General features: G+C 65.4%; 60 protein-coding genes and 1 tRNA gene (1 of these 61 cut by a window edge). 27 read left to right on the top strand and 34 right to left on the bottom strand.

Annotation, left to right across the window (positions count from 1 at the left end):
* On the top strand, positions 1-480 hold the 3' portion of the coding sequence (rpsD, locus tag IE243_RS12410) for a 30S ribosomal protein S4 (protein ID WP_132008979.1). Its footprint begins 138 nt before the window's first position; only the last 480 of its 618 coding nucleotides appear in the window; its start codon lies beyond the left edge, outside the window; the stop codon is at positions 478-480.
* Positions 481-904: 424 nt separating this feature from the next.
* Here rpsD and IE243_RS12405 read toward each other — a convergent pair whose 3' ends face one another.
* The 7 genes from IE243_RS12405 to IE243_RS12375 form a co-directional block, all read right to left on the bottom strand.
* On the bottom strand, positions 905-1,951 hold the full coding sequence (locus IE243_RS12405; protein ID WP_191319709.1) for a bile acid:sodium symporter family protein: 1,047 nt from the start codon (positions 1,949-1,951) through the stop codon (positions 905-907).
* A 144-nt stretch (positions 1,952-2,095) separates the two neighbouring features.
* A complete protein-coding gene (locus tag IE243_RS12400; RefSeq protein WP_191319708.1) occupies positions 2,096-2,344 on the bottom strand; it encodes a hypothetical protein in 249 nt (82 codons plus the stop codon).
* Positions 2,345-2,417: 73 nt separating this feature from the next.
* Positions 2,418-2,645 (bottom strand): hypothetical protein, encoded by a 228-nt coding sequence (locus IE243_RS12395; RefSeq protein ID WP_191319707.1) that lies wholly within the window; start codon positions 2,643-2,645, stop codon positions 2,418-2,420.
* A gap of 736 nt (positions 2,646-3,381) precedes the next feature.
* Positions 3,382-3,951 carry an RBBP9/YdeN family alpha/beta hydrolase gene (locus IE243_RS12390; RefSeq protein ID WP_191319706.1) on the bottom strand — a complete coding sequence of 190 codons (570 nt, stop codon included), beginning with the start codon at positions 3,949-3,951 and terminating at the stop codon, positions 3,382-3,384.
* 213 nt (positions 3,952-4,164) lie between these two features.
* Positions 4,165-5,472, bottom strand: coding sequence for an adenylosuccinate lyase (gene purB / locus IE243_RS12385; RefSeq protein WP_191319705.1), 1,308 nt, complete (start codon positions 5,470-5,472; stop codon positions 4,165-4,167).
* Between the two features lie 115 nt (positions 5,473-5,587).
* Positions 5,588-6,271, bottom strand: a complete 684-nt coding sequence (gene rpe, locus IE243_RS12380) for a ribulose-phosphate 3-epimerase (RefSeq protein ID WP_191319704.1) — start codon at positions 6,269-6,271, stop codon at positions 5,588-5,590.
* Positions 6,272-6,376: 105 nt separating this feature from the next.
* On the bottom strand, positions 6,377-7,348 hold the full coding sequence (locus IE243_RS12375) for a hypothetical protein (RefSeq protein ID WP_191319703.1): 972 nt from the start codon (positions 7,346-7,348) through the stop codon (positions 6,377-6,379).
* A gap of 303 nt (positions 7,349-7,651) precedes the next feature.
* On the opposite strand from IE243_RS12375, the gene IE243_RS12370 reads away from it, so the two are divergent.
* Complete coding sequence (locus IE243_RS12370; protein ID WP_191319790.1) at positions 7,652-8,950, top strand: NAD(P)/FAD-dependent oxidoreductase; 1,299 nt, start codon at positions 7,652-7,654, stop codon at positions 8,948-8,950.
* A gap of 18 nt (positions 8,951-8,968) precedes the next feature.
* Positions 8,969-9,523 (top strand): hypothetical protein, encoded by a 555-nt coding sequence (locus IE243_RS12365; RefSeq protein ID WP_191319702.1) that lies wholly within the window; start codon positions 8,969-8,971, stop codon positions 9,521-9,523.
* 1 nt (position 9,524) lies between these two features.
* Here the strand turns inward: IE243_RS12365 and IE243_RS12360 are convergent, their stop codons facing one another.
* Positions 9,525-10,514 carry a P1 family peptidase gene (locus tag IE243_RS12360; RefSeq protein WP_191319701.1) on the bottom strand — a complete coding sequence of 330 codons (990 nt, stop codon included), beginning with the start codon at positions 10,512-10,514 and terminating at the stop codon, positions 9,525-9,527.
* Positions 10,515-10,767: 253 nt separating this feature from the next.
* Between IE243_RS12360 and IE243_RS12355 the strand changes: the two genes are divergently transcribed.
* Positions 10,768-11,469: a sulfite exporter TauE/SafE family protein gene (locus IE243_RS12355; protein ID WP_191319700.1), complete on the top strand. Its 702-nt coding sequence runs from the start codon at positions 10,768-10,770 to the stop codon at positions 11,467-11,469.
* A 25-nt stretch (positions 11,470-11,494) separates the two neighbouring features.
* Here the strand turns inward: IE243_RS12355 and IE243_RS12350 are convergent, their stop codons facing one another.
* Positions 11,495-12,292 (bottom strand): alpha/beta fold hydrolase, encoded by a 798-nt coding sequence (locus tag IE243_RS12350; RefSeq protein ID WP_191319699.1) that lies wholly within the window; start codon positions 12,290-12,292, stop codon positions 11,495-11,497.
* A gap of 577 nt (positions 12,293-12,869) precedes the next feature.
* Here IE243_RS12350 and IE243_RS12345 point away from each other — a divergent pair.
* A complete protein-coding gene (locus IE243_RS12345) occupies positions 12,870-14,045 on the top strand; it encodes a GGDEF domain-containing protein (RefSeq protein WP_194624595.1) in 1,176 nt (391 codons plus the stop codon).
* A 270-nt stretch (positions 14,046-14,315) separates the two neighbouring features.
* Complete coding sequence (locus IE243_RS12340) at positions 14,316-15,524, top strand: nucleotidyl cyclase domain-containing protein (RefSeq protein ID WP_191319697.1); 1,209 nt, start codon at positions 14,316-14,318, stop codon at positions 15,522-15,524.
* 175 nt (positions 15,525-15,699) lie between these two features.
* On the opposite strand, the gene sfsA is transcribed toward IE243_RS12340, so the two are convergent.
* Positions 15,700-16,431: a DNA/RNA nuclease SfsA gene (gene sfsA, locus IE243_RS12335; RefSeq protein WP_191319789.1), complete on the bottom strand. Its 732-nt coding sequence runs from the start codon at positions 16,429-16,431 to the stop codon at positions 15,700-15,702.
* A 423-nt stretch (positions 16,432-16,854) separates the two neighbouring features.
* On the opposite strand from sfsA, the gene IE243_RS12330 reads away from it, so the two are divergent.
* Positions 16,855-17,631, top strand: a complete 777-nt coding sequence (locus IE243_RS12330; RefSeq protein ID WP_191319696.1) for a competence/damage-inducible protein A — start codon at positions 16,855-16,857, stop codon at positions 17,629-17,631.
* Between the two features lie 40 nt (positions 17,632-17,671).
* On the opposite strand, the gene IE243_RS12325 is transcribed toward IE243_RS12330, so the two are convergent.
* The 6 genes from IE243_RS12325 to IE243_RS12300 form a co-directional block, all read right to left on the bottom strand.
* On the bottom strand, positions 17,672-18,868 hold the full coding sequence (locus IE243_RS12325; RefSeq protein WP_244643124.1) for a CaiB/BaiF CoA transferase family protein: 1,197 nt from the start codon (positions 18,866-18,868) through the stop codon (positions 17,672-17,674).
* 248 nt (positions 18,869-19,116) lie between these two features.
* Positions 19,117-19,201 (bottom strand) — tRNA-Leu (locus tag IE243_RS12320).
* A 217-nt stretch (positions 19,202-19,418) separates the two neighbouring features.
* Entirely contained in the window at positions 19,419-20,663 is a 1,245-nt protein-coding gene (locus tag IE243_RS12315) for an FAD-dependent monooxygenase (RefSeq protein ID WP_191319695.1), read from the bottom strand.
* 236 nt (positions 20,664-20,899) lie between these two features.
* Complete coding sequence (locus IE243_RS12310) at positions 20,900-21,142, bottom strand: zinc-finger domain-containing protein (RefSeq protein ID WP_191319694.1); 243 nt, start codon at positions 21,140-21,142, stop codon at positions 20,900-20,902.
* A 75-nt stretch (positions 21,143-21,217) separates the two neighbouring features.
* Positions 21,218-21,925: a phosphatase PAP2 family protein gene (locus tag IE243_RS12305; protein WP_191319693.1), complete on the bottom strand. Its 708-nt coding sequence runs from the start codon at positions 21,923-21,925 to the stop codon at positions 21,218-21,220.
* A gap of 174 nt (positions 21,926-22,099) precedes the next feature.
* The gene (locus tag IE243_RS12300; protein WP_191319692.1) at positions 22,100-22,855 is read right to left on the bottom strand and encodes a DUF169 domain-containing protein; all 756 of its coding nucleotides are present in this window, start codon (positions 22,853-22,855) and stop codon (positions 22,100-22,102) included.
* Between the two features lie 270 nt (positions 22,856-23,125).
* On the opposite strand from IE243_RS12300, the gene IE243_RS12295 reads away from it, so the two are divergent.
* Positions 23,126-24,184, top strand: a complete 1,059-nt coding sequence (locus IE243_RS12295; protein ID WP_244643123.1) for a PAS domain S-box protein — start codon at positions 23,126-23,128, stop codon at positions 24,182-24,184.
* Positions 24,185-24,226: 42 nt separating this feature from the next.
* Here IE243_RS12295 and IE243_RS12290 read toward each other — a convergent pair whose 3' ends face one another.
* Complete coding sequence (locus IE243_RS12290) at positions 24,227-25,159, bottom strand: LysR family transcriptional regulator (protein ID WP_191319691.1); 933 nt, start codon at positions 25,157-25,159, stop codon at positions 24,227-24,229.
* 139 nt (positions 25,160-25,298) lie between these two features.
* On the opposite strand from IE243_RS12290, the gene IE243_RS12285 reads away from it, so the two are divergent.
* Positions 25,299-26,087 (top strand): SDR family oxidoreductase, encoded by a 789-nt coding sequence (locus tag IE243_RS12285; protein WP_191319690.1) that lies wholly within the window; start codon positions 25,299-25,301, stop codon positions 26,085-26,087.
* Between the two features lie 153 nt (positions 26,088-26,240).
* Here the strand turns inward: IE243_RS12285 and IE243_RS12280 are convergent, their stop codons facing one another.
* Positions 26,241-26,792, bottom strand: a complete 552-nt coding sequence (locus IE243_RS12280) for a DUF2239 family protein (protein ID WP_191319689.1) — start codon at positions 26,790-26,792, stop codon at positions 26,241-26,243.
* A gap of 108 nt (positions 26,793-26,900) precedes the next feature.
* On the opposite strand from IE243_RS12280, the gene IE243_RS12275 reads away from it, so the two are divergent.
* Positions 26,901-27,236: a GIY-YIG nuclease family protein gene (locus IE243_RS12275; protein WP_191319688.1), complete on the top strand. Its 336-nt coding sequence runs from the start codon at positions 26,901-26,903 to the stop codon at positions 27,234-27,236.
* A gap of 181 nt (positions 27,237-27,417) precedes the next feature.
* On the opposite strand, the gene IE243_RS12270 is transcribed toward IE243_RS12275, so the two are convergent.
* The 5 genes from IE243_RS12270 to sugE form a co-directional block, all read right to left on the bottom strand.
* Complete coding sequence (locus tag IE243_RS12270) at positions 27,418-28,944, bottom strand: tripartite tricarboxylate transporter permease (protein ID WP_191319687.1); 1,527 nt, start codon at positions 28,942-28,944, stop codon at positions 27,418-27,420.
* Complete coding sequence (locus tag IE243_RS12265; protein WP_191319686.1) at positions 28,944-29,462, bottom strand: tripartite tricarboxylate transporter TctB family protein; 519 nt, start codon at positions 29,460-29,462, stop codon at positions 28,944-28,946. Before IE243_RS12265 ends, IE243_RS12270 begins: the two co-directional genes overlap by 1 nt.
* Positions 29,463-29,471: 9 nt before the next feature.
* Complete coding sequence (locus tag IE243_RS12260; RefSeq protein WP_191319685.1) at positions 29,472-30,437, bottom strand: Bug family tripartite tricarboxylate transporter substrate binding protein; 966 nt, start codon at positions 30,435-30,437, stop codon at positions 29,472-29,474.
* Positions 30,438-30,878: 441 nt separating this feature from the next.
* A complete protein-coding gene (locus IE243_RS12255; RefSeq protein WP_191319684.1) occupies positions 30,879-31,181 on the bottom strand; it encodes an alkylphosphonate utilization protein in 303 nt (100 codons plus the stop codon).
* A gap of 253 nt (positions 31,182-31,434) precedes the next feature.
* Positions 31,435-31,752 carry a quaternary ammonium compound efflux SMR transporter SugE gene (sugE, locus tag IE243_RS12250; RefSeq protein WP_191319683.1) on the bottom strand — a complete coding sequence of 106 codons (318 nt, stop codon included), beginning with the start codon at positions 31,750-31,752 and terminating at the stop codon, positions 31,435-31,437.
* Between the two features lie 258 nt (positions 31,753-32,010).
* On the opposite strand from sugE, the gene IE243_RS12245 reads away from it, so the two are divergent.
* Both IE243_RS12245 and IE243_RS12240 read left to right on the top strand, forming a co-directional pair.
* Entirely contained in the window at positions 32,011-32,706 is a 696-nt protein-coding gene (locus IE243_RS12245) for a LuxR C-terminal-related transcriptional regulator (protein WP_191319682.1), read from the top strand.
* 56 nt (positions 32,707-32,762) lie between these two features.
* Positions 32,763-33,038, top strand: a complete 276-nt coding sequence (locus IE243_RS12240) for a DUF6460 domain-containing protein (protein ID WP_191319681.1) — start codon at positions 32,763-32,765, stop codon at positions 33,036-33,038.
* A 162-nt stretch (positions 33,039-33,200) separates the two neighbouring features.
* Here the strand turns inward: IE243_RS12240 and IE243_RS12235 are convergent, their stop codons facing one another.
* A complete protein-coding gene (locus IE243_RS12235; RefSeq protein WP_280514594.1) occupies positions 33,201-34,304 on the bottom strand; it encodes a quinone-dependent dihydroorotate dehydrogenase in 1,104 nt (367 codons plus the stop codon).
* 1 nt (position 34,305) lies between these two features.
* Positions 34,306-34,719, bottom strand: coding sequence for a DUF952 domain-containing protein (locus IE243_RS12230; RefSeq protein WP_191319679.1), 414 nt, complete (start codon positions 34,717-34,719; stop codon positions 34,306-34,308).
* 105 nt (positions 34,720-34,824) lie between these two features.
* Between IE243_RS12230 and IE243_RS12225 the strand changes: the two genes are divergently transcribed.
* Positions 34,825-35,928 carry a 2'-deoxycytidine 5'-triphosphate deaminase gene (locus tag IE243_RS12225; RefSeq protein WP_191319678.1) on the top strand — a complete coding sequence of 368 codons (1,104 nt, stop codon included), beginning with the start codon at positions 34,825-34,827 and terminating at the stop codon, positions 35,926-35,928.
* 22 nt (positions 35,929-35,950) lie between these two features.
* Here the strand turns inward: IE243_RS12225 and IE243_RS12220 are convergent, their stop codons facing one another.
* Positions 35,951-36,625, bottom strand: coding sequence for a GntR family transcriptional regulator (locus tag IE243_RS12220; protein WP_191319677.1), 675 nt, complete (start codon positions 36,623-36,625; stop codon positions 35,951-35,953).
* Positions 36,626-36,919: 294 nt separating this feature from the next.
* On the opposite strand from IE243_RS12220, the gene IE243_RS12215 reads away from it, so the two are divergent.
* Positions 36,920-37,921 (top strand): SRPBCC family protein, encoded by a 1,002-nt coding sequence (locus tag IE243_RS12215; protein ID WP_191319676.1) that lies wholly within the window; start codon positions 36,920-36,922, stop codon positions 37,919-37,921.
* Between the two features lie 9 nt (positions 37,922-37,930).
* On the opposite strand, the gene IE243_RS12210 is transcribed toward IE243_RS12215, so the two are convergent.
* From IE243_RS12210 to msrB, 3 genes are all read right to left on the bottom strand, one after another.
* Positions 37,931-38,398 carry an SRPBCC family protein gene (locus tag IE243_RS12210; RefSeq protein WP_191319675.1) on the bottom strand — a complete coding sequence of 156 codons (468 nt, stop codon included), beginning with the start codon at positions 38,396-38,398 and terminating at the stop codon, positions 37,931-37,933.
* Between the two features lie 192 nt (positions 38,399-38,590).
* A complete protein-coding gene (gene msrA / locus IE243_RS12205) occupies positions 38,591-39,295 on the bottom strand; it encodes a peptide-methionine (S)-S-oxide reductase MsrA (RefSeq protein WP_191319674.1) in 705 nt (234 codons plus the stop codon).
* A gap of 27 nt (positions 39,296-39,322) precedes the next feature.
* The gene (gene msrB / locus IE243_RS12200; RefSeq protein ID WP_210319855.1) at positions 39,323-39,781 is read right to left on the bottom strand and encodes a peptide-methionine (R)-S-oxide reductase MsrB; all 459 of its coding nucleotides are present in this window, start codon (positions 39,779-39,781) and stop codon (positions 39,323-39,325) included.
* 237 nt (positions 39,782-40,018) lie between these two features.
* Between msrB and IE243_RS12195 the strand changes: the two genes are divergently transcribed.
* Entirely contained in the window at positions 40,019-40,780 is a 762-nt protein-coding gene (locus tag IE243_RS12195; protein WP_191319672.1) for a metallophosphoesterase family protein, read from the top strand.
* 21 nt (positions 40,781-40,801) lie between these two features.
* Here IE243_RS12195 and IE243_RS12190 read toward each other — a convergent pair whose 3' ends face one another.
* Both IE243_RS12190 and IE243_RS12185 read right to left on the bottom strand, forming a co-directional pair.
* The gene (locus tag IE243_RS12190) at positions 40,802-41,728 is read right to left on the bottom strand and encodes a cation diffusion facilitator family transporter (RefSeq protein ID WP_191319671.1); all 927 of its coding nucleotides are present in this window, start codon (positions 41,726-41,728) and stop codon (positions 40,802-40,804) included.
* Positions 41,725-41,883 carry a hypothetical protein gene (locus IE243_RS12185; protein WP_191319670.1) on the bottom strand — a complete coding sequence of 53 codons (159 nt, stop codon included), beginning with the start codon at positions 41,881-41,883 and terminating at the stop codon, positions 41,725-41,727. The genes IE243_RS12190 and IE243_RS12185 overlap by 4 nt, the downstream gene beginning before the upstream one ends.
* A 57-nt stretch (positions 41,884-41,940) precedes the next feature.
* On the opposite strand from IE243_RS12185, the gene IE243_RS12180 reads away from it, so the two are divergent.
* The 3 genes from IE243_RS12180 (at position 41,941) to IE243_RS12170 (ending at position 43,804) form a co-directional block, all read left to right on the top strand.
* Complete coding sequence (locus IE243_RS12180; protein ID WP_191319669.1) at positions 41,941-42,732, top strand: enoyl-CoA hydratase; 792 nt, start codon at positions 41,941-41,943, stop codon at positions 42,730-42,732.
* A gap of 39 nt (positions 42,733-42,771) precedes the next feature.
* Positions 42,772-43,080, top strand: a complete 309-nt coding sequence (locus IE243_RS12175; protein ID WP_191319786.1) for a siderophore-interacting protein — start codon at positions 42,772-42,774, stop codon at positions 43,078-43,080.
* Between the two features lie 79 nt (positions 43,081-43,159).
* The gene (locus IE243_RS12170; RefSeq protein WP_191319668.1) at positions 43,160-43,804 is read left to right on the top strand and encodes a TetR/AcrR family transcriptional regulator; all 645 of its coding nucleotides are present in this window, start codon (positions 43,160-43,162) and stop codon (positions 43,802-43,804) included.
* On the opposite strand, the gene IE243_RS12165 is transcribed toward IE243_RS12170, so the two are convergent.
* A complete protein-coding gene (locus IE243_RS12165) occupies positions 43,780-45,687 on the bottom strand; it encodes a flavin-containing monooxygenase (protein WP_191319667.1) in 1,908 nt (635 codons plus the stop codon). The genes IE243_RS12170 and IE243_RS12165 overlap by 25 nt on opposite strands.
* 608 nt (positions 45,688-46,295) lie before the next feature.
* Positions 46,296-46,724, bottom strand: a complete 429-nt coding sequence (locus IE243_RS12160; protein WP_191319666.1) for a hypothetical protein — start codon at positions 46,722-46,724, stop codon at positions 46,296-46,298.
* Positions 46,725-46,853: 129 nt separating this feature from the next.
* On the opposite strand from IE243_RS12160, the gene IE243_RS12155 reads away from it, so the two are divergent.
* Positions 46,854-47,168, top strand: coding sequence for a hypothetical protein (locus tag IE243_RS12155; RefSeq protein WP_191319665.1), 315 nt, complete (start codon positions 46,854-46,856; stop codon positions 47,166-47,168).
* Positions 47,169-47,589: 421 nt separating this feature from the next.
* Here IE243_RS12155 and IE243_RS12150 read toward each other — a convergent pair whose 3' ends face one another.
* Positions 47,590-48,039 (bottom strand): S24 family peptidase, encoded by a 450-nt coding sequence (locus IE243_RS12150; protein WP_191319664.1) that lies wholly within the window; start codon positions 48,037-48,039, stop codon positions 47,590-47,592.
* Positions 48,040-48,391: 352 nt separating this feature from the next.
* On the opposite strand from IE243_RS12150, the gene IE243_RS12145 reads away from it, so the two are divergent.
* From IE243_RS12145 to IE243_RS12110, 8 genes are all read left to right on the top strand, one after another.
* Entirely contained in the window at positions 48,392-48,643 is a 252-nt protein-coding gene (locus IE243_RS12145) for a helix-turn-helix domain-containing protein (protein WP_191319663.1), read from the top strand.
* Complete coding sequence (locus IE243_RS12140) at positions 48,640-49,476, top strand: ParB/RepB/Spo0J family partition protein (RefSeq protein ID WP_191319662.1); 837 nt, start codon at positions 48,640-48,642, stop codon at positions 49,474-49,476. The genes IE243_RS12145 and IE243_RS12140 overlap by 4 nt, the downstream gene beginning before the upstream one ends.
* A complete protein-coding gene (locus IE243_RS12135; RefSeq protein ID WP_191319661.1) occupies positions 49,476-51,662 on the top strand; it encodes a Mu transposase C-terminal domain-containing protein in 2,187 nt (728 codons plus the stop codon). Before IE243_RS12140 ends, IE243_RS12135 begins: the two co-directional genes overlap by 1 nt.
* A gap of 69 nt (positions 51,663-51,731) precedes the next feature.
* Positions 51,732-52,505 carry an AAA family ATPase gene (locus tag IE243_RS12130; RefSeq protein WP_191319660.1) on the top strand — a complete coding sequence of 258 codons (774 nt, stop codon included), beginning with the start codon at positions 51,732-51,734 and terminating at the stop codon, positions 52,503-52,505.
* Positions 52,505-53,080: a hypothetical protein gene (locus IE243_RS12125; protein ID WP_191319659.1), complete on the top strand. Its 576-nt coding sequence runs from the start codon at positions 52,505-52,507 to the stop codon at positions 53,078-53,080. The genes IE243_RS12130 and IE243_RS12125 overlap by 1 nt, the downstream gene beginning before the upstream one ends.
* Positions 53,077-53,484, top strand: coding sequence for a transcriptional regulator (locus tag IE243_RS12120; RefSeq protein ID WP_191319658.1), 408 nt, complete (start codon positions 53,077-53,079; stop codon positions 53,482-53,484). The genes IE243_RS12125 and IE243_RS12120 overlap by 4 nt, the downstream gene beginning before the upstream one ends.
* Positions 53,474-53,686 carry a hypothetical protein gene (locus IE243_RS12115; RefSeq protein WP_191319657.1) on the top strand — a complete coding sequence of 71 codons (213 nt, stop codon included), beginning with the start codon at positions 53,474-53,476 and terminating at the stop codon, positions 53,684-53,686. Before IE243_RS12120 ends, IE243_RS12115 begins: the two co-directional genes overlap by 11 nt.
* Entirely contained in the window at positions 53,683-53,955 is a 273-nt protein-coding gene (locus IE243_RS12110; protein WP_191319656.1) for a hypothetical protein, read from the top strand. The genes IE243_RS12115 and IE243_RS12110 overlap by 4 nt, the downstream gene beginning before the upstream one ends.
* The last annotated feature ends 82 nt before the right edge of the window (positions 53,956-54,037 follow it).

Raw genomic sequence — 54,037 nt, 5'->3', positions numbered from 1 at the left:
GACTTCGGCACCCAGCTTCGCGCCAAGCAGAAGCTGAAGGGCTACTACGGCAACATCACCGAGAAGCAGTTCGTCAAGATTTACAAGGAAGCCATCCGTCTGAAGGGTGACTCCGCCGAGAACCTGATCGGCCTGCTCGAGCGTCGTCTGGACGCGGTCGTGTACCGCGCCAAGTTCGTCCCGACCGTGTTCGCGGCCCGTCAGTTCGTGAACCACGGCCACGTCAAGGTGAACGGCCGTCGCGTCAACATTCCGTCCTACCGCGTGCGTCCTGGCGACGTCATCGAGGTCAAGGAAGCGTCGAAGCAGCTGGAGATCGTCGTCGTGGCGTCGCAGCTCGCCGAGCGTGACGTGCCGGACTACATCGACGTCGACCACGGCAAGATGACCGCCACCTACACCCGCGTTCCGACCCTGTCTGACGTGCCGTATCCGGTGCAGATGGAGCCGAACCTGGTGGTCGAGTTCTACTCGCGCTGATCCGCTTCCGCCCCGGTTCGCCGGGGCTGGCAGCCAGAATACGAAAGCCGCCCTCCGGGGCGGCTTTTTTATTGGCCTGACGGACGATCTGGCCGGGGCGTTGCCGCCGGGTCGGGCGCGCCTTGCGCAAGAGACAGATATTTTCAGGGTGATAAACGGGAGCGCGTCGCTGCCAGTGTTCGCGGTGGTATCTTCGCCAACCTCAACGCCCGGGCTCGCCGGGGCCGACTGCCAGGCGGATTGGCGACGTTGCGCCGGCTGCCATCAGGCGACAGGGGCGCAGGCGTTAGAGCGCATTCCGATCAGACGGAATCGGCTGATCGATCAGAATTCGCTCAAACAAGGAGAACTGGAGCAGTTTGCGATCCTGATTGATCGAAAACTGCTCTGGCGCAGGCGTCCTGGCTGATCAGGGGCGTGGCGCTCAAATCCCCTCGCCAGCCGCGCCATCTCCGGTTTCCGCCGGGGCGCCGTCGGCGTAGCGGCGCGCCATCACCGCGCAGACCATCAGCTGTATCTGGTGGAACAGCATCAGCGGCAGCACGATAATGCCGACGCTGGCCGCCGGAAACAGGACGCTGGCCATGGGCAGGCCGGAGGCGAGGGTTTTCTTGGAGCCACAGAAGACAATGGCGATCTCGTCCGGGCGGGAGAAGCCCAGCTTGCGCGCCAGCCAGATGGAAAAGGCCAGCACCACGGCGAGCAGGACGCAGCACACGACGGTCAGCATCGCGAAATCGCGCGGGCCAAGCAGCGACCACAGGCCATGCGACACCGCCTCGCTGAACGCCAGATACACCACCATGAGGATCGAGCCGCGATCGACAGTCAGGGTCAGCGGTCTGTGGCGGGCGATAAAGCCGCCAACCCACGGGCGCAACAACTGCCCGGCGACGAACGGCAGCAGGATCTGGCAGACGATGCCGATAATCGCTCCCCACGAAACCCCGCCATTGAGGTTCATGAACATCGCCACCAGCAGCGGCGTCAGGAACACGCCCAGAATGTTGGAGGCGGAGGCGCTGCACACCGCCGCCGCCACATTGCCGCCGGCGATGGAGGTGAAGGCGATGGACGACTGCACCGTTGAGGGCAGCAGGCACAGGTACAGCAGCCCCAGCGCCAGCATTGGATTGATCAGTGCGCCCAGCGACCAGTTCATGGCCAGCCCGAGCAGCGGGAACAGCACATAAGTCAGCGCCAGCACGGTGAGGTGCAATCGCCAGTGGGTGAGGCCCTCAACCACCGCTTCCCGCGACAGCTTGGCGCCGTGCAGGAAGAACAGCAGGCCGATCGCCACATTGGTGAGCAGGGTAAACCAGTAGACTGCTTCCCCCGTGACAGGGAGAAACGAGGCGAGAATCACCGTTCCGACAAGCAGCAGGGTAAAGGCGTCGGGACGAAGCAGGGAGAGGATGCGCAAGGAACTGGCCCGTCTGGAAGGGATCGTGCCCGGCCCCTTATAGAGCATTCTCCGGCAGGGGCGACGCCCCGCTGGAATGGCTGGGCGCCGGTTTTTGCATCCAGGGGCTGGTCTGGCCCCTGGCGCTGGCCTTCATGGCCTGTGGAGCATCAGGTCTGGCTGTCGTGGGGAGCGGGGCCCCGATGCGCGATGTTACGAAGACATCCGCTGGCATGCGGCGTATGCGCTCTGAAAGCAGCCGCTGTAATGACCGGAGGCTTGCGACGGCCGCATGCAGGCGATGACGGCTTCATTGCTGCATCGGAGATTACGCGCGTGGATCGCCGAGGCGGAGGCATGGGCCTGAGCGACGGCCAGGGCCAGGGCGCATCCGGCAAATCCGCAACTGGCAAATCCGCAACTGGCAAGGCCGGCGAGGCGGGGTATGGCGTTGTGTTTCATGGGGGGTCTCCGTCATGACGGGGTGGCGCAGGGATTGACCGTTGCTGGATCAATCCCTGAACAGCGCCGTATTTCAGCGCGTCGACTGCATGCATGCGGCGTATTCAACCTTGAAGCAGACGTTGTAATTTTCGGGATTCTGCCGGGACCCCCGGCAAGCCGAGCCAGCCTGTTCGCTGCATTCGAGATTGCGCACCTGCCCGGTGGAGGCGGAGGCGCGGGCCTGGGGGGCTGACAGCGCCGCGACGCATCCAGCCAGCCGGACGAGATGGCGCAGGGCGGGGTTGTGCAATATGGGCATGATCTGCCTCCTTTGCTTTATATATATGCAAATATTTGATTGTTTTCACGGCGTTACATGATTAATTGCGAATAAAATATTGCAAATCTTCGAAATATATTCTGTTTTCAGAAATGGTAAGACAATATTATGTAGTCGAATTATTTGTATGGAATGGTGCGCGCACATCGTGCGAATTTGCGCTCCGGCGCCTGGCGCAAGGTGTGGCGGATGTTGCTGTCGCGCTTCTCATCACGAAAAAGCAGAAGAATTTTCGTGGAACTGCGCCAGCCAGATATCTGGCGCGCGGTGGCCTGGAGCGCTGTCCGTTCATTCTGAACCGGATATGGCTCCCGCATTGTCGGGCTGCGCAAGATCTGTGCGGCCGACGTTTCCTTTCAGCTTGCAGGAAACCGCACGGGCCGCGCAACGGGGCGAAACCCGTCGCGTCCGGCTGTCGTCCTGAAAATGCAATCTTAAATTGTTATATTCGGGACTGTGCAACCATAGCGGAAGTTCCGCGCTCCGGCTAGCTTGCGGGCGCTCACATTCAGGCGCCTTGCCCCATGCCCAAGCCCGATGTGTCCGATCCGGCGGGTTTGGGTGAAGCCCGGGCGGCGTTTGAATTTTCCAGATCACGGACGCGTCAGCATCTCCGTGACCTGGAAGCAACGACCTGGCGTCAATGAATGCAGGCGGAGCCGCCTCAAGGCCGCGCGCCATTGAGGACGAGCGCCCGTTGCCTCCAGGCCGGCGTTCAGGTGAGATCGCGGAGGAAGGTGGCGAAACGCAAGATTCCGTCCGGCCAGGGGCCATGGCCGCTGGATGTGTTGATATGTCCAGCCTCGCCGGCGTCGAGGAAGCGGGCGCCCCATGCTTCCGCCAGCGCTTTCGCCTCATCCTGCGGGCAGTAGGGGTCGTCGCTGGCGCTGACCACCACGGTGGGGAACGGCAGCGGCTGGCGCGGAAACGGGGTGAACGCCGGATCGACGCCCGGAATGGCGCGCACCGCCCGCTCCGATGGCGGCGCCACCAGCCATGCGCCGGCGATGTGCCCCGGCGTGGCCGTGGCGGAGGCCAGTTGCTGCGCGGCGTTGGCGACCACGATGCAACCGATCGAATGGGCCACCAGCACCTGGGGGCGCGACTTGCCTGTGGCGGCGGTGAGCAGGCGCTCGGTCCACGCCTTCAGATGCGGCTTGTGCCAGTCATCCTGTTCGACCCGGCGCGCCGTGGAAAGTTTTGCTTCCCAGCGGCTCTGCCAGTGGTCCTCATCGGAGCCGGCCCAGCCGGGAATGATGAGAATGTCGCAATCGGCCGCTTTCATGGGGTCAGCTCCATACCAAAGCGCTTTCCGGCAATGTGGACGCCACCTTGCATGAGGAAAGCGCGCGCAATCAGACAGACAGGGCAAAACCCCGGTTCAGCAACAGCGGATTCTGCTCCAGGGAGGGGCTGCCCTGTTGTGGCAAGCGGCGCGGTCAAAAGCAAACGCCCGCCAGAAAGGCGGGCGCTCGTCAGGGCAGGAAGCGGCGCGGGCTCACGCCTCGCCGAACACCCGGCGGAAGATCGTGTCCACGTGCTTCAGATGATAGCCGAGGTCGAACTTCTCCTCGATCTCTGCGTCGGTGAGATACTTCTTCACTTCCGGGTCATTCTTCAGCAACGTCAGGAAGTCGCCTTCGCCGCGCCACACCGGCATGGCGTTGCGCTGCACCAGGCGATAGCTGTCCTCGCGGCTGGCGCCCTTCTGGGTCAGGGCCAGCAGCACGCGCTGTGAATGCACCAGGCCGCCAAGGCGGTCGAGGTTCTTCTGCATGTTCTCCGGATAGACCAGCAGCTTGTCGATGACGCCGGTGAGGCGCGACAGGGCGAAGTCCAGGGTGATGGTGGCGTCCGGGCCGATCATGCGCTCCACCGAGGAGTGCGAGATGTCGCGCTCATGCCACAGGGCGACGTTCTCCATCGCCGGCAGGGCGAAAGCGCGCACCATGCGGGCGAGACCGGTGAGGTTTTCGGTGAGCACCGGATTGCGCTTGTGCGGCATTGCCGACGAGCCCTTCTGCCCCTCGGAGAAGAACTCCTCGGCTTCCAGCACCTCGGAGCGCTGCAGGTGGCGCACTTCGATGGCCAGGCGCTCGATCGACGAGGCGATGACGCCGAGGGTCGCGAAGAACATGGCGTGGCGGTCGCGCGGGATCACCTGGGTCGAGACCGGCTCGACCGTCAGGTTCATCTGCTCCGCGACGTATTCCTCCACCTGCGGCTCGATATTGGCGAAGGTGCCGACGGCGCCCGAGATGGCGCAGGTGGCGATTTCCGCCCGGGCCGCCACGAGGCGGTCGCGGTTGCGCGAGAATTCGGCGTAGGCCTGGGCCATCTTCAGGCCAAAGGTCACCGGCTCGGCGTGGATGCCGTGCGAGCGGCCGATCGTCGGCGTCATCTTGAACTCGAACGCCCGGCGCCGGATGGCGGCCAGGAGGGCGTCCATGTCGGCCAGCAGGATGTCGGCGGCGCGGGCCAGCTGCACGTTCAGGCAGGTGTCCAGCACGTCCGATGAGGTCATGCCCTGGTGCACGAAGCGCGCTTCCGGGCCGACGATCTCGGCCAGGTGCGTCAGGAAGGCGATGACGTCATGCTTGGTCTCGCGCTCGATCTCGTCGATGCGGTCGATGTCGAACACGGCCTTCGAGCCTTCCGCCCACACCTTGTCGGCGGCCTCCTGCGGCACCACGCCGAGCTTGGCCAGCGCCGTCGTCGCGTGCGCCTCGATCTCGAACCAGATGCGGAAGCGGGTCTCGGGCGTCCAGATGGACACCATTTCAGGGCGGCTGTAGCGCGGGATCATGGGCGTGGCTCTTGCGGTGTGACGTTGCGGACTGGCGCCGGCCGTCCGGATAACCGGAGGCGGCGCCGTGAATGTGCGGGCGCCGGCCGGAGGCGGCGCAGTGGATGAGAGGGCCTCAGACGAGGTCGCCGCGGGCGATTTCGGCTGAACGGCGGATGGCGGCGATGTTGCTGGCGTAGTGGGCCGGGCCGCCCTTGAATGCGGCGGAGCCGGCCACCAGGGCGTTGGCGCCGGCGGCGACGAGGGGGGCCGCGGTTTCCGGATTGACGCCGCCGTCAACCTCGATGTGGATCGGCCGGTCGCCGATCAGCGCCTTCGTCTGCGCCACCCTGGTCACCGCCTGGGGGATGAACGCCTGACCGCCGAATCCCGGATTCACCGACATGATCATCACCATGTCGATCAGGTCGAGCACGTTCTCGATGCTGGAGACCGGCGTCGCCGGGTTCAGCACCACGCCGGCCTGCTTGCCCAGCGCGTTGATGGCCTGCAGCGAACGGTGCAGGTGGGGGCCTGCCTCCACATGCACGCTGATGCGGTCGGCGCCGGCTTTGGCGAAGGCTTCCAGGTAAGGATCGACCGGGGCGATCATCAGGTGCACGTCGAACAGCTTGCTGCTGTAAGGCCGCAGCGCCTTCATCACATCCGGGCCAAAGGAGATGTTCGGCACGAAATGGCCGTCCATGACGTCGACGTGGATCCAGTCGGCGCCGGCCTCGTCAATGGCGCGGACTTCCTCGCCGAACCGGGCGAAATCGGCGGAGAGGATGGACGGAGCGATGATGACCGGAGCTCGCATGGGGCGCGCGCCTTCCTGAGATTTAAAAAAGTATGAAGCTGACGCCGGGCTCTACCACTCCGGGGCCGCGCGGACAATGTTGAAGACTGTCAGCGATGAAGGCTGTCAGGGGCCGGTCGTTGCGGATTGCGCCTGCAACCGGCGCGCCAGCGGCGACAGCAGTTGCGGCGTGACGAAAATCGGAATCTGCGCCAGCGAAAAGAACAGGTAGGCCTTTTGCGGAACCGCCGCCCCCATGGCGGCGATCAGCAGACCCATGTTGCGCTGGCCGGAGCCATAGGCGACCAGAAACCGGTCCGTGGGTGTGAAACTGCGCAGCAGCGCCATGGAGACGCCGAAGCCAACGGCGGTGATGGCGCAGGCCAGCGCCAGATAGCCGGCCACGGTCCATGGCTGGGCCAGGGCCATGTGGGTGACGCCATCCATGGCCGCGGCGGCGAAAACGGCGAACAGGATGACGATGGCGCCGTCGAGCTGCTGCCGCGCGCCGGCGACGCGTTCGGAGCCGAAGACGAGGCGCAGCGCCACGCCAGCGGCCATGCCGCCGCCGATCAGCAGGGCAAGGCGCAGCGCCAGGGCGCGGGCGTCCATGGGAATGTGCGCCCCGGCGAGCGCCTCCGTTGCGAAGAGCGCGAACACCGGGGCCAGCGCCGTGGTCAGCACCACGGCGGCGATGATCAGGGACGGCTCGAAGCGGAACAGCATGGCGATGGCCGGAGCCGAGATCACCGGCGGCGCAGCAGCCATGATGGCAAGACCGAGAATGAGGCCTGGATCAACGGGGGCCGCCCGCATGGCGACGATCACCGCGAATGTCACCACAAGGGGAACGACAATCAGCCACAGGCACGCGTAGGCCAGTTGCGCCGGACGCCGGGCCATGGCGGCGATCGGCCTGAAATCGGTGCGCGCGAACATGATGGCGAGAAATATGAACTGCACCGGCGCCAGCAGCGGGCGAAACAGTTGCGCCAGCTGTGGAAAGGCCAGGCCAAAAATCACCGCGACAACGAAGCCCTGGGCGCCGAAGCGGCCAATCAGGGTGAGAAGGGCGTTGATGGCCTGCAACAGCTTCATGAAAGGCGGCGCTCCCGTCCGCGGACATCCCGGCGGGCCCGCTTCATGCGGTCTAGAATTTTCATGGCTCCGCCGCCACCTGGATTATGGCATGGCGGCATTCCCGGCCAGGCGGGGTATGTTCGCCTTGCGCGTGGGTTCCCGCCAGGCGGATTGATTTCTCACGGGTTGACCCATCGGCCGGTCATCCGGCGACGGGTGAGTCGCCTTTCATCGGAAAGGCGCCATTTCAAAACAGGGACGCAGCAAAATTCTGTTTCCGGTTGATTGAATTTTGCCCGAGCACAGGACGGACACATGACGATGGATACTGAGGCGTTGACGACGCGCGGACAGGCCGGGAGCAGCGAAGGGCCGGGCGAGGCCGACGTGCTGGTGCTTGGCGCCGGGATTATCGGCGTCTGCGTCGCCGCCAGCCTCGCCATGCGCGGCAAGTCCGTCGTCATCATTGACCGGCGCGCGCCGGGTGAGGAAACCTCCTACGGCAACGCTGGCCTGATCCAGCGTGAGGGCGTCTACCCCTATGGCTTCCCACATGATTTTGGCGCGCTGCTGCGCTATGGCATGAACCGGACCATCGACGCCCACTATCATCTGTCGGCCCTGCTGACGATCGCGCCTTTCCTCTACCGCTACTGGCGCCACTCCCAGGTCAGATCACACGACGCCATCGCCCGCCAGTACGCCACGCTGATCGTCCATTGCGTCGATGAGCACCTCGCCATGGCTGACGCCGCCGGGGCTCGCGACCTGTTGCGCGGCAATGGCTGGATGAAGGCGTTTCGCAGCGAGCGGGCGCGTGACCAGCAATTCGCCGAGGCCGAGCGCTGGCGCGGTGAATTCGGCCTGAGCTATCGCACGCTGACGCCGGAGGCTCTGGCTGAGGCCGAACCGTTCCTGGTTCCGGGGCTCGCCGGCGCCCTGCACTGGACCGACCCCTGGACAGTGACCGATCCACACGCCCTGGTCCTGGCCTACATGCGTCTGGCCGAGCAGCATGGCGTCCGTTTCGTCCAGGCCAACGCCGGCTCGCTGGCGCCCCATGGCTCCGGCTGGCGGGTGCAGGCCCCGGGCGGTCCGCTCACCGCCCGCGACGCGGTGGTGGCGCTCGGCCCGTGGGCCGATACGCTGACCCACGCGCTCGGCTACGATCTGCCGCTGGCGGTGAAGCGCGGTTATCACATGCACTACCGCCCGGCGGGGGAGGCCAGGCTCAACCATCCGGTGCTCGACGTGGAGCGCGGCTATTTCCTCGCCCCCATGCGCCAGGGCATCCGCCTGACCACCGGCGCCGAGTTCGCCTTGCGCGACGCGCCGCGCTCGCCAGTGCAGCTTGGCCGGGCCGAGCCGATCGCCCGCGATTTCTTCCCGCTGGGCGAGCGGCTGGAGCCGCAGCCGTGGATGGGCGCCCGCCCGTGTACGCCGGACATGCTGCCGATCATCGGCCCGGCGCCGCGCCACCATCACCTGTGGTTCGCCTTTGGCCACGCTCACCATGGCCTGACCCTCGGCCCGGTGACCGGCCGCCTCGTCGCCGACATGGTGACCGGCGAGACGCCGTTCGTCGATCCGACCCCGTTCCGGGCGACGCGGTTCAGTTAAGATGGGATCGCATCAGGCATGCAAGCGACCAGATCGCGGCGGCGGCTGGTTTTGGAAGGTGCTTTGACTATGTCGGCGCTCGCGTTCGAACATCTGAACCTTGACTGGAATGCGGAGCCGAACGCTCCGCAACCGGTCGTGATGGTCAGCGGCGCCGACGTACGCGTAGCTTTTTATCTGAACCCATGGGCCTATCTGGCCGATGAGGGCGAAAGAGGCCGCCTCATCTTCAAGGACTGCACCAGATGGCGTCTTGGCGAAACCAATGATGAAGGTTGGTATCGCGGTCAGTGCCGTTATAGCAAAATTGCCCCTGGGTGGGGTGAGTTCTACGAGTTGACCGGGAGCGATGATCAACAGCCCTGGCCAACTGACTGGCAGGAATTGGCGGCGTCAGCCTCCAGGCAGCGGCACTTTCTTTTTTATTTTCGCGATGAAACGTTTGAGTGCTTCGCCGCGACATGGTCTTTTGAATCCACGGCTGAATCTGCGCCCCCACGCGTGGGGGCATTGGGGCGCATTCTTGACAGAATATGCTCAATCGGACGGATTCGTTGGCGCAAATCCGTTTGATTCACCCGCCGAAACGGTCGCGCCATGATGGCAAGGCGCCGGGGAAGGGCAGGGCGGTCGCCGCATGGACGCCGCGCGCCACCGCCCGCGCCATGACGTCGGCGGCGGCGATGCACAGCTCCGTCAGCTCCATCACCGGATCGCCGAGGGCGCGTTTGCCGGTCGCAGCGCCAAACACGATGTCGCCGTCGAGCGGCGTATGCGCCGGGCGGATGGCGCGGGAGAAGCCATCGTGCGCTGACAGGGCGATGCGCTTGGCCTGCGCCTTGGACAGCACGGCGTCGGTGGCGACCAGGGCGATGGTGGTGTTGGCGATCACACCCTTCAGCGGCGTCTTCAGATTGGCGGCGGACACCTGCGCCGGCCAGCCGAGTCCGCCATATTCGCCGTCGCGTTCGAACGGCGCCGCCCAGAAATGCGGCCCGTCATTGACCAGCACGGAGCCGATGGCGTTGACCACGACGATCGCCCCCACCGTATGGCCGCTGGCCGTCACGGCGCTGGCTGAGCCAAGGCCGCCCTTGAGATTGGCGGTGGTGGCGCCCAATCCGCCGCCATGGCTGCCGAGGGCGAAATCCAGGCCGGCCGTCGCCACCGCCTGGCGGCCAAGGTCGCGATACGGCGGGGCGTCGCCCCAGTTCTTGTCGCCGCCGTTCATCATGTCGAAGCAGATGGCCTGGGGCACAATGGGAATGCGGGCGTCGCCCACGGCGAAACCGCGCCCGCGCGCCGCCAGCTCGATCATCGCCCCGTCCGCCGCCGCAAGGCCGAAGGCCGAACCGCCGCTGAGCAGAATGGCGTCCACCTGTTGCACCGTCATTTCCGGCGACAGCAGGTCGGTCTCGCGTCCGCCGGGGCCGCCGCCGAGCACGGCGACCGAGGCCGTCGCCGGTGCGTCGAACACCACGGCGGTGACGCCCGTGGCGACGTGCGGGTCGGAAGCATTGCCAACCTTCAACCCCGCCACGTCAGTGATCAGATTGCGACTCATGACGCCTTTCCCCTGTTGCGCTTCGCCAGGCCAGAACGTGATCCATTCTTGCGGGCCGCATCATCCGGCCCACCGTCGCGCCATGACAACAGCAACCTGCGGCAGGCCCATCATATTTCCGGCCCTGTGGATGGCCAGACGGCGCGCGACGCTGATTTGACAGGCGACGTCGTCGTTTTCGCATATAAACAGCCAATGACGCAGGCGGCCGCATGGCTCCGGCTGCGCCACGACCAGCGCAGAAAGGGCGTTCATGGGCCTTACGGATATCTTCAGGGCGATCGCGGGCGGCTTCAGCGGCTTTCTCCAGCCGGGCGTGGCGCTGATGCTGGCGCCGCTGCTCGCCTATCTGGTCGCCGAAGCCCATGACGCGCCGCCGCCGTGGCGCCCGGCGCGGGCCGGTGGCCGCGCGCTGATGCTGTGCGTGGCCTTCGCCTTCGGTTTCGCCGTCGCCCTCGCCGTCCTCGTCGCCGCCCTGGCCGGCGGCTCGCCCCTGCTGCGGCATCTGAACGTTTTGCGTCAGGTCGGCGCGCTGGCCATCGTGCTCACCGGTCTGTCGCTGCTGGCGTCGTTCTGCCGGCCAGGCCCCGTCTGGGCCAACCTGCCGCGTCCCGGCGGCCTGTGGGGCGGCTGGTTACTCGGCGTCGCGTGCGGGTTGAACTGGACGCCTGCCATCGGTCCCGTGCTGTCCGGGGTTCTGGTCGGGCAGTCGCAGGGCCGCTCCGGCGGCGTCGTATTGCTGGCTGGCTATGTGCTGGCGCAGGCGCTGCCGTTCCTGCTCGCCGCCGCCGTGCTGTGGGCGCTGGCCGTCATGCTGGCGCGCCGCGATGCGCGCGGCGTCGCCGGCGGCGTCGTCGCCTCCGCCATCCTGGTGTTGTGCGGCCTGCTGATGCTGACTGGCGCCTGGCGCGCTGGCGTGCTGGCGTTGGCCCCGACTGTTCCGGGCCTGGGATAACGGCGGGCCCGCCCGGGAGGGGGCGTCAGCCGCTCAGGAAGTCGCTGATGGCCTGCGTGAACGTCGCGGCCTGCTCCACATTGGAGAGGTGCGCCGCCTCCAGCATCAGCAATCTGGCGTCGGCCAGTTGCCCGGCGATGAAGCGCGCCTGCTCTGGCGTCGTGCCGGCGTCGTGCGCGCCGGCGATCACCAGCGTTGGCGGCGTGGCTCCGCGGATCACCTGCTGCAGATCCATGCCGGCCAGCGCCATGGCGCAGGCGGCGTAGCCGTCCGGCTTCGTCCGCAGCACCAGGTCCCGCACGCCCGCCACAGTATCCGGATGCGCCGCCGCGAACCCCGGCGTAAACCAGCGGGCCATGACGCCGTCGATCAGCCCTGCCACGCCCGCCGTTTTCAGGGTCTGCAAACGCTCGTCCCAGGCTGACGCCGCGCCGGTCGACGCCGCCGTGTTGGCGAGAACGACGCGGTTCAGCCGTTGCGGCGCGTAGGCGAGCAGCCACTGCCCGGCCATGCCGCCCATCGACAGGCCGCACCAGTGAACCCGCTCAAGCCCCAGCGCGTCGATAATGGCGAGCGCATCCAGTCCCAGCGCCCCGACGCCCTCGCGCGCCGCGTCCGCCGTCGCCTGCTCAGGAACCGGCGAGGCCCCATGGCCGCGCGCGTCGTAACGGATGACGCGAAAATACCGGGCGAGTCCGGCCACCTGCGGCGCCCAGACGTCAAGCGACGCTCCCAGCGGGTGGGCCATCAACAGGGCTGGGGCGCTGTCTGGCCCGTCGATGGCGATATGGAAAGGCTGGCGGGAGGTCTGGAGCATGGGCATGACGGATCTCCTGGGAGAGGGCGGCTGTGGCGGCGTGACCACTTGCGGGTGAGCCAGGATGGCGTAAACGCCCGACTTTCCAAAGCGCCGCCTGCTGGCCGGCGCCGGCGCTTCCAGTGGACCTGGAGGCATGCCGTGCGGCGCGCCGTGGCGTCATGGCGCCAGGCGCGGCCTGCGCTGGATGCACGCCCTGTCCTGCAGGGGCGCCCCAGAGGCAGGGCAAGAACAGCGGATATGATCCGCCAATCCCGGGGCAAAATACACCGGGACGCTGTGGTTGTGTTCAAGATATTGATTTAAATCATATTGATGGGGCTTTTGGTCATTCGACGCCGCGCGAGGCCCCGTGTCGCCGGCAGTGTGTTCCGTCAACCAACGCCACGGAAGGCGCAAAATTTATGCTGCAATTCGGGCGTTTCACGTTGATATAGGGAAAAGCTCAAGCTTTCGGCCGTTGAATTTGGCAATTGTTCTTGCTTGAAGCGCTGTGGTCTGGCTGCCGGTCGCCAGCCTGCGGCGGTGGTCTCGCCAGGTCGCAATGGCAGAAGTTCCGGCGTTATTCGGAGTGGGACGCGCGATGTTGGATATGCCCACGATGATCACGGCGACCTGCTGCGTGGCTGTCGTGCAGGGGCTGCTGCTGCTTTTCTTCTGGTTTCGCGACAATCGTCCTCCCGGGCTGGCGATGACCAGCGTCGCCTTCGTCTGTTTCGGCGTCGGCTTCGCGCTGATCGGCGGCCGCCAGTTCCTTGGGACAGGCGTGGGCAGCGGGGTCGGCAGCGCCTTCATGTTCCTTTCCGGCGCCCTGTTTGTCAGCGCCGCCCGCCGGCTGGGCCGCCGGCGCACGCCGGCCGGGTTCGCCATCGCGGCGCCGCTGGTCTGGCTGTCGGCCTTCATGTTCTGGCCGCCGCTGGACAGCCCGGCCGCGCGCGCGACGTTCGTTTCGACCTTCATGGCCGCATGTTTTTTTGTCTGCGCGTTTGAATGCTGGCGCAACCGGGGCGCCGATGGCCAGATATCCTTCACGCCGCTGGTTGCTGTGGCTCTCACGTTCGCCGCCCTGTTCACGCTGCGCGCCATCTTCAATGAAGGTCTGCCGTTTCCCCTTGGCGCCCTGCCGCCGGACGGCAACATCTGGTTCAGCCTGGCGTCCTTTGGCGTCTTCGTGCTGCTGTCGATGGTCGCGTTTCTGGTTGTCGGACTGACCCACGACAGGCTTGAGGCAAGGCGGGCGCAGCAGGCGATCATCGATCCAACGACGGGCGCGTTGCGGCGGGCGGCCTTTGTTCTCCAGGGCGCGCGCATTGTCGCGCGTCATCATGAGGATGGGCGTACAGCGTGCCTGGCGCTTGTCAGCCTGGCGGCCCCCGCCGGCGACGTTGTTGACGACGCGCTGCGGGTTTTCGCGCGCGCCGCTTCCGACATGCTCAAGCCAACAGATCTGATGGCGCGCATGGGGCCGAACGAATTCGCCTGCCTGCTGAGCGACGTCGTAATTGGCGAGGCGGATGACCTGATTGTGACAATGCTGGAGCGTTTCGAGCGGCAAGCCGCGTCGGCGGACGTTCCAACGCTGGCGCGCGCGGGAATCGCCAGTTCAACCCAGGTTGGAAACGACTTCAGGAGTTTGATCCAGGCCAGCGATCACGCGCTGAAGAGCGCCCGTTTTTCCACCGGAAAGGTTGTCACGTGGCATCCCGCCATTGACCGGGGCGCAGCCCGCCGCCCGCCTGCGGCGGCAGGGTGGCAATAAAGACACGTAGCGAAGCTGTGTATGTTACGTTTATTTGACAGGATTGACGTCGACCATAATTTCAAAGATATACCCTGAATGGCCTAATGGCGCCAGCCATACACCCTGGCAGGCCAGTCAACTGTGCCATCGTTCTCCCACGTCCGCGTCACCGGTATATTTCGGACGGATCTTGTGGGCGACGATGGCGTTTAGTCGTGGACAGGCCAAAGCCGTTCACTGAATGTTTGACGATGGCGATGCCGCCAGGTTTTCTGGGCTGGTGCAGGGATGCAGATTAACGTTGAGATGCTCCTCCTCTCAGGGGGACTGGTCAGCGCGGCGCAAGGCGCTGTTCTGTTGTATTTCTGGCGTCGAAGCCGTTCGGCGCTCTATCTGGCATGGTGGGCGGCGTCGTTCCTCGTGGGCGGCGTGCTGCGCATTCTTGTCGAGCTGCTGCCCTATTCCTTCGACGAACGAAATTTCCTCGGCATCCTGGTGATCATGCTCGCCTACGGCATGGCCTGGCAGGGCGTGCGCACGTTTGGCGGGCGACCTGTTGTGCTGCCTATGGTGTTTCTGCCGCCGGCCTGCTGGATCGTCATCGGCTTCTCGGGCCTGTTCGAGAATGGCTCGATCGCGCAGATGCGCGCGGTCAGCTTCCTCTACGCCTTCACATGGGCGGTGTCGGCGTTTGAATTCATGCGATCCCAGGGCGTTTCGCTGGCGGCTCGCATGCCGATGATCGTGCTGTGCGCCGGCACGGCGGGCCTGTACGCCCTGCGTATCTTCCTGATCCCTTCATTCCCGTATCCGATCGGCGCGGCGCCAACCGAGGCCTGGGCCTATTCGGTGCTGTTCTTCGTCTCGATCATCACGACGATTCCGTTCGGCACCTTCGCCCTGGCGTTGTCGCGGGAACACGCCCATGCCACGGCGAAAAACTGGGTTGATGAGCCGCATCATCATCACATCCGTTCGCGCAGCACCTTCTTCGCCAATGTGCGCCTGATGCTCCGCCAGTACCGCATGCGGAATGAGCCGGTTTCCATGGCTTTTGTGCATCTCGATACGGGCGTGGAGCGTCACCCGCAGGCCGCCGAGGGCTTTGAGCGGATTCTGCGCCGGTTCGAAATGAGCGTGAAGGCCAGCGACCTGTTCAGCGTCGTGGGGCGGGGGGAGTTCGCCGCCGTTCTGGGCCGCTCCACGGCGGCTGACGCCCAGGCGCATTATGTGAATGTGCTTGCCGGGCTCGAGAAGCTTTGTCGCCGCCAGGGCTGGACGTTGCGCGTTGGCGTCGCTTCCAGCGACATGGTCGGATATGACGTGAACGCGCTGATTGAGGCGTCGTATATGGCGCTGTCGCAGGCGCGGCGCGACGCTCACCCCAATGTCGTGGCGTTCGCGCCATCCATGCGCAAGTCGGCGGCGCCGGCGATATCGAACATGACCACGTTGGTTACCCAGCAGGGCGCTTTCCAGAAACACACGGCCGCCTGAGGGCGACGGTAGCTGGCAGGTCCGGATAATCAGGCGCTCCTTCCTTTGGAAGGGGCGTTTTTTATTGCGGTCCCATGGGTATCGCGGTCCCGTAGGTCTGGAGAAGCTGATGGTTGCGTAAAAGCGGCCCTGTTTGGGCTGGCCGGAGCGTGGGGCGGTCCGAGCGTAGCGCGCCTCAGTCTGGATTGAGCGGATCGGGGCCCAGAACCGGAATGCCGTCGGTAATGCGCTGCTCCATCGTGTCGATATGCGATACGACGGCAATCGATTCGACGCCGGCCGCTGTGGCGAGGCGCCATGCGGCGGCGTATCCGGGATCAAGGTCCGTCGCCAGCCTGAAGGCGCCGGCCCGCATCTGGACGACGTAGAGCATGACGGCGCGATGTCCGTCGGCGACCATGTCGGTCAGTTCGGCCAGATGTTTGGCGCCGCGCGCCGTGACGCAATCGGGGAACTCGGCGAGACCCCGCTGGCGCATCAGGTGCACGTTCTTGATCTCGACATAGCAGGGCGGTCTGCCCGGGTGCTCAAGCAGGATGTCGATGCGGCTCGACCGGCCGTAGCGCACTTCGCGGCGCAGGCTGTCATAACCGGTCAGCTGCGGGATGATTCCCGCCCGCAACGCCTCTTCGGCCAGGGCGTTGGGCCGCGACGTATTGATGCCCACCCATTGCGGGTCATCAGGGGCGTCGATCTCGACCAGTTCCCACGACCACGGCAAGGCCCGCTTCGGATTGTTCGAGCGCGACAGCATGGCGCGGCTGCCAGGAGCGGTCAGCCCCAGCATCGCGCCTGGATTGGCGCAATGGGCAGTGACCACCGAGCCGTCCTCGAGCTCCATATCGGCGAGGAAGCGCTTGTAGCGCCGCAGCAGCCGCGCTTCGACCAGAGACGAGGGATAATGCATGCTGAAGCCGGTTGAACCTTTGCTGTTGCTGACGCGCCAGCTGGCGCGCAAAAAGCTCAATGCCCAGGAAGCCTGATGCATGCGGTTTTGGCAAACTCCAGGCGGTGCGCAGCATGTCCTGCAAGGACATCTGTCAGATTGATTTGCGGATCGCGGACGCAACGGCAGCCTCGGAAGCTGCGCCGCACGAGGCGTGCGCTGGAAGCGATGGACCGTTACAGGTCTGCGGGCCCTGGCTCAAGCGGTGGACGGCCCCTGGCAAGCGCGCGCTTTCCGGTGCGCTCATGCGGCGGCGGCCGTATCGGGACGCGACAGTTTTCGTGACGGCCGCCTCCCGCCGGCATTATAAAGCCTTGCTCCCGCTGCGTCGGGCGCGGCGCGCGCATTCACACCCAACAATTCCACACAACCCCTGGGGACGCCATGTCAGAACAGCAGACCAGCAGCGCAACGCCGGTTACGGCGGCCGTGCTTGTCATCGGAGACGAGATCCTGTCCGGGCGGACCAAGGACCGCAATATCGGCTTCATCGCCGAATATCTGACCAATACCGGCGTCGACCTGAAAGAGGTCCGCGTCGTTCCCGACGAGCATCAGGAGATCGTCGACGCCGTCAACGCCCTGCGTCGGCGTTATGATTATGTTTTCACCACCGGCGGCATCGGCCCGACCCATGACGACATCACCGCCGACGCCATCGCCGCGGCCTTCGGGGTCAGCATCGACGTCGACGAGCGGGCCGTTCAGGAGCTGCTGAAGCGGCTGCGCCGGGAAGACCTGACGCCGGCCCGTCTGCGCATGGCCCGCATTCCGGCCGGGGCCGAGCTGGTGTTGAATGAGGTCTCCAGCGCCCCTGGTTTCTGGATCGGCAATGTCATCACCATGGCTGGCGTGCCGGCGATCATGCAATCGATGATGGACTGGGTCGGGCCGCGTCTGCGCACAGGCCAGCGCATGCTGTCGACCTCGATTCGCGCCGATGCGCGCGAGGGCGACGTGGCGGCGCCGTTCGGCGAGGTCGCCCGCGCCTTCCCGGACGTCATCATGGGCAGCTACCCCTTCAACGACGAGAAGGGATTTAACACCAATCTGGTGCTGCGCTGCCGCGACGCCGACCGGCTGGAGCAGGCGCGTCAGGCAGTCGAGGCCATGCTGGCGGCCCTGCCGTCACGGGATGCCGCTGGCGTCGCGAAACCCTGAGGGCAGGGACAGGGACCGGGACAGGGATCTGGCGGCGCCATCAGCCGCCGCCCAGCACCTCGTCATTGTGAGCGCCCAGGGCCGGCGGCGGCGCTGGCGACCGTTTGGCCTCGCCGGAGATCCACATCGGGCTGTCGACAGTCAGCGCCGCGCCGTCAAGCCCGTGCATCGGCGTCAGCACGCCGGCGGCCAGCATCTGCTCGTCGTGCACCGCGTCAAATACATGCGCCACGACGCTGTGGGTCACGCCCACCCCGGTCAGCAGCTCGTGCCATTCCGCGGCCGGACGGGTGGCGAAAACCTGGTCGAACAGGGCGATCAGCTCCGCTGCATGTTCGGCCCGCGCCGCCATGGTGGCGAGGCGCGGATCGTCAGCGAGTTCGGGCCTGCCGATCACCCGGGCGACCGCAGGCCAGCAGTGCGCCTGCTGGTTGGCGGTCACCGCCAGGGTCAGCCAGCGTTCATCAGCGCAGCGGTAGTGGCTGCCGAGGGGATTCGTTCCTTCCAGCCGGGGAAGCGGTTTCGGCGGCGCGACGCCGGCGATCGCGCCCTGGATGGAAATGGCGTTCGACCAAGCGCCGTTGGCGATCAGCGATGATCCGACATGGGCGCCGCGTCCGGTGCGCTCGCGCCGGTACAGCGCCGAAACGATAGCGCCGTAGAGTGCGAGGGCGCCCATGTGGTCGCCCATGCCTGGCGTGGAGCGGGCGGGAACGCTGTCGCCGGTCGGTCGCACCTGATCCATCAGGCCGGAGCGCGCCCACCACGCGGTGGCGTCGAAGGCGGCCAGGTCCTTCTCGGGTCCTGTTTCGCCGAAGCCGGTGAACGAGGCGTAGATCAGCCGCTCATTGAGGCCAGCGAGCCGCTCCCATGAAATGCCGAGTCGCTCGCGCGCCTTCAGCGGCATGTTGGTGATGAATACGTCGGCGGTACGCACCAGGCCGTAGAGCTTTTCCTGCTCCGGGGGTTGTTTCAGGTCCAGGGCGACGCTGCGCTTGTTGCGGGCCAGCACCGTCCAGAAATAAGCGTGCTCGGTCGGCGTGAGCCCGGGGGCCAGATGGAAGCTGCGCATGGGGTCGCCGCCGCCAGGCGGTTCAATCTTGATGACGTCCGCGCCAAAATCCGAAAGAATGGTCGCAGCGGCCGGCGCCGCGACGAATGAGGCCGCGTCCAGAACGCGCAAGCCGCTGAACATGCCGCCGCCCTGCGGCCCGGCGTCGTCCGGTCGTTGTGTCACCGGCGTCTCCTGTCCCTGTCGAATGTCGTCATGTCGGTCGGCGCGCCGCGCCCGCTGACGATCTTGTCTGGTGATTCTGACGGTCGATCTCGCGGCGTTCCGCCGACTCCCGCCAGACGCACAAGGTGTCACGCGGGCCGCCAGCCGGCAATTGCCCCTGGGGCAGCCAATGCGCGCCAGCCATGCGCGACGACGGAGGCATTACGCCGCCGCTCGGGGGATCGGGGGCAAGGGCAATCTGGCGCGAGTGGTGCGGACGACGGGACTCGAACCCGTACTCTCAGGGAGAGGCAGATTTTAAGTCTGCTGCGTCTACCATTTCGCCACGTCCGCACAGGCGACGCGCGGGTTTGAGCTGGCGCGTCGCACAAACGCGCCAATGCGCGTTTCATGCTTATGCTGGATACGCCCGGGGCTTTCAACGCGCGCCGCAGGTCTGGCGGCGGTTCATCCCGTTATTTTCCCCATCGCGCCAAATTTATCGTGGCGCCGCAAGGGAAACTGGCGCAGGCGTGGAGAGCCGCTGTCTGGCGGAAAACCCGGCGGGGCGTCAGCCCGGTGCCGTCTCGCGGCTGGACGCAGCCTGGGGCGCCTGCCAGCCGTAAAGCCAGTCGTAGCGGGCCAGCACGCCGGCGCCGCCGAGCCGGCGCATGGCGAAATTGCGCGCCAGGCTGAGCGGCGCGCGCATGTGATAGGTGCGGCCGTTGCCACGGGCCTGTTGCTGCACCTTCATGGCGCGGGCCCGGCGGGCGGAGCCATACATCTCCAGCGCCCGCGCCGGGGCCATGCCAGCCACGGCGGCTTCACCCAGCAACGCCGCCAGCGCGGCGGCGTCCTCAATGGCGAGCGCGCCGCCCTGGGCAAGGAAAGGCAGCACCGGATGGGCGGCGTCGCCCAGCAATGTCACGCGCCCGTCGCTCCAGCGCGCTGGCGGCGGCGCGTCATGCAAGGCGTGGATGCGCCAGTTCTGGCCGGCGGCCAGCAGATCGCGGACCCGCATGTCGGCCTTGGCGAAGGCGTTCATCAACACGGCGGGGTCAGCCACGTGGCTCCAGTCCGGCAGCGCCTCGCGGGAGGGAATGACGGCGACCACATTCAGAGCCCGTCCCCCAGCGACGCCGTAATGAACCAGGTGCCGCCCGCCGCCAAGCCAAAGCCCGGTTTCCGTGACGCGCACATGCTCCGGCAGCTGGCTGGCCGGAATCACTGCCCGCCAGGCGTGATAGCCGCGGTAGCGCGGCGCGGCCCCGCCGAGGCTCTCCCTGATTCGGGACCACACGCCATCCGCACCGATCACCAGATCAGCCTGCAGGTCTTCCTGCTGGCCGGCGGCGTTGGCGATGCTCAGGAAGGCCTGATCGCCGTGATTGCCAGCGGCGGAGGCGGTGCGTCCGGCGAGAATGCGCACGGACGTTCGCGCCCGCAGGGCGTCGAGCATGATGGTGTGGAGGTCGGAGCGCGCGATCACCAGATACGGCGCGCCATAACGCTGACGCATGGTCTCGCCCAGCTCCAGCCGCGACAATTCGGCGCCTGTGCGCATGGCCCGCACCCGCACGCCGTCCGGCTCGACCGCCTGCCGCATCAGGGCAGGGCCGAGGCCGAGGGCGAACAGCACGCGGCTGGCGTTGGGGGAAAGCTGGATGCCGGCGCCGGTTTCGTTCAGCGCCGTGCGCTTTTCAACCAGCGTGCTGGCGACGCCGATATCGCGAAGGGAGAGGGCGGCGGCGAGGCCGCCAATGCCGGCGCCGGCAATAATGGCGGAACCGACGCCCTGATGTGCGGAACGGGTCATGAATCTTCCGTTCGGGAACCGGGCGATCCGGCCGGGCCGGATCGTGCTCTGCCCGCGTGGTCTGACGCATGGTCCGTCCGGCTATGGCTGCCTCGCGGAAAAATGCAACGCGGCCCGTTCTGTGCCTGGAATTGCGTCGAAACCAGGGGAGACGGCGCGCGGAGGACAATGCGAAACGGCGCCGCAAGGCGCCGTCGTTTATGCGGACGTTTATGCGGACACGGACGCTGGCGCCTTCAGGCGGCGGCTTCCCAGGCGCATTCCTTCGGCAGACAGGCGCCCGCCTTCAGGGCCGGATTGAAACGGTAAAGGGTGGAGCAATAGCTGCACACCGCTTCGTTCTCGCCGCCCATGTCGATAAAGATGTGCGGGTGATCGAATGGCGGCCGGGCGCCAATGCACATGAATTCGCGCGAACCGACCTCGATCACCTGAACGCCGGCGTCGTTCTGGAAGTGTGGCGTCCCGTGGTCGGCCATAGCTGCATCCCTGTTCATCGAACCGGCGCGCACCATAAGCGCAACCGGGCGAATGCGCCATACCCGCGTCGCATCTCAGCCGGGTTGCTGTGGCGGCGCATGGTCGCGGCGCGGCGGCGTCCTGGCGCGACCGGCGCCGGATGGTCCGCAGAACCACGTGAAGCCAAGGAGCCATGCGCCGCCAAGGCACCAGCCGGCAAGGACGTCGGTTGGCCAGTGCACGCCCAGATACAGGCGGGAAAAACCGATGACGGCGGCGAGCGCAATGGCTGCAAGGCACGCCAGCCAGCGCGACGTGCGGCTGGCGGCGAGGGCGACGGCCAGCGTTCCGTAAACGGCGATGCTGAGCATGGCGTGGCTGCTGGGAAAGCTGGCGCCGGTAAAACCGCCAAGATGCGGAACCACTTCGGGACGGGGGCGCCCCGCCAGCACCTTCAACGCCAGCGCGGCCAGGATGGCGCTGGCCACGGCGCACAGCACGGCAAGCGCAAGACGGCGCCGGCCGGTCGCCGCCAGAAAGGCGCAGCCGGCGGCCGCCATGGCCGAAAGCCAGGCGTAGGACCCGAGGAACGAAACCAGCCAGAACCCGACCGCGGTTCCCGACGGACCCACGCCCAGGGCAGGATTGTCCGGCTGGCGGAGCGCCCGCAGAATGCCCGCCTCCCACGTGACGCTGGCGCCGCCGAGCGCCAGCCAGCCGATCAGAAAGCTGACGAGGAGCAGGCCGGCGGCGGACAGGGCGAGACCGCCGCCGCGGCGGCCAGGATTGTGGGGCTGGTGCAAACGGCGACCTTTCGCGGGCAAGATGTCTGGAGCGGCGCCGTTGCCCGCGCGGCGGAATGTTTCCGTGACAGGAGCGGCAACATTCGGAAGGCCTCCTGTCAGGACGGCGCGGGCAGGCGCCGCCGCCGACTTATGCAGCCGAATGCGGCGAAAACGGTCCGGCCCGAAATGTCGTCAGTAGCTCACCGCCATGCCGGCCCGGACGTCCTGCTGGATGCCATATTGCGGGAAGGGGTAGCGAAAGCCGTTCCTGGCGAGCGCGTTCATGCCGCGCACCGCCGCTTCCATCGGCTCCGGCGGCGACGCCATCAGCATCTCATTGTCTTCCACGCCGCCATAACGCCGCTCGGCGAAGCAGGGGATCGACAGGCTGGGCTGGCGGGTGGTCAACGCCCGCCCCCAGGAGTCGGCGCAGGCGCTTTCGCCGACGACGCTCCAGTCGAAGCGCTTGTATCCAGACCATTGCATGCCGTTGATCAGATACATCATGGCGCCGGGGGTGGCGTAGAACAGCACGATATCCGGGTTGGCCAGCCGCCCCGACGACAATGGCCCGACAGCGAGCGCTTCATAGCGGCCGTCCGGCACGCAATGCATGGCGGCCTGGTGAGCGGAACTGTCGGCCTCGGTTTCGAACCAGACGCCCTGCATGTGACGGCCGGAGCGCCATTCGTCGGTCTTGGCGCCGCCAAGGCCAACCACGGCGCGGCACTGGGCGCCAACCAGATCTTCGGCCGTCACCCCGACAGTCCAGCCAAGGCGCGCCGCCTGGCCGACGAGCTGGTCGAGGGCGTGCACCGCCTTGGGGCGGCGGATGCGTGGAATCGCTTCCATATCCTCGCGTCGCTCGAACATCTGCATGCCAAACACATTGCTGCGCAGTTTCAGCAGTCGCTCCAGATCAGCCGCCAGCGTGATGATGTCGCCCATGTGTCGCCTCCCCGCGTTGTCTCCCGTTTCCGGCAAGCCTGGAACGGTTTCAGACTGCGCGTCAACAGCAGGCTCCCGGGGCCTGTGTTTTGACGGCGCCGGACGGCGGATAGCCGTGTCCTGGCTGCATGCCAAAAGCTGTCGCGCATTTTTAGGCATCGCGCCTCCGCAGCCCCTGTGGCAATGTCGGCCCTGAAGGCCGGAGCACGGAAACCGGCCGGAGCAATAAAACCACGAAAGGGCTCTGGCATGGCGGATCCGGCAAAGGGAATGGCGCACACGGACGCCGGTGGGCTGACCTTGCGCGCCATGCGCTACGCGCCGACGCTGTTCACCGACGGGAGCGACCAGCCCGACGCGCCAGACCCGCGCGACTGGCTCGCCGGGATCATCGAGGGGTCGGACGACGCCATCATCAGCAAGGATCTCGACGGGGTGATCCGCAGCTGGAACGGCGGCGCGACGCGCCTGTTCGGCTACACCCCTGAAGAAGCCGTCGGCCGACCCGTGACCATGCTGATCCCGGAGGACCGCCTGGACGAGGAGCCGCGCATCCTGGCCGGCATCCGCGCTGGCGAGCGCTTCGAGCACTTCGAAACGGTGCGCCGCCGCAAGGATGGAACGCTTGTCGATATTTCCCTGACGATTTCGCCCATTCGCAACCGGCATGGGGCCATTGTCGGCGCATCCAAGATCGCCCGCGACATCACCGAGCGGCGGATGGCCCAGGAGCAGCAGCAGTTGCTGCTGGGGGAGATGCATCACCGGGTGAAGAACCTGTTTGCCCTCGCCACGGCGATCGTATCCTTCAGCGTGCGCTCCGCGCGCGATCCGGCCGAGGCTCCGCAAATCATCCAGGCGCGCCTGGCCGCGCTCGCCCGCGCGCACGACATCACCATGACGGCCTGGCGAGACGACGGGCGGGAAAAAAGCGCCACCGATCTGCAGTCCCTTCTCCAGATCATTCTGGAGCCCTATCAGAGCGCTGACCGCATTGTCGTTTCGGGCGACAACCCGCCTGTCGGCCCCAGGGCCCTGACAAACCTTGCGCTCCTGTTGCACGAGCTGGCCACCAATGCGGCCAAATATGGCGCGCTGTCCACGCCCGTGGGCTTCCTCAACCTGCAGATCGTCGTGGCGGCCGATGTGGTGCGCCTGTTGTGGCGCGAGCAGGGCGGGCCTGTCGCGGAGACCCGGGGAGCCGCCGGTTTTGGCAGCCGCCTTGAACAGGGGTTGGCCGTGGCGCTTGGCGCCAGGGTCACGCGCGACTGGCAGGCGACCGGCCTGGCCATAACCATTGAGGCCCCGGCGGAGAAGCTGGCCAGTTAACGATCATGCCCGCGTTGAAGCGAAGCCGCGTTTGCCAGCCTGTCAGGGGCGCGTCGTCCGCGGCGAAGCTGGGGGCGGCAGCGTCTGCTGCCTGAGCAACGCCACGAGCCAGTCCGCAAACAGCCGCAGGCGATGCGGCGCGTGACGTCGGTCGGGATAAAGCAGCATGATGGGCAAGGGGGCGGGCCGCCAGGCCGGCATCACCTCGACCAACTCGCCCGTCTCCAGGCAACGCGCCACGTCATAGGCCGGAATCTGGATCAACCCGAGGCCCGCCAGGCAGCAGGCTATGGAAGCCTCGGCGTTGTTGACGGTGACGCGCGCCGCCATGGGGCGGACGCGCCCGACGCCATTGTCGATCCACTCCCACGGCTCCACGCGACCGCCCGATGGCGAGGCGTAATTCACCGCGAAGTGATTTTCCAGGTCGGCCGGCGTCTCCGGAACGCCATGACGCGCCAGATATGCCGGGCTCGCCACATTGACCAGCGGCAACTCGCCAATGGGGCGGGCGACAAGACCGGAGTCACGCTGCGGGCCGACCCGGACGACGCAATCGACGCTGTCGGCGATCAGGTCCACCGCCCGGTCGGTGACGCCCAGTTCGATGTTGACGCCAGGATAGCGGTCCAGAAATTCGGGAAGGGCGGGGGCAATCACCAGACGGCCAATGCGGCCTGGCGCGTCAATCCGCAATGTGCCAGTGGGTCCGGCGGCGGACGGCCGGAACAGGTCTTCCACTTCGGCCACGTCCGCCAGCAGTTGCAGGCAGCGTTCGTAAAAAATTCGCCCGTCCTGGGTCAGCGAGACCTTTCGTGTGGTGCGGTGCAGCAGACGCGCGCCGAGACGCGCTTCCAGTCCGAGCACGGCGGCGGAAACGGAAGAGCGCGGCAGGCCAAGCGATTGCGCCGCCCGCATGAAGCCGCCAGCCTCAACCACCCGGGTAAAAATGCGGAACCGGTCGATGCGGTCCACGGGCGCCTCCGTTCAGATTGTTCGTCCATTCTGACAGCTGATGTCAGAATGGACAGGTTTATCTGACAATGCGGACGCTTAGGTTGTGATCAGGGAAGCGGCGGCGCGACGCGGCCGCGCATTGTCTGGAGACCGGGTCATGACCAGTTCTGCAACGACAGATCACGGCATTCGCGGGAAAACCGTCCTCATCGCTGGCGGCGCCAAGAACTTGGGCGGACTTGTCGCCCGCGATCTGGCGGCGCATGGCGCGCGGGCCATCGTCATCCATTACAACAGCGCCAGTTCAAGGCCGGATGCGGACGCCACCGTGGCGGAGGTGCGCGCGGCAGGCGCGCAAGCGGTGGCGTTGCAGGCGGATCTGACGACCGCCGACGCGGTGGCGAAACTGTTCGCCGATGCTGTCGCAGCGGTGGGGCGTCCGGACATCGCCATCAACACGGTCGGCAAGGTGCTGAAGAAGCCAATGGTGGAGATCACCGAGGCTGAATATGACGGGATGAGCGACGTCAACGCCAAGGCAGCCTTCTTCTTTCTGAAGGAAGCAGGCCGGCATGTGAATGACAATGGCAAGATCTGCACGCTGGTGACGTCGCTGCTCGGCGCCTACACGCCGTTCTATTCCAGCTACGCCGGAACCAAGGCGCCGGTGGAGCACTTCACCCGGGCAGCCTCGAAAGAGTTTGGCGAGCGCGGAATCTCGGTGACCGCCATCGGCCCCGGCCCCATGGATACGCCGTTCTTCTACCCGGCCGAGGGGGCAGACGCGGTGGCCTATCACAAGACCGCCGCCGCCCTGTCGAAATTCACTCCGACCGGGCTGACCCATATCGAAGACATTGCGCCGTGGATCCGTTTCCTCGTTTCGGACGGCTGGTGGATGACCGGCCAGACGATTTTGGTGAACGGCGGCTACACGACGAAATAGCCCGACGCCGGGTGCTCCACTGGAGGCTGGCGCCTGCATGGGGCAGACGCCTCAGGCGTCCCGCCGCGATGGGGACGCCGGTTGGCGTTGAGGCGGGCAGTTGAAAGGCATGGAGCGAAAATCCGCGGCAGGATGAACGGATTTCCTCCAGGCTCAGGGGCCGGCGTCATGGCCGGCGAGGCGCAGGGCGTGCGCGGCGATGTCCGCTGGCCAGCCGCTGCTGCGCGCCCGCAGCCCGGCCTCATTGCCGGCGAACAGGGCGCGGATCGCTTCCTCATACTCTGGCAGATCGCCGGCCATGGCGCTCATGAACGCATAGGCCGCCTCGCGCCGCGCCCGCGCATCGTCGCTGGCGCCAGCCTGTTTGCGCGCGGCGTCGACCAGCCGGCGCAGGGTGGCGGAGGCCCCGCCTGGCTGACGCGCCAGCCAGTCCCAATGGCGCGGCAGCAGCGTCACCTCGCGCGGCTCCACCCCGAGCTTCGGCCGGCCGCGCCCGCGTTTCGGCGCTTCGCTGGCGATGTCGCCGTCGCCGCGCGGGTCGATGTCCACCAGCTTTCCCGTGCTGTCGCTGAAGGTCAGTACGGTTTCCGCCGGGTTGGTCCGCCATGCCTCGCGAACCCGCGCCGCCACCTCGGGCAGCGGGCCGGCGCAGAGCAGGCGGGGGCCGGCGAACGCCGTGCACGAATTCTCGCTGTCATCGCTCATCAAATTTTACCCAGATAAAAATATTGCGCTATTTATACCCGTATAATAATAGAACGCAAGGCCGCTTTCACCCGGAGCGGGCATGATGCGGCGACAGGAGGCGACGGCATGAGCGCACAGGACAGGAAGCAGGCGATCGAGGCCTGGAAGAAACGCGATGTCGACGCCGGAATTTTCGCGGTGCGATGCGCTGCGAGCGGCGAGGCGTGGATCAGCGGCTGGCCGGACGTGGACCGCGTGAAGAACCGCATCTGGTTTACACTCGGCCAGGGCGCCCACCCGAACCGGACCCTGCAGGCGGCGTGGCGGGCGCATGGCGCCGACGCCTTTACATTCGAGGTGCTGGAGCGGCTGGAGCCATGCGACGAGAACTGGGCGCGCGACGCGCAGTTGAAGGAGCGCGCGGCGTTCTGGCGGGCGCAGATCGCCGGGATACCGCTTTGATACGAAAAGCATTTTAACGAAAAGTGCAATCCACTTTCGTGAAAGAAATGCATGAATACCAGAAAGAGATGGACCCTCCAGCCGGCCGGATTTCACTGGAAGTGCGCCAGCGACAGGGCGGCGCGCCCCCCGGAAGGAGCGCGCCGCCCTGTCGTGTCCACGCTGGACGTTTCCGGCCCGTTTATTTGACCTGCGAGACTTCCGCCGCGGCGATGGCGGCGTCCGCTGGCCCTGGCGCGCGCTTTCTGGGCACGAAGGCCAGGCCCACCAACACGGCGGTGATCACCGCGAAGGTGATGGTCAGCGGGCTGGAAACGAAGATGCCCAGGTCGCCGTCCGAGATCGCCAGCGCCTGGCGCACCGAGCGTTCGAAGATCACGCCCAGCACATAGGCGAGAATGACGATGCCCAGATCGTAGCCATAGCGCCGCAGGATGTAGCCGATGACGCCAAACATCACGGCGAGCAGCACGTCCATGGCGGCGCTGTTGGTGGAGTAGACGCCGATCAGGCAGACGGTAAGGATGATCGGCGCCAGCCAGGCGCGGGGCACGTCGAGGATTTTCACGAACAGCCCCACCAGCGGCAGGTTGAGGATCAGCAGCATGACGTTGCCCACGTACATGCTGGCGATCACGCCCCAGAACAGCTCCGGCTGCCGCTCCATGATCGTCGGGCCAGGCGCAACGCCGTGGATCATGAAGGCGCCGAGCAGCAGCGCCGTGATGGCGTTGGCCGGCACGCCCATGCACAGCAGCGGCACGAACGCGCCAGCCGTTCCCGAATTGTTGGCGGACTCCGGTCCCGCGAGACCCTCGACGGCGCCCTTGCCGAATTGCTCGGGATGCTTCGACAGCTTCTTTTCCACGGCATAGGACAGGAAGGTGGCCAGCACCGCGCCGCCGCCGGGAATGAGGCCGACGATGAAGCCCAACACCGTGCCGCGCGCCACGGGCCCGACCGAGCGCCGCGCTTCCTCCCGGTTTGGCATGAAGCCGAGCAGCGAGGATGGCGGCGCCAGCACCTGCATCTTTTCTTTCTTGCGCAGCACCATCGACAGCACTTCGGAGATGCCGAACAGGCCGATGGCCAGCGGCGCCAGATCGATGCCGCCGGTGAGATGGAACACGCCGAAGGTCAGGCGCGGCGTCGCCGCCAGCGGATCGGAGCCGACAGTGCCCAGCAACAGGCCGAAACCGGCCATCAGCAGCGCCTTGAGCCGCGAGCCGCTGGAGAAGTAGGTGACCAGCGACAGGCCCGCCAGCATCACCATGGCGTATTCCGCCGGCCCGAAAGCCAGCACCCAACGCGACAGCGGCGGCGACAGGTAGGAAACCGCGACGACGCCGATGGTGCCGGCGACGAACGAGCCGATGGCGGCGATGCCCAGCGCCGCGCCGGCGCGGCCCTTGCGCGCCATCTCATAGCCATCAAGGCAGGTGACGACGGACGAGGCCTCGCCGGGTATGCGCATCAGCACTGACGTGATGGTGCCGCCGTAGGCCACGCCATAATAAATGCCCGACAGCATGATGATGGCCGAGGTGACGTCCATCTTGTAGGTGATGGGCAACAGCAGGGCGATGGTGGTGAGCGGACCGAGGCCAGGCAGGATGCCGACGACGGTGCCGAGAAACACGCCGATGAAGCAGTACATCAGCGTCGCCGGCTGGAAGACGGTGGCGAAACCGCCAAGCAGCCCCTCCATTACAGCAGCCCTCCGTGTCGTAGCAGGGCGCGGAACGCCAGATCGGCCGGGCCTTCCGGCAGGCTGACCTGCAACAGCCAGCCGAACAGGATGACGCCCGACAGGGCGATGACGGCGGCGGTGATCAGGGTCGCCCGCCAGCTCACTCCTTCGGCAAAGCGCATGGAGATGATGGTCACGGCCAGCGAGGTGACGATGAAGCCGGCGAACCAGCTGCCCGCCACCAGCACGGCCAGGGCCAGCAAATAAAGGTGAAAGGTGCGGCGCTCCTGGGGGCCGGCCATGTCGTAGCGCGCCACGGCCTCGTCGTCGTCTGTGGCCACGGGGGCCGGGTCGCCCTTGTCCAGCGCCAGCACCAGCAACGCCAGCGCCATGCAGATCGTCGCGATGACCTGGGGATAGAGGCCCGGACCCGGGCCGTCAAAACCCCAGCGCGACAGTTTCGTTGCCTGCCAGAGCGCCGCCGCCGCGGCGCAGAACAGGCCGAGCGCGGTCCATCGCGCTCCGGAGATGGTCATCCCTGCGCCTCACCGGGTTTTCATGCCGGCTTCGGTCAGTATCTGGATGAACAGCGGCTCCATCTTCTTCATATGATCATAGAATTCGGCCCCGGTGCGGTAGGAGGGCGCGACGCCAAGTTTCTTGAGCTGGTCCTGCACCTCCGGGTCCTTCAGGGCGATCTCGAAGGCTTTCTCCATTTTGTCGCGCACCTTGGGGTCGACGCCCTTGGGGAAGGCGTAACCCATCGGGCCGAAGCTGATGTAGTCAAAGCCAAGCTCGCGCAGGGTCTTGACGTCGGGATAATCAGGCCAACGCTCCGGCGAGGTTGAAGCGAGCAGGCGCAAATTGCCGGCGTCGATCTGCGGCTTCATTTCCGTCGCGCTTTGCAGGGTCAGGTCGACGTGGCCGCCGACCGCCTGAAGCACGGATTCAGCGCCGCCTGCGAACGTTACCCAGCGCAGATTGGCGCCATTCAGTTTTGCCATCTGGAACAGCGGCAGCACGTTGTTGGGGCTGGTGGAGCTGTAAGTCAGGCGCTTTTTCTTCGACTGGTCGACGATGTCCTGAACGCTTTTGATCGGTGAATCCTTGCGTACGCCGACGCCGTAGCGCAGCTCGGCGGCCTGGGCGATCAGATCGAAGGATTTCCAGGGATCAAACGGCAGGTCCATCATGTGCGGCGCGGTCAGATAGGATGACGACCCCACCAGGCCGATGGTGTAGCCATCGGGCGCGCTGCGGGCGAGTTCCGCCGGCCCGAGCTGGCCGGCGCCGCCGGGAACGGCCTTGATGATAACCGGCTTGCCGATGGTTTTTTCGATGCTGCGGGCAATGGCGCGCGCCGTCAGCTCGGTGGCCGAGCCGGGCGGATAATTGTTGATGAGGGTAATTTCCTTGCGCGGCCAGTCATCGGCGGCGTGCGCAGTCAATGCGCCAAGCAGGCAGACGCCAGCGGCGGCCGCCAGCACTTTCAGAGCCGGTATCCGGATCATTGTTTCCTCTCCCAGATGTTTATTTGTTATTTAATATAATTTTTTGAGGTTACAGGCGCGCATAAACCCCGTCAACACACGGGTTTGTCAGGAATTTTCCAAAACAGGCGGCGGGACTGGCCAGCACTTGCGCGCAATGCATATGAAGCTATTTCTTGCGAGTGTGAATTGATCCCGCATGCTTCTTGCGCATGCCTTCATAACTGCGGACATGCGGAAATCTGTCCGGCGGAACTATTATTCCGCCCGTCGCCAGACATTGGCGGGCCGCCCCAGCCAGCGCAGAACCACCGTGGGCGGACATCCGCGCAGCGTTTCCACGTTAACATCTGGCGACCGGAGCGCTGCCGGCGGGCGCCAGCAAGGCGCCATGCCGTAGCGCTGGAGCGAAACCCCGGTTCAGGGTGAGCGGATTTCGCTGCAACAACTGACGCAGGAAGGTCAGCGCTTCTTGACGAATTCGGCGCGCAGCACCAGGCCGCGAATTCCCTCGTACCGGCAGTCGATTTCCTGGTCGTCGTCGGTCAGGCGAATGGCTTTGATCACCGTGCCCCGGCGCAGGGTCTGGTTGGCGCCCTTGACCTTCAGGTCCTTGATCAGGATGACGCTGTCGCCATCAGACAGTTCATTGCCGGCGGAATCACGCACCACACGACCGCCGCCCGCAGGGGCGCGGGTCGCCGCTTCGTCCGGGCTGATCCATTCGCCCGTCGCTTCATCATAAACGTATTCATCGCCTGACATGGCGGCCTCCGGTTTGCTTGCTGCTTTCCGCATCGGGAAGGCGTCCTCATGCAGGGCAAACCACGTTCGCGGCGTATTGTCCAATTTTGGGATGTAATATCGGAGTGGAGGCTGTCGCCCGTCCGCCTTTCCCCAAAGGCGAACTGATAATGGTTTCCTGGCCCCGACGAGCCTGAGTCAGGGCCAGATTGCTCAGGTTGTTCGGGAAATATAGCGCGCGGGGTTCAGACCGGGTCTGTCCCGGGGGCGGTCCCTAGCCTTCCGCCAGCTTCATCAGCACCAGCCCGGACAGCACCAGCCCGGCGGCGAGCAGGCGCATCGGCGTGAGGCTTTCGCCGAGGAACAGCACGCCGACGATGAAGGCGCCAGCCGCGCCGATGCCAGTCCAGACCATATAGGCGGTTCCAAGCGGCAGCGTCCGCATGGCCCAGGCCAGCAGCGTGAAGCTGGCGATCATGGCGACGATGGTGATGATGCTGGGGGTGAGCCGGCTGAAGCCGTGCGAGGCTTTCATCGAAAAAGCCCACACAATCTCAAGCAGTCCGGCGACAAAAAGATACGCCCAGGCCATTGGCCCCTCCTGTCAAAGGGCCGGGCCGTCCCGGGCTTTTTCCCCCGCGAACGCCATGCAACCGGGCGCGGGGCCGGAGGCGTGGCCCCGGAGATTGCAACGCGCTTTCTGTGACGCATGGGGGGCGGATGGTCAAGCCAACGGCGCCGCCCGCCGCCCGACATGGTCGCGTGGGGTTGGCGTGATGGCGCCCGGTCGTGCTAGACAGGCATCACGCGCGTCTGTTTCCAGAATATGGGTCAGGCCCGTATGCCCGCGATGACCAGCTTAAAGAGCCAACCCGTGATCGAGCAGACTACGTCACGCATTGTCATTGCCGACGATCACCCCCTGTTCCGGGGCGCATTGCGGCAGGCGATCGCGCGGATATTGCCCCAGGCGGAGATCGTCGAGGCAGGTGATTTCGCCGCGACTACAGCGGCGATGAACGGCGGCGATGACCCGGATGTGGTGCTGCTGGATCTGTCCATGCCCGGCGCCCAGGGGTTTTCCGGCCTGTTGTATCTGCGGGCCCAGCATCCGGGCGTGCCGGTGGTGGTGGTGTCCGGCGCCGGCGATCCGGGCGTCATTCGCAAATGCATGGAGTTCGGCGCCTCCGGCTTCGTGCCGAAATCGCTGTCGGTCGACGCCATGGGCGAGGCGCTGGCGGCGGTGCTGGCTGGCGGCACGTGGACGCCGCCGGACGTTGACATGTCAACCGCCCCGGATCGCGAGGCGGCTGATCTCGCCCGCCGCCTGACCAGCCTGACGCCACAGCAGGTGCGGGTGCTGATGATGTTGTCGGAAGGGCTGCTCAACAAGCAGATCGCCTACGAGCTCAACGTCTCCGAGGCCACAATCAAGGCGCATGTTTCGGCGATCCTGCAGAAGCTGGGCGTGGAAAGCCGCACGCAGGCGGTGATTGTCGCCGCCCGCATGGCCGCCGCGCCGTGGACAACTGGCGCGCCGGCGTAACGGCCCGGGTTCCGGCGCAGGGTTGGCAAGGCTGAAGAGCTTGAAGGGAAGAATCGATGGCTGAAGGCCGTGGCGGGGTTTCGGGTTTTCTGGGGGGCTCGCCTGTCTCGGTGCTGGCGCGCCTTGTGTTCCTGTCCGTGCTGGTGGGCGCGGCGATGGCGTTCCTGGATATCACGCCGGTCGGGCTCTACGAGAGCGTGGCGCGTTTCGTGCGTCGCCTGATCGCCAATGGTTTCGCCGTTCTTGGCGACGTCGGCATGTGGTTCGTCTATGGCGCCATGGTTGTTGCGCCGGTCTGGCTGATCCTGCGGATCATGAATTTTCGTAAATAGCTCGTTCCCGGACGGCGCCGGTTTCCGCTTCCGGCGCCATCCAGCTTGCCGGACGCGTTCTCTCTTTTGATGTGACGCCTTTTCTCCACGGCACGCGGCGATGCTCTGAAAGGCGAAACCCCCGCTTCCGTTGAGGAATGCGGGGTTTGTTGTTCTGTCAGCTCAGGCCGCTTCCCGAGCCACGTCAGCGGCGTCGGCGCCCACCTGGGCGGCCAGGGTCTCGCCGCTGCGACCGAGACGATCGGCGAGGCCGCGATTGATTGCGGCGGCGACGTGCGGCCCCTTGTAAATCATCCCCGTATAGAGCTGCACAAGGGTGGCGCCCGCCCGGATTTTGGCCCAGGCGCTGTCGGGGCTGTCGACGCCGCCAACGCCGATCAGCGGGAAGGCGCGCTCCACCCGCAGCCAGGCGTTGGCCAGCATCCGCGTCGAGGGGCCAAGCAGCGGCATGCCGGAGAGGCCGCCCTGTTCCTGCGCGACATCACGGTCACGCAGCGTGTCAGGGCGGGCGATGGTGGTGTTGGAAATGATCATGCCATCGACGCCACGCCGGCGGCAGACCGCGACGACGCCGTCCAGCTCGTCCAGCGACAGGTCCGGGGCGATCTTCAGCAGCACCGGCCGGCGCGTCTTGCCCCGCGCGGCGATGGCGTCGCGCGTCTCCAGCACCCGGCCGAGCAGATCGTCCAGCGCCGCCTCATGTTGCAAATCGCGCAGGCCCGGCGTGTTGGGGGAGGAGATATTGACGGTGAAATAGCTGGCGACGTCGGCGAAAGCCTGCACGCCGGCCACATAGTCGGCGGCGCGGTCAGTCGCGTCCTTGTTGGCGCCGATGTTGACGCCGACGAGGCCGCGCGCCCCGGCGACGTCGCGGGCGCGGGCCAGCAGGCGGGCGCGCGCCGCTGCGTGGCCAGCGTTATTGAAGCCGAGCCGGTTGATGACAGCGCGATCATGCGTCAGGCGGAAGATGCGCGGCTTTGGATTGCCGGACTGCGGCTTCGGCGTGATGGTGCCGACCTCGACGAAACCGAAGCCGTAGCCCAGCATGGCGTCGGGAACCTCAGCGTTCTTGTCGAAACCTGCGGCAAGACCGACCGGATTGGGAAAATCCAGCCCGAAGGCGGTCACGGCGAGGCGCGCGTCGTTCGGCGGCGGCGTCCGGCGCGGCATGGCTGTAAGGGCCCGGATGGTCACCCCATGCGCCGTTTCCGGGTCGAGGGTGAACATCGCCTTGCGGGCCAGCTCTTCAAACAGTCCGAACGTCACGTCACAACTCCGGTATCGAGGGCGCGCCCGCCGCATCAAGCGTCAAAAACCACACCCGGCGCACGGCGGCGACGGGCAGGGGGACGTAAAGGTGCGGAAACAGCGCGCCGCCCCGGCTCGCCTCATAGCGCAAGTCCGCCCCCAGCGCAGCCGTTTCCACCTCCAGCAACGCCAGGTTTTGCTGTCCGTGAAAGTACAGGCGGGCGGTTTCGCCAACCTGCTCCGCCGTTGACAGGTGGATATAGCCGTCGGCCAGATCAATGCCTACGCCGGCGAATGTGCCCGCGGCCTGCGCCGCTTCCCAGTCGCCGCGCAGGCAGATCTTGTACGCAAGCGCATGGTCTCGCGCCGTCTCCCCGGGCGGGCGATGGGCCGGGTCATGGGCCCGTTTCCTGGATGATGGCGGCGCAGTCATGGCGGTTTCTCCGGGTGATGGCGGCGGCGCCCGATTCGCCGGCGGGTGACGCGCGCATACGCCCATGGTATGCGCCTGTGAAGGGCCGCGGGCGCGGCGATCTTGATGAGGCGGCCAACAGTGGACAGCAAACAGCCTGTCGGCATCCTGCCGGCCCAGACCATTCGTGAACTGGCCGACGCCGGCGTGGTGCGCGTCCAGCAACCGCTTGATCCGGGCCAGGTCCAGCCGGCCAGCCTTGATTTGCGGCTTGGCGCCACGGTGTGGCGGGTGCGGGCCAGCTTCCTGCCGGGCCGTCGCCCGGTGCGCGAGCGGCTGGAGCAACTGGCACTGCACCGCTTCAGCCTGGAGCAGGGCGCGGTGCTGGAAACCGGCTGCGTCTATATCGCCGAAATCCAGGAGGCGCTGGCGTTGCCGCCGGGGCTGTCCGCTTCGGCCAACCCGAAAAGCTCCACCGGCCGCCTTGATGTCTTCACCCGGCTGATCACCGACCAGGGCGAGGAGTTCGACATCATTCCACCCGGCTACAACGGCCCGCTGTATGCGGAGATCTCGCCGCGCACCTTTCCAATCCTGGTGCGCGCCGGCTCGCGGCTGGGCCAGGTGCGCTTTCGCTCCGGCAATTCACGCCTGACCGACGCGGAGCTGGCGGCGCTGCATGCGCGCGAGCCGGTGGTGGACGGGACGGCGGCTTCGTTCCAGAACGGCGTCGCCGTCAGCGTCGATCTTTCGGGCTTTGGCGAGGACAGGCTGATCGGCTATCGCGCCCGGCGCTTCACCGGACTGGTGGACGTGGACCGCGTCGGCGCCTGCGCCGTGGCGGATTATTGGGAGCCCCTGCACGCCGATGGCTCTGGCGCGCTGATCCTTGATCCTGGCCAGTTTTATATTCTCGCCTCGCGCGAAGCCGTCACCGTTCCGCCCGACTTCGCGGCGGAAATGACGCCGTTTGATCCGCTGGTCGGGGAGTTCCGCGTGCACTACGCCGGCTTCTTCGATCCGGGCTTCGGCCATAGCGCCGCAGGCGGCGTCGGCGCCCGGGCGGTGCTGGAGGTGCGCTCACGCGACGTGCCGTTCATCATTGAGGACGGCCAGATCGTCGGTCGCCTGGTTTATGAACGCATGCAGCAACGCCCGGCAACCCTCTATGGCGAGGGCGGATCCAACTACCAGGGGCAAAGCCTCAAGCTATCCAAACACTTCCGGTAAAGTTTCGCACTTCCGGAAAAATTCACCGGCCCGGGGCTGCCCCGCCAGGCTTCGCCTTGCGGGGCAATGCGGCGCGGGCGCCGCGCGGGCCGACCCATTGGACATGGCGCGCCAGAATGGCGGCGGCAAGCTCCACATGACCGGCGCGCAGGGCGGCGAGAATGGCGCGGTGGTCGCGGTCGGTCGGCGCCTCCCATTCCGAACGCCAGCCGGAAAACAGGAAGCGGGCGCTGGCCAGGTGCAGGTCGTCGATGGCCGCCAGCAGCCGCGGCATCCGGCAGGGCGTCAGGATCAGGGTGTGGAAGTTGCGGTTGGCTTCTTCCCAAGCGTGCATGTCAGGGGCGCGGTCGCCGGCGCGTGAGGCCTCCTCGGCCGCGTCGAGAATCGTCGGGGTGAGGTTGGGCGCTGCGTGGCGCAAGGCCAGCACCTCCAGCGCCGCGCGCATTTCGGCGACTTCGCGCACCTCATCGACGGTGAACCCGGCGACGCGCACGCCGCGCCTTGGTTCGCTCACCGCCAGCCCCTGCGCCTCAAGCCGGCGGAACGCCTCGCGCACAGGCACATGGCTGGCGCCGAACTCATCCGCCACATGGTCCTGCCGGAGCCGCGCGCCCGGCGCCAGTTCGCCCGAAATGATGCGGTCGGCCAGCGCCTTGCTGATGCGCGTGGCGATCGTGTCGCGCGGTGTATCCGTCATGGCCTGCCCGGAGAATGCCGACGCCTGATCTTCATGGAAAAAGACGCCGTTCTTCATAAGGAAAATGCGTGGACCCAACAGGATAAAGCGCATGCGGCGGCGGGGCCTCGCGCGCGTTCTGATGGGGGCCGAACCGCAAGCTGGTCCGGCGTCTCACGTGGATAGAGCATGTTGCGCCGGAAGGAAACGAGCGCCGCCGCGGACTTGACGAACCGGGCGTCGCCGGCTCCAACGATCCCGCCGCCGTCATTTGCCTGTCCTCCATTCGCCTGTCCTCCTTGCCTCCGGAAATCCGTGTCCCAGCCCGACCATTCCACTCCGCCCGGCCTGAACGAGCGCGTCATTCCCGCAGTCGCCGGCGCGTTGATCTATGGCCTCGTCATCTACCTGCTGGTCTGGTTTGGCGACAAAGACACGCTGCCAGCGATCTCCGGGCTGATCCTGATGCCCATGGGCGTCGCCAGCGTCGCCACCATTCTGGCCGACCCGCGCGGCGTCGGCAGCATCTGGCGGCATGTCTGCATCGGCTGGGCGGTTATCGCAGTCCTGGTCGTTCTTTGCATGCTGCTGTTTGGCGAGGGCGGCGTTTGCGCCATCATGGCCGCGCCCGTGTTCATGCTGACTTCGGCCGCCGGTTCGGCCCTGGCCACATGGGCGTTGCGCACCCTGCACGGACGTCGCCGCGCCAGCCTGCTGGTGCTGCTGCCGCTGGCAGGCCTGCCAATCGAGCCCATGTTGCCGGCGCCGGAGCGGGACGGGGAGGTGACCACTGTCATGGAGATCGCCGCGCCGCCCCAGGAGGTCTGGCGCCATACGGTGGAAATTCCCCACATCGCTCCCCAGGAACTGAAACGCACCTTCAGCCACGACATCGTCGGCGTCCCCCGGCCGATCGACGCCCGGCTGCAAGGCCATGGCGTTGGCGCTGTCCGCCATCTGCGCTGGACGGGCGGCGTGACGTTCCAGGAGGTCGTCACCCGCTGGGAGGAGAACCGGGCCCTGTCCTGGACATTCCGCTTCGGTCCGGAATCGATCCCGCGCGCCATCGAAGCGCACATAAAGGTGGACAGCGCCTATCTGAAAATCGCCGACGGCGAATACCGGCTGGAGCCGTTGCCCGGCGGCCGCACCCGGTTGACCCTGTCGACCCACTACCGCATGGCCACCCCCATCAATGCCTATTGCGACTGGTGGGGGCAGATTTTTCTCAACGATTTTCACGGCGTTGTGCTGGAGGTGATCCGCGCCCGGGCGGAGAAGGGCGCGAGCGGGGTCGTGGCGCGCACCCCGATCTGAGAGCCTGATTTACTTGTAAAAGCCTTCGCGCAGCCGGACGCCGTGCTCCAGCCAGGCCTTCATGGCGCAGAGCATGCCGGTCCAGCCTTCGCAATTGCCATAGGACGCCTTGATCCCCGCTGGCGCGTCAGTCCACCCGGCTTCGGAAATCCGCACCAGGGTGCGGTCGTCAGCGAGCGGTTCGAAGGTCATGGTCACCGTGGTCAGCCGCTCGCCGGCGGCGTCCGGCGCCGCGGCGCCTTCGGCCGCGCCCCAGCGCAACACAATGCGCCGGTCCTTGTCGACGTCAACGACATGCACCGGAAATGCGCCGGGGAAATCATGGAAATCCCAGGTCACGGTCGCGCCCGGCTCAAGCCATCCCCGGGCGCCGCCGGTGGTGAAGTAGGCCGAGAGCTGTTCCGGATCGACAACTGCCCCGAACACCTGGGCCACTGGTCTGGCGATGCGGCCGCTGATGGTGAAACCCGGCTCCATTGGAAAGCTCCCCGTTTGTCTGACATGCCCTCCGGCACGTTTGACGCTGTTCTTCCCGATCGTCCCGAATTGACGCGCTGCTTGATGCGAAGCGGCGTCAGCCCGAGAATGCTCTGGAGCGCCTTCCGATCAGAATGCGCTCAAACAAAGAGAACTGGAGCGGTTTGCGATCCGGATTGATCGAAAACAGCTCTAGCCGCCGGCCTGCGAGGTGAGCATTGGTTTTTCCCGATAGAGATCGGGGAACAGGCGCTTCAGATGATCGAGCTTCGGCAGGTCATAGTAGGCGATATAGGGCGCGCGTGGATTCAGGGTCATGTAGTCCTGGTGATATTTTTCCGCCGGATAAAACTGTTTGTCGCCTTCGATGGTGGTGGCGAGCGGGGCGCCATAGACGCGGGCGCCATCGAGCTGCGCCACATAAGCTTTCGCAAGTCGCGCCTGATCAGCGTTCTGCGCGAACACCGTGGAGCGGTACTGCGAGCCCACGTCAGGGCCCTGACGGTTCTTCTGGGTGGGATCGTGCGCCGCCGAGAAGTAGATCTGCATGAGCCTGCCGTAGCTGATTTGCCGGGGATCATAAGTAATCCGCACCGCTTCGGCATGGCCGGTGTCGCCATTGCCCACCGCTTCATAGTTGGCGGTGACGGCGGCGCCCCCTGCGTAACCGGAGACAGCGTTGGCCACCCCGCGCACGTGCTGGAACACGCCCTGCACGCCCCAGAAGCAGCCGCCGGCAAACACGGCGGTCTCCATCCGGTCGCTGGCGGGGGCCGGTTCATCCAGCTTCGGCGGCGGGATGGCCACGCCCTCCCGCGCTTCGGCCGGCGCGATCGCCGCGATGGCCAGCAGCGCCGCGACGCCGGTGAGAAAGCCACAACCAACCGCCTGTTTCATGATGCTGTCTCCACCGTGGCCGCCCGGTTACGCCGTCGTCGGGCGGAAGGCGAGGGCGAGCCCGTTCATGCAATACCGCAGCCCGGTCGGCTGAGGCCCGTCGCTGAAGACGTGGCCAAGGTGGCCGCCACACCGGCTGCAATGCACCGCCGTGCGCGTCATGCCAAATGACCTGTCCTGCTCCTCGCCGACAGCGTGGTCGAGCGGTTTCCAGAAGCTCGGCCAACCGGTGCCGCTGTCGAATTTGGTTCTGGAATCGAACAGCGGCTGGTCGCAGCCGGCGCAACTGAAAACGCCGGCGCGATGTTCCTTGTCCAGTGGGCTGGAAAACGCCGGCTCGGTGCCGGATTTGCGCAGGATGTCATATTGCTGCGGCGTCAGCTTCTTGCGCCATTCCGCGTCGCTGAGGTTGACGGGATATGTCGTCCCCGCCATCGCCAGACGCGGGCCGGCCGCAAGCAATGCGAGGCTGGCGCCGGCCAGCATGAAGGACCGGCGTGAGCAGGAACCGCTGGATCGCCATGCCTCGGAACGCCTGGGCCTGTCCGGTTGGTGCGTCATGGCCATATCTCCCGTATCGCCCACATTGTGGCGCGCACATTGGGGAGGAATTTCGGCGCCGCCGGGCGCATCATGCCCGGCGAACGCCGTTCACCCGACATGAATGGCGGACGCCTCTCCCAGGGGAGGCCGCGCCACGAAAGGACCGGTTGCTTGAGCGTCATGGGCGGAAATCAGGCGCGGACGGCGTCGCTGTCGTTGTCGCAGGCGCGTGGTCCGGACGGTCTGCGGTTGTACGCCATCGGCGATATCCACGGCCGTCGCGACCTGCTGGAGCAGATGCATGCGCTGGTCGATGAGGACATCAGGCGCGCTGGAGCCGCCGACTGGCGGGTGATCTATCTCGGCGACTATGTCGATCGCGGCCCGGACAGCCGGGGCGTGCTCGACATTCTGGCGTCGCTGCGGGGGGATCCGCGCCGCGTCATGCTGGCTGGCAACCACGACGCCGCGTTTCTCGCGTTTCTGGACAAACCGGACCTGCGCGGCGTGTTCGCCAACAACGGCGGCGCGGAAACGGCCCGGTCTTACGGCGTCGACATGAATTTCCGGGATTACGCGGATGACCCGGACGCCCTGTTGCGCGATCACGCCCGCCTCGTGGCGACGCTTCCTGGCGTCCACCGGCAATTTCTTGAAGGCCTGCCGCATTGCATCAGTTTTGGCGATTTCTTCTTCTGTCACGCCGGCGTCCGCCCCGGCGTCGCGCTTGATCGCCAGAGCCCCGATGACCTGATGTGGATCCGCGCGCCTTTTCTAGAGACGGATCAACTGTTCGCAAAAGTGATCGTCCACGGTCACACCATCAGCCCAGGACCGGTTACGCGGGCCAACCGCATCGGCATTGATACGGGCGCCGTGAAAACCGGTCGTCTCACCGCCCTGATCATTCAGGGCGGCCAGCGCGCCTTTCTCTCCACCTGAGGCGGCGGGCGCGCCGGAGCATCAGTCAGCCCATTCGGGGTCGGTGGTGAAGGCGATGGTCAGCCAGCGGTCCGGGGTGTCGTCGCCGATCATTGCGCCCACTTCATCCCGGATGCGATCCCATTCCCGCAGCATGCGCGGCGGATCATCGGCCGGCACAATGAAATACAACTCGATTTGCCGCCCACGGCCTACCCTGGCGACATAGGAGCGCCAGGAAACGAAGTTGTGGCGGCGCACGATCGTCTCGGCAACCGTGTCCACATGCTGTTTCAGATCCGTGGGCGTCACAAGCAGAATTTCGGAGAACGCCTGCCGGATCGTCCCCGCCGGCGCGGGGATGATGGCCAGACACGCCAGCGCCAGCACCGCCGGATCGACGTATGGCGTCAGCCACTCCATGGACGTGCCCTGGAAAAGAAAACCAATGCTGAACGCGACGAGCAGCGCCGCTGTCAGCGCCGACGACATGACCCATGACCTGACGTCGAGGGCGACGAAGTCTGACTGGATCGTCCGGTTGCGCCGGTGTTCGAACGCCGCCATCGACGTGGTGATCAGCAGGGTGATGACGGCGTAGACGATGGCGGGGCCAAAGGCGAGTTCACGCCCGCCATCGATGATGCTGCCGATGGCGTTGACGAAGGCATAGACCGCCGCGCCGGTCAGCAGGATGCCGTTCAGACCAAGCACCATCGGCTCCAGATGCCAGAAACCCATGGTGAAATGCTTGACCAGCTTGCTGTCGCCGGCCCCTGACGCCGTCGAGGCGGCGATCAGCCGGGTCACGACAAGCGCGACCATGGTCATGATCGCGTCTGTGAGGGCGTACATGCCGTCGAAGATCACGGCGTAGGAGCCCGAAAGAAGTCCAAAGATGATGCCGATCGCCGCGACGATGAATGTAACGCCGGTTGAAAGGCGCAGAAGATCCTGTTCCGGTTTCACCAGCTTTCCCCGCCAGAGGCCAGGGCGCGATGCTGCGTCAGCGCGATGGGGAAGGCAAGCGGCCGGTCGACGTCAACATGCGCGCCGCGCGAGGCGGTTGACGTCGCCGCCGTGTCGCGGGACCAATGGGCTCCCATGACAAAAACCGGCGTCATGACCGTGACGACCCCATGGGCCCGCCAATGCGGCGGAGAACATCAGAAGGAAACGCCATGTCCAACGTCGTGATCGAGCAGCTTGAGGACCGGCTGCTGACGCTGACCATGAACCGCCCCGAGAATCGCAACGCCCTGAATCCGGCCCTGTGCGAAGGGCTGGTCGCGGCCACCGCGCGCGCCGCCGCCAATGTCGACGCCCATGCGGTGTTGCTGACCGGCGCTGGCCCGGCGTTCTGCGTCGGCGGCGACGTCAAGGCCATGGCCAGCGGCGAGGGCCGGGCGCTGTCGCCCGACGATCGCGCCTGGAGCCTGCGCGGCTGGATGGAAGCGTCGCGCCTGCTGCACGACATGCGCAAGCCCACCGTGGCCGGCATCAATGGCGCGGCGGCTGGCGCGGGCCTGTCGCTGGCCCTGGCCTGCGACCTGCGCATTGTCACGCGGTCGGCGAAAATCACCACCGCTTTCGCCAAGGTGGCGCTGTCCGGCGATTTCGGTGGAACCTATTTTCTGACCCGCCTTGTCGGCAGCGCCAGGGCCCGCGAGCTTTACTTCACCTCGCCGGTGCTGACCGCTGATGACGCCCTGCGCCTTGGCCTGGTGAACGAGGTGGTGGATGACGCCGAATTCGCTGAAGCGGCGCGGGCCTACGCTCTGAAGCTGGCGCACGGGCCGCGCATTACGCTTGGCTACATCAAGCACAACATCAACATGGCCGAAACCGCATCGCTCGAAGCCTGCTTCGACAATGAGGCGATCAACCACACCCGCTCGGGCGGCACGGCCGACCACCGCGAGGCGGCCGCGGCGTTCGTCGAAAAGCGCCAGCCGGTGTTCCGGGGCGCCTGAGCGGCGGTTTTACTAATGGCGTTGTGACCGGAGGAATGGCTGACCCCGGGTCCTGACGGCCTGCCGGTGTGGCCGCCAGAGGAGCGACGTCCGCGCCTGGGCGCCTATACGGTGCGGCAGGTCGATCCCGACGCCGGGAGCATCGACGTTGATTTCGTGCTGCATGGCGATCCGGCGGAAAGCGTCGGCGCGCTGGGCGGCTCTGGCGAGGTCTGGCGACCTTGCGGCGCTGCCGGTGATCTCGCGGCTCCTCGAAGTCCGGAAACCTGGTCGCACTGGATCGTGTCGTCGATACGCTTTCGTGATCGGGGCGTTTTATACGCCGCGCACGCGCGTCGCCTGACGTGAGGTGGTATCCAGGTTGCTGGAAAACGCTCTATAACTCCGCCTGCGCCGGCCCGCGCGCTGGTTTCAGGCGGAGAGTGAGTTGAGCGGACAGACGCGGAAACGGACGCGGCGGGAAAAGCAGAGCGACACGCTGGAAGCCCTGGTGTCCGCCGCCATCCAGGTGGTGGGGAATGAAGGGTACGCCGCCGCGTCGATCGCCAAAATCACGGCCTTGGCCAATGTCGCCAACGGCACTTTCTACAATTACTTTGACAGCCGGCAGGACCTGTTCGACCAGTTGCTGCCCATTGCCGGCGAGCGGCTGATCGCCCACCTGCGCGCCAACGTCGCCCCGGGAGCCACCGGGCTGGAGCGCGAGCGCCAGCGCATTTCGGCCTATTTTGATTATCTGCGGCTGAACCCCGGCTTCATCCGCATTTTTCACGAGGCGGAAATCCACGCGCCCCGCGCTTACACGCGGCACCTGGAGGCCTATCTGGCCGGCTATGGCCAGGCGCTCGGCCGCAGCCTGAACCTGAACGAACTGGGCCGCTTTTCCCGGGAGGACATCCCGGTGCTCGGCTACCTGCTGATGGGCATGCAGGACTACATGGCCATGCTGTTGCAGGCGCCCGGCAAGGATGTGGACGCAGAACGGATGGTCTCCGTTTATCTGCGCCTCATCGGCATGGGCGGCCTGTTCGTCGAGGCGGGGCCCGCTCAACCCGTCCGCGCGAACTCATAGGCGGCGGGATCCATGTCGTGGGTCATGCGCCAGTAGTCGACGAAGCGGTAGGGCATCACCGAAACCACCCGCCCGGCGGCGTTGCGGTAATAGGTGGTCATGCCCTGGTGCGACCAGATCATGTCCCGGTGCAGGTCATCCACTTCCTGCACGTGAGCGTCGTGCGCCTGCTGGCGCACCTCGGCGGCGGTCGCGGCGGCTTCCGTCTGTTGCACGATGCAGGAGGCGATGTAGCGGCTCTGGCATTCTGATTGGAAGATGACGCTGCCGCCGTGGCCAGGCCCCGTGTTCGGGCCCAGCATGTTGAAGAAATTCGGGAAGCCCGGCACGGAAATGCCGAGGTAGGCCGACGGGTTGTCCTCGCCCCACAAGGATTTGAGGGTTACGCCGTCGCGGCCGGTGATGTTCAGTTTCGCCGCCATTTCCGTGACGCGGAAGCCGGTGGAGACCACTACGACGTCGGCCGGTCGTGAGGTTCCGTCAGTCGTGACGACGCCGGCGGCGTCGAAATGGTCGATGGCGTCGGTGACCAGCGCGACATGCGGCTGGGTCAACATGCGATACCAGCCGTTGTCGAGCAGGATGCGCTTGCCATAGGGCGGGTAGGCCGGCGTGCATTTGGCGATCAGGTCGGGCCGCCCGGCGAGTTCGGCCTGGATGAAGTCGGCCAGCTCCTGGCGATGACGGTCGTTGGTTCTGTTCACCGCCCGCTCCGGATGCGGCCACTCCGGGTCGATTTTCAGGAACGGCAGCAGGCCGTCGCCATAGCGCCAGAACATGTTGAAGCGGAACCATCTGGCGTAAAACGGCAGATGCGCCAGCAGCCACTGGGCGTCGTCGCTGATCGGGTCGGCGTAGCCCTTCACCGGCCGCACCCATTGCGGCGTGCGCTGGTAGATGTCGAGCGCCGCCACCTTGCCCGCGATGCTCGGCGCCATCTGCATGGTCGTCGCGCCGGTGCCAATGATCGCGACGCGCTTGCCGGTCACGTCAAGATCGCTGCTCCACGCCGTGGAGTGCAATATCTGCCCCTGAAAATCTTCCTCGCCCCTGAACGGCGGACGCGACGGATCGTTGAGCTGGCCAATGGCGCTGACCAGATAGGGGGTATCCAGCGTTTCCTCGCCGTCCGGCGTTTTCAGCGTCGCCGTCCAGACATGGCGCGCCGCATCCCAGCGCGCGCCGGTCAGCTCGGTGCGCGGACGAAAATGCCGGCGCACGTCGAATTCGTCGGCGATGCCGGTGATGTAGTCGTACAGCTCGTCGCGCTGGACGAAATAGCGGCTCCACGGATAGGCGGCGCCAAATGAGAATGAATAGGAATGGTTCGGCGTGTCGACGCCGCAACCTGGATAGCGGTTCATGTACCAGACGCCGCCGATATCGGCGTTGCGGTCGATGACCGTGTAGGGAATGCCCAGCCGGCCGAGCGCAACGCCCAGCGCCACGCCGCAGACGCCGGCGCCGACGATCAGCACATGCCGGTTCTGCAGGGTCGCCGCCTCCGGCTGCGCCCGCCAGACGACGTCGCGGGAGACGAAGCCCATCTCCTCCTGCATCAGGGGCGCGTATTCCGGCGACACCCGCTCGCCCAGGGTGGCGTCCATCATCTTCAGCAGCGTTGCGTCGTCCGGCGTCGGAATGGCGGGGCGGGCGTCAGGCCTCCTGAAAACGTCGATGATCGCCGCGCGGATTTCATCCTGGATTTCCGGCGGCAGGCCCGCGTCAGGATCGGGGATCAGCCGCACGTCGCGGCGCGGCGCATAGGGCGGCTTCAGCCAGCGGTCGTCGCCGGTCATGTGATACAGCACCATCAGCAGCACGCGGATGTCGCCGTCCCTGAGATGGTCGCCCAGCCGGGCGTTGTCTGCCAACTGATCCATTGTTGCCTGTTGTCCCTGCGCGGAGGTTCGTGACGGGGCGTCGCCCCGGGGGAGCGCTGACGTCGGGCCGTGCGCCGCCTGGCGAGGTCGCCGGTTTTGACGTCGAAAATGAATAATGAACCAATATTCATTTTTTGATTGACGTCAATACGCGCGTCGGTCTGGCGGCGGGGCGAGCATGCGCCGGCTGTAGTGTGAAACGAAAGATCAGATGGCAGTAGAGGGGAACCGACGGGATCAACCGGGATTAGGTGGGATTACCCGGGAAAGCCTTACCGCATAAGGGACTTGGCGGGAGCGGTCGGGCCAGATGGACAGCTTCCAGCGAAAGATCAAATGGCAGTGTCCGGCCGGACCGAAAGGGCGCTGCGTGACACGCTGAAGCCGAAAGGCCCGTGAAATCAACAAACGCCCCCTTGGAACTGTCACGACTTGGGAGCAATCCCGTGCGAGCCGTGACAGATAGCTAAAATCGTTGCCAGCTAAGGTGATCTGGCGAAGATGCACTCTGATCGCCCGAAAAAGAAGTGTAACGGCAAAATCGCCGTTCAAGGCCATTTAAAGCGCCAGGGAACGGGTGCCAAACGCCGAATGGCGTGGCCACTGCGTCAAGCGCCATCCTCCCTAGTCGGCACAGTGGCGCCGCGCCAATCTGGTGGGGGAACGGCGGGAAGAATCTTATCGACCAGCTTTAGAAGCTCCAGAGTAGCCGCCTTAGCGGCTGGAGTGCCAATCGGATCCAGCTTGCACCGGTCATAGGCCTCCCGGGCTGAATTGATCCAATCGCTCAGGACGATCACCGCACCCGGAGGCGCAATCCGCATCTCTGCCGGATCAATCACTGGCGCGGCCACAATCGCCCCGTGAGCCGCTGCCTCGACGGCGATGTGCACCGGCATCCCATAGCTCAGCATGCGTTCGTAAACCTCGACGGCCGTCTCCTCCATTTGCTTGGTCAGGGTCATTGGAACTGTTTTGAGCACAAGCTTGCCCTTCAACAGGTCCCGCTCGATCGCCTCATCTATCGTCCTGCTCATGATGGTCACCTCGCGCAATCCCCGCAATGAACAACGTTAACCGTTCGTTAAAATCGTTCTTGTTTTGTTCACGGTCAAGCGCGACACTCTCTCGGTAACCGTTACCTAAGGGCTGAGAGGGAGTTTGCCATGGTGACCACCCATGAAACGGTCAAGCATCTGACTTACTACGTCGTCCAGACGTTCAGAGCCGTAAAAGGGGCCCGAGGAAAAATTTCCGCCGATGAGCCAATGCCGGCACGCGATGAAGCGCATGCAATGCGCCTCGTCGAGCGCTACAGGGAGGCGCGAGCGGGCGTTGTGGCCTTCCGACGCACCGGTGATCCTGCAACTGGTGAATGGGAAGATGCCGTCATTCTCGCGCGCCACGGGGTGCTGCCTGCCGAAGTTGATGACATGCGCACTGCCGCATCGTCCGCCGAAGGAATGTTGCTGGCGAGTTGAGGCTGCATCGGCGGGCGCGCACGTCACTTGATCTTGCGCGCCCAGCTGCGGCAGTCGGCCATGTACGAGTTGTAATCTCGCAATGATCCATCCGCTGCAGCGGTGCCGCGCTGACCGCCCCGGCGCATATCATCGGTAAAATTCGCGAGCGACTGAGCGGCGAGACCACATCTGACGCGAGCGACAGTCCATGGGCCTTCCGTTTGCGGCCACGTGCGGACCTCCGCTACCAGTCGCGTCAGTGTATAGCCCTCTTGCTTAAGCGTGTCGGCATCTCCCGTTCTGACCGCTTGCATGACTTGGCGGTGGCTCTGGCTCACAGATTTGATCCAGTCAGACGTTGATATCCGGTACTCCCACGCGCAAGCGCCAGTGATAAAGCCAGCACTGGCTGCGAACGCCAAGAATCCACCGATGCGCCTCATATTTCGCCCCCTGCCCAAACAACGCGCCCCTCGACCCGGAGTGCCTCGGCGTCCGGAGCCGCGAGCGTGTCCGTTGGATATCGCTCGTTGTCGCTGATGAGAGTAAGCGCACCTTGCCACCCAATGGCAATGCGTTTGATGCGGACACTATTGCCATCTACCAGCACATAAACGCCGTCCCTGCGGGCGCGATCAACGCGCGTATCTACAAGGCACACTGAGCCTTCTGTGATCGTGGGCTCCATGCTGTCGCCGCGCGCGTCAATAAAGCGGGCATAGCGCTCAGGGACACCCAGCCGGTCAAGCCAAACACGCGGGAACGGCAATCGCGCGAGCTCAAATGGCATTGGATTCTCAGCGCCAGGGCCTGCGGAAGCAACCACGTCAAGCAGCGGAATCATCACCGCATCCGGCATTTCTGACGGCAACGGCGGATGCGCTGCCATATCTGACGATCCGCTCTCCCCGAATATGAGATGGTCCGTAGTTACGCCTGCTGCCTTGGCGATAACGGCCAGCCGGGAGCTGGGCACATCGGAGTCGCCCCTGCAGTAACGATCGAGGGACGCCAAGGGGATGCCCGTCCTTGCCGAGAACGCCTCTCGCGAGCCGAGGCTTCGGATCAGATCATCAATTCTGCCAGCCATTTGTGATCGATCTGCCATTCAAATTCGGCCTGCGCGGTTGCTAATCGTTGAATATGAGTTGACGAACAAATCATATTCAACGACACTGTCACAAGTGAAGTCCACATGTGTGGTTAACACGTCGCCAGAAACAAGGCGAGACGGGGCAGATATGGCCAGGAACTGGACGAAGCAGGTGATCCTGCACGCGCTACGCCAGCGCGGAACGACAGCCGCTGAAATAGCGCGGCAGAACAATGTTAGTCGCTTTGCGGTCTATGCAGGCATGGTGCGGCCGTATCCCAAAGTGAACGGCATGATCGCTGGCGCTCTTGGCAAAAAGCCGCAGGATATTTGGCCAGAATACTACGACAGCAATGGGAAACGCATCGGGCTTCTGGTTGCACCGAGAGGTGCGCGATGACTGACGGGCTCGAATACAACATCAACATCAACGATATTCTTGTTGCAGATCGACTGCGCGTGGTCTCTGAGCCGCACGTGGCGATGATCATGGCGTCACTCTCCGAGGTCGGGCAGTTGAGCGCGATTGCTGTCGCTCGCGCCACAAATGACGCCAACGCCGTCATTCTTGTAGACGGCGAGCATCGCCTTGAAGCCGCCAAGCGTCTCGAATGGACGGAAGTGCGCGTCTATGAGCGCAACCTGACACCTGAGGAGCGCGAAAAGCACGAGATTCACGCCAACATCATCCGTGCCGAGCTCAACCCGCTTGACCGGGCCGTTTTCCTTGGTCGCCTTGGCGATATATTCGAGCGAGAGAACCCTGGCGCGCGCAATGGCGGCGACAGGAAGTCACGGAAGTATCTTGAGAAAAATCAGTTTGCCAACTTGGCAAACTGGTCTGAATTTTCGAAGGAAGCTTCTCGCCGGACGGGGGTCTCCGCGCGCACCATTTACCGGGCGCGGGATCTTGCTGCACATCTCTCCCCTGAAGCTGTCGCCCTCATCCGTGGCACGCCGCTGGCAGATAACCAGAGCCAGCTTCAGGCGCTTGCCCAGTTGCCGGCCGAGGAGCAGGTCACCGTTGCGCGCACCGTCGCGAATGGCAGGGCCGCCAATGTCGCGAAGGCTCGCGTCGCAGCGGGCCTCATCCCGGCCGGCGGAGCCGTGCGTCAGGAGGACGGGCCCCTGGTCAAGCTGGAGGCGCAGATCCTGCGCCTGTCGCTCGCGCAACTGCGCTCGCTCCGCGACCTGGTCGACCGTCGCATCGCAGCCAAGGAAGGCGGCGCGTAATGAAGGTCTGGCTCACGTCATCCGAAATCGCAGATCTGGCCCTGGCCGGCCTGCCGACGACGCGGCAGAACATCAATCTGCTCGCCGAGCGCGAGGATTGGGCCCGCTTTGGCGCGCTTTGCCGCAAACGCGAGGGACGTGGCGGCGGCGTCGAATATCATATCTCTCTGCTGCCTGTGGCCGCCCGCTGGGACTACTGCGGGCGCCACGGCGAGGCCGCGACACCGCCAGACACGGCCTTGACCGCACAGTTCGACGCCCCCGCCGGCCGGGCTGGCGTCGAACTCGATGCGCGCGTCGCCATCCTTGACGCTTTCGCCCTGTTCCGGCGCCAATCTGGCGTCAGCCTGACAGTTGGCGTCAACTACTTCGCGGATCTGTATGTGCAGGGCCGCGTTGACGTCGCCGACTGGGTGCGGCAGGCCGTGCCTCGCCTGTCATCCCGCACACTTTTTCGCTGGCAGTCAGCTGGAAAGAACGGCGAGATTGACCGGCTGGCTGTCGATCGGGGCGGCGCCCGGCGCGGGCGTGGTTTACTCGATGCTGGCGACGAAGGCCGGGTTAAGGCCTTCCTGCTGGCCCTGGTGGTGCAAAATCCGCTCTACACGGCCCGCCAACTCCACGAGACGCTGAAAAGTAAATATGCGGGCGGAATCGAGCTGGACGGGACGTTGCGTCCTGTCCCCAGCCAGCGCCTTGTTGAAATGGCGTTAAAACGCTGGAAGGCCGAGCACAACACAGAACTTCTGGCCCTGACGAATCCGGACGCCTTCATTTCGCGGACCCGCGTTGCTGGCACATACGTCCACCTCGTGCACGGGCTCAACGAGCTCTGGCAGATTGACGCCTCGCCCGTCGACGCCCTGTGCCTAGACGGCCGCCATTCGGTCTACGTCTGCATCGACGTCTGGTCGCGCCGGATGGTGCTGCTGGTGTCGCGGACACCGCGTTCCGAAGCGGTGCAGTTGCTGCTGCGCAAGGCGATCCTGTTGTGGGGGCGGCCCAAGGCCGTAAAGACGGACAATGGCTCGGATTTTGTCGCCAAGGCGACGCGAAGGCTGTTGGCTGGCGTCAACATCGAGACCATCACGTCGACGGCGTTCAGCCCCTGGCAGAAGGGTGTTGTCGAGCGCGCTGTCAGGACCTTCCAGGTCGATTGTGGACGCATGCTGCCGGGGTTTATCGGCCACAACGTCTCTGACCGTAAGGTCATCGAATCCCGCAAGGCGTTCGCCGCGCGCCTCGGCGTCGACGACAACAAGGCGTTTGCGGTCGAAATGACGGCTGCAGAGTTAGCGTCCCATGCCGACAACTGGGCCAGTCAGATTTACGCCCACCACCGCCACAACGCCCTTGGCATGAGCCCCTTCGCGAAGGCGGCCTCATGGTCGGGACCGATCGAGCAGGTAGATGCCGAGGCGCTCAACATCCTGCTGATGCCGGCGCCGGACAACGACGGCTATCGTACAGTTGGCAAGAAAGGCATCCGCATCGCGCACTACCACTACATGGCTCCGGGGCTGATGGTCGGCCAGCGCGTGTTCGTGCGCCTGGACCCTCAGGATGCCGGGCGCGCCTGGTGCTTCGCCGAAGAGGACAGCGCCACGTTTATCGCGGAGGCACGCTGCCCCGAACTGCTCGGCGAAGACCCGGTTGCGCTGCGCGCGGCCGTCGCCGCCGCACAGAAGCAACTCATCCAGGAGCGCACGGCTGAGATTAAGGCGGAACGCCGCAAGATCACGTCCCGCACTGTGCTGGACAGCCGCATGGAGCTGGCCGCCCGGCGCAATGCCAATCTCGTCGAGTTCCCCAAGCGCGCTGACGAAGTCACGACGCCTGCGCTCGATGCCGGCCTTGAGGTTGCAGCGCGCCGTCGTGGTGACGCCCCGAAGGCCGCGCCAGTCACCGACGAGGTCGCGGAGATCCTTGCCCAGCTTGAACGCGAGATGGACGCCCCAGTAGCGCCAGAGCCCACACCAGCGCCTGGCGGCAGGGTCGTGCAGTTGCGCGACACGGAAACACAGGCCCAGCGGTATCGCCGGTTCCTGTCCATTCATAAACGCATGGAAGCAGAGGAGCCAATCACGCCAGCAGAGGCGGCGTTTTACGGAGGCTATGTCCAGTCTGCCGAAAAGAAAGCCCTAGACGATCTGTTTGACGACTTTGGCGACGAAGCATTGGGCTAACGCCAAAGCAAAAGGGCCTCGCGCCAACGAGACCCTTTTGAAGAAGAAACTTATTCAAGTGGGTGAACCATGTCAGAAACATCAACCCAGCACAAGAGGCCAGAGAGCGGTTTTGAACGTCCCAGCTCGCTCGCGCCGCTGAAAAATGTGGCGGAGATGATGCGGCTCGTAAACCGCTTGCGGCACCGCGCCTATCACCAACCAGGCTTTGGCGTGATGCACGGCTATTCCGGATACGGGAAGACATATTCTGCCGTTTACGCGCAGAACAAAACACTGGGGCCGCGCGTCGAGGTTGGCGACAGCTGGACTAAAAAGACCCTCGTGCGGGCAATCCTGCGGGAGGTCGGCGTCCAGAATCCAAAAGGCACGGTCGCGGATATGACCGAGCAATTGATCGGTCGCCTAGCCGCCCCCGAGCACCCGCCGCTGTTTATCGACGAAGCAGACAAGCTCGTTGACAAGAGCATGATCGAGATCGTGCGTGAAATTCAGGAAGGCTCACAGGTTGCGGTCATTCTGATCGGCGAAGAGCTCCTGCCGCAGAAACTGGAGCGGATCGAGCGAGTTCATAATCGCGTGCTCGCATGGGCAACGGCCCAGCCGTGCGACATTGAGGATACGATCAAGCTGGCGAAAGCGTTTTGCCCTGATCTCAACCCCAGCATGGACTTGCTTGAGCACGTCCGGCGCATATCCGACGGGCGCGCCCGGCGAATTGTGAACAATCTTGCCCATATGGCAGAGCATGCGCGCATCACCGGCGTAACCGATTTCTCGATGGACAACTACAGGGGCGAACTGGACAGCGGTAAGTCGCCATCCCGAAGGGCGGTGGCGTGATGCAGTACAACAACGCCTTCAACTCGGCATTCTACTGGCGCGTAATGGAAACGCTGCAGAAAGAGTACGGCTACTTCTCGGTGGCAGTATTGTCAGCGGTATTTCCGGGCAAAGGCCAAGCCGCTATCCGGACCTATCTCGTCAACTTGCACGACATGGGCGCCATTGAGCTGGTCGGAACGCAGCAAGCAAATACTGCTGCTTACCGCATCGTCAATCACGGCGAAGCGCCGCCGCTGGTAGGGCGTCTCGCTGGGGGACGCCAGCAGCAGGCTCTCTGGACGGCCATACGCAGCCTCGGAACGTTCTCGGCGCTCGAACTGGCGGTGTCAGCCTCGACAGACGATCAGGAAATTACGCAACGCGCGGCGGCGGCTTTTGCGCGCGACCTGGTCAAGATCGGATACCTGGCTGAGGTCGCCACCACTCGATCGCCCGCGAACCGGACCAAACCCGTTTACCGCCTGCTTCCACGGCGGAACACAGGCCCGCGCGCGCCCATAATCCTGCGGCAGGAACAGGCCTCTTTTGACGTCAACCTGATGCGCAAGATTTCCAAGGGAGATGCGACATGAATCGCGGTCCTGTCCCTGGCTCACGCTCCCATGCTGATCCGCTGGCCAAAGCGCAAGCCGCGTGGGGAGCTGATATCCCAGGTGAAGTTGTTGCTCTCGCTGAAGCTTGCGCGGCGCAGCCAGCCAATGCGGTTGCCAAACGGCTCGGCTATTCCGCTGCGGTCGTCAGCAACGTGCTCGGCAACAAGTATCCCGGCGATGTTGCAAAGGTATTTGCCGCCATTCGCGGCGCCCTCATGGGCGAGACGGTGTTGTGCCCGATCCTCGACGAGATCGGCCGCGATCGCTGCCTTGCCGAGCAGAAGCGGCCGTTCGCATCGACGAACAGCACCCGCGCACGGCTTTACCACGCCTGCAAGAGCTGCGAGCACCGCGTGCAACGGGAGGTCCCCGATGCGTCGTGACCACACCTATCTCGTCGTGTGCATCCTGATCTCCGCCGCCGGCGGCGTCGCGCTCGGGATCGTTGTCGACGACTGGCGTTTCACCGTGTTCGCCACATTCATCTTCGCCGCGCCGCTGGGCATGACTGCCATTCAGGGCGCCCGCATCATCCGAATGAATGCTGTTTTGCCCCGGCGCCGCCGGAACGGAGGTCGCTCATGACCAAGGTTGTGCTTTCTGACGCGATGTACACGTTGTTCGAGTATTTCGCAGGTCTCGAAGGACAGGAAACCACCCTGACCAAAGACGAAGTTGTCGGTCTTGCTTCTGCGTTTGGCGAAATGGCCGACTACGCTCTTGAGCTCGAAACCGCCGCCGTGACCGAACGCGCATCCTGTGCCCGCGCCGCCCTCGTCGCATCCGGCATCACCATCGGCGGCAACGTCATCGTCTTCCCGATCCTGCCGCGCCATCCGCTTCCGGCCGCCTGAATTTAACGCCTGTTTTTTGAGGACTAGAGCGTTTTTCGATCATTCCGGCTCATATCCGCATGAAACGAAGTAGTTCTCACAT

The sequence above is a fragment of the Camelimonas fluminis genome, from assembly GCF_014656355.1.
GTDB classification, from domain to species: domain Bacteria; phylum Pseudomonadota; class Alphaproteobacteria; order Rhizobiales; family Beijerinckiaceae; genus Camelimonas; species Camelimonas fluminis.
This window is presented reverse-complemented; position numbering and strand designations above follow the sequence as displayed.

Bases quoted from the DNA above. Each gene is read 5' to 3' on its own strand.
- IE243_RS12405 (WP_191319709.1), bottom strand. From the start codon at position 1,951: ATGCTCTATAAGGGGCCGGGCACGATCCCTTCCAGACGGGCCAGTTCC.
- IE243_RS12355 (WP_191319700.1), top strand. From the start codon at position 10,768: ATGGGCCTTACGGATATCTTCAGGGCGATCGCGGGCGGCTTCAGCGGC.
- IE243_RS12195 (WP_191319672.1), top strand. From the start codon at position 40,019: ATGGGCGGAAATCAGGCGCGGACGGCGTCGCTGTCGTTGTCGCAGGCG.
- IE243_RS12240 (WP_191319681.1), top strand. From the start codon at position 32,763: ATGGCTGAAGGCCGTGGCGGGGTTTCGGGTTTTCTGGGGGGCTCGCCT.
- IE243_RS12140 (WP_191319662.1), top strand. From the start codon at position 48,640: ATGACTGACGGGCTCGAATACAACATCAACATCAACGATATTCTTGTT.
- sugE (WP_191319683.1), bottom strand. From the start codon at position 31,752: ATGGCCTGGGCGTATCTTTTTGTCGCCGGACTGCTTGAGATTGTGTGG.
- msrA (WP_191319674.1), bottom strand. From the start codon at position 39,295: ATGAAACAGGCGGTTGGTTGTGGCTTTCTCACCGGCGTCGCGGCGCTG.
- IE243_RS12260 (WP_191319685.1), bottom strand. From the start codon at position 30,437: ATGATCCGGATACCGGCTCTGAAAGTGCTGGCGGCCGCCGCTGGCGTC.
- IE243_RS12265 (WP_191319686.1), bottom strand. From the start codon at position 29,462: ATGACCATCTCCGGAGCGCGATGGACCGCGCTCGGCCTGTTCTGCGCC.
- IE243_RS12390 (WP_191319706.1), bottom strand. From the start codon at position 3,951: ATGAAAGCGGCCGATTGCGACATTCTCATCATTCCCGGCTGGGCCGGC.
- IE243_RS12275 (WP_191319688.1), top strand. From the start codon at position 26,901: ATGAGCGCACAGGACAGGAAGCAGGCGATCGAGGCCTGGAAGAAACGC.
- IE243_RS12340 (WP_191319697.1), top strand. From the start codon at position 14,316: ATGCAGATTAACGTTGAGATGCTCCTCCTCTCAGGGGGACTGGTCAGC.
- IE243_RS12360 (WP_191319701.1), bottom strand. From the start codon at position 10,514: ATGAGTCGCAATCTGATCACTGACGTGGCGGGGTTGAAGGTTGGCAAT.
- sfsA (WP_191319789.1), bottom strand. From the start codon at position 16,431: ATGCATTATCCCTCGTCTCTGGTCGAAGCGCGGCTGCTGCGGCGCTAC.
- IE243_RS12180 (WP_191319669.1), top strand. From the start codon at position 41,941: ATGTCCAACGTCGTGATCGAGCAGCTTGAGGACCGGCTGCTGACGCTG.
- msrB (WP_210319855.1), bottom strand. From the start codon at position 39,781: ATGCTGGCCGGCGCCAGCCTCGCATTGCTTGCGGCCGGCCCGCGTCTG.
- IE243_RS12225 (WP_191319678.1), top strand. From the start codon at position 34,825: ATGAGGCGGCCAACAGTGGACAGCAAACAGCCTGTCGGCATCCTGCCG.
- IE243_RS12245 (WP_191319682.1), top strand. From the start codon at position 32,011: ATGACCAGCTTAAAGAGCCAACCCGTGATCGAGCAGACTACGTCACGC.
- IE243_RS12280 (WP_191319689.1), bottom strand. From the start codon at position 26,792: ATGAGCGATGACAGCGAGAATTCGTGCACGGCGTTCGCCGGCCCCCGC.
- IE243_RS12270 (WP_191319687.1), bottom strand. From the start codon at position 28,944: ATGGAGGGGCTGCTTGGCGGTTTCGCCACCGTCTTCCAGCCGGCGACG.
- IE243_RS12300 (WP_191319692.1), bottom strand. From the start codon at position 22,855: ATGGGCGACATCATCACGCTGGCGGCTGATCTGGAGCGACTGCTGAAA.
- IE243_RS12315 (WP_191319695.1), bottom strand. From the start codon at position 20,663: ATGACCCGTTCCGCACATCAGGGCGTCGGTTCCGCCATTATTGCCGGC.
- IE243_RS12370 (WP_191319790.1), top strand. From the start codon at position 7,652: ATGGATACTGAGGCGTTGACGACGCGCGGACAGGCCGGGAGCAGCGAA.
- IE243_RS12120 (WP_191319658.1), top strand. From the start codon at position 53,077: ATGAATCGCGGTCCTGTCCCTGGCTCACGCTCCCATGCTGATCCGCTG.
- IE243_RS12350 (WP_191319699.1), bottom strand. From the start codon at position 12,292: ATGCCCATGCTCCAGACCTCCCGCCAGCCTTTCCATATCGCCATCGAC.
- IE243_RS12110 (WP_191319656.1), top strand. From the start codon at position 53,683: ATGACCAAGGTTGTGCTTTCTGACGCGATGTACACGTTGTTCGAGTAT.
- IE243_RS12285 (WP_191319690.1), top strand. From the start codon at position 25,299: ATGACCAGTTCTGCAACGACAGATCACGGCATTCGCGGGAAAACCGTC.
- IE243_RS12130 (WP_191319660.1), top strand. From the start codon at position 51,732: ATGTCAGAAACATCAACCCAGCACAAGAGGCCAGAGAGCGGTTTTGAA.
- IE243_RS12150 (WP_191319664.1), bottom strand. From the start codon at position 48,039: ATGGCAGCGCATCCGCCGTTGCCGTCAGAAATGCCGGATGCGGTGATG.
- IE243_RS12115 (WP_191319657.1), top strand. From the start codon at position 53,474: ATGCGTCGTGACCACACCTATCTCGTCGTGTGCATCCTGATCTCCGCC.
- IE243_RS12145 (WP_191319663.1), top strand. From the start codon at position 48,392: ATGGCCAGGAACTGGACGAAGCAGGTGATCCTGCACGCGCTACGCCAG.
- IE243_RS12375 (WP_191319703.1), bottom strand. From the start codon at position 7,348: ATGAAGCTGTTGCAGGCCATCAACGCCCTTCTCACCCTGATTGGCCGC.
- IE243_RS12395 (WP_191319707.1), bottom strand. From the start codon at position 2,645: ATGCCCATATTGCACAACCCCGCCCTGCGCCATCTCGTCCGGCTGGCT.
- IE243_RS12310 (WP_191319694.1), bottom strand. From the start codon at position 21,142: ATGGCCGACCACGGGACGCCACACTTCCAGAACGACGCCGGCGTTCAG.
- rpe (WP_191319704.1), bottom strand. From the start codon at position 6,271: ATGCGAGCTCCGGTCATCATCGCTCCGTCCATCCTCTCCGCCGATTTC.
- IE243_RS12165 (WP_191319667.1), bottom strand. From the start codon at position 45,687: ATGGATCAGTTGGCAGACAACGCCCGGCTGGGCGACCATCTCAGGGAC.
- IE243_RS12345 (WP_194624595.1), top strand. From the start codon at position 12,870: ATGTTGGATATGCCCACGATGATCACGGCGACCTGCTGCGTGGCTGTC.
- IE243_RS12135 (WP_191319661.1), top strand. From the start codon at position 49,476: ATGAAGGTCTGGCTCACGTCATCCGAAATCGCAGATCTGGCCCTGGCC.
- IE243_RS12330 (WP_191319696.1), top strand. From the start codon at position 16,855: ATGTCAGAACAGCAGACCAGCAGCGCAACGCCGGTTACGGCGGCCGTG.
- IE243_RS12365 (WP_191319702.1), top strand. From the start codon at position 8,969: ATGCAAGCGACCAGATCGCGGCGGCGGCTGGTTTTGGAAGGTGCTTTG.
- IE243_RS12220 (WP_191319677.1), bottom strand. From the start codon at position 36,625: ATGACGGATACACCGCGCGACACGATCGCCACGCGCATCAGCAAGGCG.
- IE243_RS12155 (WP_191319665.1), top strand. From the start codon at position 46,854: ATGGTGACCACCCATGAAACGGTCAAGCATCTGACTTACTACGTCGTC.
- IE243_RS12295 (WP_244643123.1), top strand. From the start codon at position 23,126: ATGGCGCACACGGACGCCGGTGGGCTGACCTTGCGCGCCATGCGCTAC.
- IE243_RS12255 (WP_191319684.1), bottom strand. From the start codon at position 31,181: ATGTCAGGCGATGAATACGTTTATGATGAAGCGACGGGCGAATGGATC.
- IE243_RS12160 (WP_191319666.1), bottom strand. From the start codon at position 46,724: ATGAGCAGGACGATAGATGAGGCGATCGAGCGGGACCTGTTGAAGGGC.
- IE243_RS12185 (WP_191319670.1), bottom strand. From the start codon at position 41,883: ATGACGCCGGTTTTTGTCATGGGAGCCCATTGGTCCCGCGACACGGCG.
- IE243_RS12210 (WP_191319675.1), bottom strand. From the start codon at position 38,398: ATGGAGCCGGGTTTCACCATCAGCGGCCGCATCGCCAGACCAGTGGCC.
- IE243_RS12400 (WP_191319708.1), bottom strand. From the start codon at position 2,344: ATGAAACACAACGCCATACCCCGCCTCGCCGGCCTTGCCAGTTGCGGA.
- purB (WP_191319705.1), bottom strand. From the start codon at position 5,472: ATGATCCCGCGCTACAGCCGCCCTGAAATGGTGTCCATCTGGACGCCC.
- IE243_RS12230 (WP_191319679.1), bottom strand. From the start codon at position 34,719: ATGACTGCGCCGCCATCATCCAGGAAACGGGCCCATGACCCGGCCCAT.
- IE243_RS12125 (WP_191319659.1), top strand. From the start codon at position 52,505: ATGCAGTACAACAACGCCTTCAACTCGGCATTCTACTGGCGCGTAATG.